This is a genomic window from Variovorax sp. Varisp85 (assembly GCF_047304045.1).
Lineage (GTDB): Bacteria > Pseudomonadota > Gammaproteobacteria > Burkholderiales > Burkholderiaceae_C > Variovorax.
Genome location: NZ_JBGLYN010000005.1, coordinates 1 through 56,183 on the forward strand (window position 1 = coordinate 1; position 56,183 = coordinate 56,183).

Annotated in this window: 50 protein-coding genes (1 of these 50 running past the window's edge); 17 read left to right on the forward strand and 33 right to left on the reverse strand. The window is 68.4% G+C overall.

The features are described from left to right. The first annotated feature begins 265 nt into the window (after positions 1-265). Together ACCC97_RS03515 and ACCC97_RS03520 are read left to right on the forward strand one after the other, a co-directional pair. Positions 266-2,164 (forward strand): ATP-binding cassette domain-containing protein, encoded by a 1,899-nt coding sequence (locus tag ACCC97_RS03515; protein WP_413331592.1) that lies wholly within the window; start codon positions 266-268, stop codon positions 2,162-2,164. Positions 2,165-2,252: 88 nt separating this feature from the next. Then, positions 2,253-4,019 carry a phospholipase D family protein gene (locus tag ACCC97_RS03520; protein ID WP_007835947.1) on the forward strand — a complete coding sequence of 589 codons (1,767 nt, stop codon included), beginning with the start codon at positions 2,253-2,255 and terminating at the stop codon, positions 4,017-4,019. A 6-nt stretch (positions 4,020-4,025) separates the two neighbouring features. On the opposite strand, the gene ACCC97_RS03525 is transcribed toward ACCC97_RS03520, so the two are convergent. The 4 genes from ACCC97_RS03525 to ACCC97_RS03540 form a co-directional block, all read right to left on the reverse strand. After that, entirely contained in the window at positions 4,026-4,937 is a 912-nt protein-coding gene (locus ACCC97_RS03525; RefSeq protein ID WP_413331593.1) for a copper chaperone PCu(A)C, read from the reverse strand. A 29-nt stretch (positions 4,938-4,966) separates the two neighbouring features. Beyond that, positions 4,967-7,252 (reverse strand): TonB-dependent receptor, encoded by a 2,286-nt coding sequence (locus ACCC97_RS03530; protein ID WP_413331594.1) that lies wholly within the window; start codon positions 7,250-7,252, stop codon positions 4,967-4,969. 117 nt (positions 7,253-7,369) lie between these two features. Further along, a complete protein-coding gene (locus tag ACCC97_RS03535) occupies positions 7,370-7,741 on the reverse strand; it encodes a DUF2946 family protein (protein ID WP_413331595.1) in 372 nt (123 codons plus the stop codon). 11 nt (positions 7,742-7,752) lie between these two features. After that, positions 7,753-8,904 (reverse strand): TraB/GumN family protein, encoded by a 1,152-nt coding sequence (locus ACCC97_RS03540; protein WP_413331596.1) that lies wholly within the window; start codon positions 8,902-8,904, stop codon positions 7,753-7,755. Positions 8,905-8,968: 64 nt separating this feature from the next. Here ACCC97_RS03540 and ACCC97_RS03545 point away from each other — a divergent pair, with 64 nt between their 5' ends. Together ACCC97_RS03545 and ACCC97_RS03550 are read left to right on the forward strand one after the other, a co-directional pair. Further along, positions 8,969-9,382 carry a VOC family protein gene (locus tag ACCC97_RS03545; protein WP_007835960.1) on the forward strand — a complete coding sequence of 138 codons (414 nt, stop codon included), beginning with the start codon at positions 8,969-8,971 and terminating at the stop codon, positions 9,380-9,382. Position 9,383: 1 nt separating this feature from the next. Next, the gene (locus tag ACCC97_RS03550; protein WP_413331597.1) at positions 9,384-10,547 is read left to right on the forward strand and encodes a toxin-antitoxin system YwqK family antitoxin; all 1,164 of its coding nucleotides are present in this window, start codon (positions 9,384-9,386) and stop codon (positions 10,545-10,547) included. An 86-nt stretch (positions 10,548-10,633) separates the two neighbouring features. On the opposite strand, the gene ACCC97_RS03555 is transcribed toward ACCC97_RS03550, so the two are convergent. The 3 genes from ACCC97_RS03555 to ACCC97_RS03565 are packed head-to-tail and all read right to left on the reverse strand — an operon-like array spanning position 10,634 to position 13,599. Continuing rightward, a complete protein-coding gene (locus ACCC97_RS03555) occupies positions 10,634-11,608 on the reverse strand; it encodes a Bug family tripartite tricarboxylate transporter substrate binding protein (RefSeq protein WP_007835962.1) in 975 nt (324 codons plus the stop codon). A gap of 3 nt (positions 11,609-11,611) precedes the next feature. Further along, positions 11,612-11,848, reverse strand: a complete 237-nt coding sequence (locus tag ACCC97_RS03560) for a hypothetical protein (protein ID WP_007835963.1) — start codon at positions 11,846-11,848, stop codon at positions 11,612-11,614. Next, positions 11,845-13,599 carry an FAD-dependent monooxygenase gene (locus tag ACCC97_RS03565; RefSeq protein WP_413331659.1) on the reverse strand — a complete coding sequence of 585 codons (1,755 nt, stop codon included), beginning with the start codon at positions 13,597-13,599 and terminating at the stop codon, positions 11,845-11,847. The genes ACCC97_RS03560 and ACCC97_RS03565 overlap by 4 nt, the downstream gene beginning before the upstream one ends. Positions 13,600-13,700: 101 nt before the next feature. On the opposite strand from ACCC97_RS03565, the gene ACCC97_RS03570 reads away from it, so the two are divergent. After that, the gene (locus tag ACCC97_RS03570; RefSeq protein ID WP_413331598.1) at positions 13,701-14,483 is read left to right on the forward strand and encodes a response regulator transcription factor; all 783 of its coding nucleotides are present in this window, start codon (positions 13,701-13,703) and stop codon (positions 14,481-14,483) included. A 9-nt stretch (positions 14,484-14,492) separates the two neighbouring features. On the opposite strand, the gene ACCC97_RS03575 is transcribed toward ACCC97_RS03570, so the two are convergent. Further along, positions 14,493-15,596, reverse strand: a complete 1,104-nt coding sequence (locus tag ACCC97_RS03575; RefSeq protein ID WP_413331599.1) for a fumarylacetoacetate hydrolase family protein — start codon at positions 15,594-15,596, stop codon at positions 14,493-14,495. Between the two features lie 140 nt (positions 15,597-15,736). On the opposite strand from ACCC97_RS03575, the gene ACCC97_RS03580 reads away from it, so the two are divergent. The 3 genes from ACCC97_RS03580 to ACCC97_RS03590 all read left to right on the forward strand — a co-directional run bounded on the left by ACCC97_RS03580 (position 15,737) and on the right by ACCC97_RS03590 (position 18,363). After that, positions 15,737-16,927 (forward strand): DUF3108 domain-containing protein, encoded by a 1,191-nt coding sequence (locus tag ACCC97_RS03580; RefSeq protein WP_413331600.1) that lies wholly within the window; start codon positions 15,737-15,739, stop codon positions 16,925-16,927. Between the two features lie 105 nt (positions 16,928-17,032). After that, positions 17,033-17,344 (forward strand): DUF3567 domain-containing protein, encoded by a 312-nt coding sequence (locus ACCC97_RS03585; RefSeq protein ID WP_007835970.1) that lies wholly within the window; start codon positions 17,033-17,035, stop codon positions 17,342-17,344. Positions 17,345-17,511: 167 nt separating this feature from the next. After that, positions 17,512-18,363 carry a ChaN family lipoprotein gene (locus ACCC97_RS03590; RefSeq protein WP_007835973.1) on the forward strand — a complete coding sequence of 284 codons (852 nt, stop codon included), beginning with the start codon at positions 17,512-17,514 and terminating at the stop codon, positions 18,361-18,363. Between the two features lie 306 nt (positions 18,364-18,669). On the opposite strand, the gene ACCC97_RS03595 is transcribed toward ACCC97_RS03590, so the two are convergent. After that, positions 18,670-20,004: an aminotransferase class III-fold pyridoxal phosphate-dependent enzyme gene (locus ACCC97_RS03595; protein WP_413331601.1), complete on the reverse strand. Its 1,335-nt coding sequence runs from the start codon at positions 20,002-20,004 to the stop codon at positions 18,670-18,672. A 70-nt stretch (positions 20,005-20,074) separates the two neighbouring features. On the opposite strand from ACCC97_RS03595, the gene purU reads away from it, so the two are divergent. Then, entirely contained in the window at positions 20,075-20,941 is an 867-nt protein-coding gene (gene purU, locus ACCC97_RS03600) for a formyltetrahydrofolate deformylase (protein ID WP_007835977.1), read from the forward strand. A 9-nt stretch (positions 20,942-20,950) separates the two neighbouring features. Here the strand turns inward: purU and ACCC97_RS03605 are convergent, their stop codons facing one another. The 4 genes from ACCC97_RS03605 to ACCC97_RS03620 all read right to left on the reverse strand — a co-directional run bounded on the left by ACCC97_RS03605 (position 20,951) and on the right by ACCC97_RS03620 (position 27,753). Then, on the reverse strand, positions 20,951-21,322 hold the full coding sequence (locus ACCC97_RS03605; RefSeq protein ID WP_007835978.1) for a YXWGXW repeat-containing protein: 372 nt from the start codon (positions 21,320-21,322) through the stop codon (positions 20,951-20,953). A 129-nt stretch (positions 21,323-21,451) separates the two neighbouring features. Then, positions 21,452-22,771: an SGNH/GDSL hydrolase family protein gene (locus ACCC97_RS03610; RefSeq protein WP_413331603.1), complete on the reverse strand. Its 1,320-nt coding sequence runs from the start codon at positions 22,769-22,771 to the stop codon at positions 21,452-21,454. Between the two features lie 64 nt (positions 22,772-22,835). Next, positions 22,836-26,129 (reverse strand): carboxyl transferase domain-containing protein, encoded by a 3,294-nt coding sequence (locus tag ACCC97_RS03615; RefSeq protein WP_413331604.1) that lies wholly within the window; start codon positions 26,127-26,129, stop codon positions 22,836-22,838. A gap of 10 nt (positions 26,130-26,139) precedes the next feature. Then, positions 26,140-27,753 (reverse strand): AMP-binding protein, encoded by a 1,614-nt coding sequence (locus tag ACCC97_RS03620; RefSeq protein WP_413331605.1) that lies wholly within the window; start codon positions 27,751-27,753, stop codon positions 26,140-26,142. An 85-nt stretch (positions 27,754-27,838) separates the two neighbouring features. On the opposite strand from ACCC97_RS03620, the gene ACCC97_RS03625 reads away from it, so the two are divergent. From ACCC97_RS03625 to ACCC97_RS03635, 3 genes are all read left to right on the forward strand, one after another. Continuing rightward, positions 27,839-28,528, forward strand: coding sequence for a TetR/AcrR family transcriptional regulator (locus tag ACCC97_RS03625; RefSeq protein WP_007835982.1), 690 nt, complete (start codon positions 27,839-27,841; stop codon positions 28,526-28,528). Positions 28,529-28,554: 26 nt separating this feature from the next. Continuing rightward, on the forward strand, positions 28,555-29,808 hold the full coding sequence (locus tag ACCC97_RS03630) for a branched-chain amino acid ABC transporter substrate-binding protein (RefSeq protein WP_413331606.1): 1,254 nt from the start codon (positions 28,555-28,557) through the stop codon (positions 29,806-29,808). Between the two features lie 154 nt (positions 29,809-29,962). Further along, complete coding sequence (locus ACCC97_RS03635) at positions 29,963-33,181, forward strand: bifunctional cytochrome P450/NADPH--P450 reductase (RefSeq protein ID WP_413331607.1); 3,219 nt, start codon at positions 29,963-29,965, stop codon at positions 33,179-33,181. A gap of 15 nt (positions 33,182-33,196) precedes the next feature. On the opposite strand, the gene ACCC97_RS03640 is transcribed toward ACCC97_RS03635, so the two are convergent. The 5 genes from ACCC97_RS03640 to ACCC97_RS03660 form a co-directional block, all read right to left on the reverse strand. After that, entirely contained in the window at positions 33,197-33,976 is a 780-nt protein-coding gene (locus tag ACCC97_RS03640) for an esterase/lipase family protein (protein WP_413331608.1), read from the reverse strand. Positions 33,977-34,065: 89 nt separating this feature from the next. Further along, positions 34,066-34,701, reverse strand: coding sequence for a TetR/AcrR family transcriptional regulator (locus tag ACCC97_RS03645; RefSeq protein ID WP_413331609.1), 636 nt, complete (start codon positions 34,699-34,701; stop codon positions 34,066-34,068). 22 nt (positions 34,702-34,723) lie between these two features. Then, positions 34,724-35,152, reverse strand: a complete 429-nt coding sequence (locus ACCC97_RS03650) for a phasin family protein (protein WP_413313231.1) — start codon at positions 35,150-35,152, stop codon at positions 34,724-34,726. A 52-nt stretch (positions 35,153-35,204) separates the two neighbouring features. Further along, positions 35,205-35,759: a hypothetical protein gene (locus tag ACCC97_RS03655; protein ID WP_007835996.1), complete on the reverse strand. Its 555-nt coding sequence runs from the start codon at positions 35,757-35,759 to the stop codon at positions 35,205-35,207. 163 nt (positions 35,760-35,922) lie between these two features. Further along, complete coding sequence (locus tag ACCC97_RS03660; protein ID WP_413331610.1) at positions 35,923-37,605, reverse strand: WS/DGAT/MGAT family O-acyltransferase; 1,683 nt, start codon at positions 37,603-37,605, stop codon at positions 35,923-35,925. Between the two features lie 379 nt (positions 37,606-37,984). On the opposite strand from ACCC97_RS03660, the gene ACCC97_RS03665 reads away from it, so the two are divergent. Then, positions 37,985-40,042: a prolyl oligopeptidase family serine peptidase gene (locus tag ACCC97_RS03665; protein ID WP_413331611.1), complete on the forward strand. Its 2,058-nt coding sequence runs from the start codon at positions 37,985-37,987 to the stop codon at positions 40,040-40,042. Position 40,043: 1 nt separating this feature from the next. Then, a complete protein-coding gene (rocF, locus tag ACCC97_RS03670; RefSeq protein ID WP_007836002.1) occupies positions 40,044-40,964 on the forward strand; it encodes an arginase in 921 nt (306 codons plus the stop codon). Here the strand turns inward: rocF and ACCC97_RS03675 are convergent. The 14 genes from ACCC97_RS03675 to ACCC97_RS03740 form a co-directional block, all read right to left on the reverse strand. Then, on the reverse strand, positions 40,961-41,503 hold the full coding sequence (locus ACCC97_RS03675) for a DUF805 domain-containing protein (protein WP_413331613.1): 543 nt from the start codon (positions 41,501-41,503) through the stop codon (positions 40,961-40,963). The genes rocF and ACCC97_RS03675 overlap by 4 nt on opposite strands. Before the next feature lie 44 nt (positions 41,504-41,547). Further along, positions 41,548-42,909, reverse strand: a complete 1,362-nt coding sequence (locus ACCC97_RS03680; RefSeq protein WP_413331614.1) for a DUF58 domain-containing protein — start codon at positions 42,907-42,909, stop codon at positions 41,548-41,550. 118 nt (positions 42,910-43,027) lie between these two features. Continuing rightward, the gene (locus tag ACCC97_RS03685; RefSeq protein ID WP_413331615.1) at positions 43,028-44,023 is read right to left on the reverse strand and encodes an AAA family ATPase; all 996 of its coding nucleotides are present in this window, start codon (positions 44,021-44,023) and stop codon (positions 43,028-43,030) included. A gap of 14 nt (positions 44,024-44,037) precedes the next feature. Continuing rightward, positions 44,038-45,273 carry a DUF4350 domain-containing protein gene (locus ACCC97_RS03690; RefSeq protein WP_413331617.1) on the reverse strand — a complete coding sequence of 412 codons (1,236 nt, stop codon included), beginning with the start codon at positions 45,271-45,273 and terminating at the stop codon, positions 44,038-44,040. Continuing rightward, positions 45,270-46,004, reverse strand: coding sequence for a DUF4129 domain-containing protein (locus ACCC97_RS03695; protein WP_413331618.1), 735 nt, complete (start codon positions 46,002-46,004; stop codon positions 45,270-45,272). Before ACCC97_RS03695 ends, ACCC97_RS03690 begins: the two co-directional genes overlap by 4 nt. Positions 46,005-46,119: 115 nt before the next feature. Beyond that, positions 46,120-46,857, reverse strand: a complete 738-nt coding sequence (locus ACCC97_RS03700) for a hypothetical protein (protein ID WP_237726093.1) — start codon at positions 46,855-46,857, stop codon at positions 46,120-46,122. Beyond that, positions 46,841-47,842, reverse strand: coding sequence for a stage II sporulation protein M (locus tag ACCC97_RS03705; RefSeq protein WP_413331619.1), 1,002 nt, complete (start codon positions 47,840-47,842; stop codon positions 46,841-46,843). Before ACCC97_RS03705 ends, ACCC97_RS03700 begins: the two co-directional genes overlap by 17 nt. Next, positions 47,839-48,570, reverse strand: a complete 732-nt coding sequence (locus tag ACCC97_RS03710) for an RDD family protein (RefSeq protein WP_007833287.1) — start codon at positions 48,568-48,570, stop codon at positions 47,839-47,841. The genes ACCC97_RS03705 and ACCC97_RS03710 overlap by 4 nt, the downstream gene beginning before the upstream one ends. A gap of 16 nt (positions 48,571-48,586) precedes the next feature. Further along, entirely contained in the window at positions 48,587-49,105 is a 519-nt protein-coding gene (locus ACCC97_RS03715) for an RDD family protein (protein WP_007833288.1), read from the reverse strand. Positions 49,106-49,177: 72 nt separating this feature from the next. Next, on the reverse strand, positions 49,178-50,179 hold the full coding sequence (locus ACCC97_RS03720) for an FUSC family protein (RefSeq protein WP_413331620.1): 1,002 nt from the start codon (positions 50,177-50,179) through the stop codon (positions 49,178-49,180). Further along, positions 50,176-50,646 (reverse strand): MarR family winged helix-turn-helix transcriptional regulator, encoded by a 471-nt coding sequence (locus ACCC97_RS03725; RefSeq protein ID WP_413331621.1) that lies wholly within the window; start codon positions 50,644-50,646, stop codon positions 50,176-50,178. The genes ACCC97_RS03720 and ACCC97_RS03725 overlap by 4 nt, the downstream gene beginning before the upstream one ends. Before the next feature lie 43 nt (positions 50,647-50,689). Continuing rightward, positions 50,690-51,388 carry a DUF2242 domain-containing protein gene (locus ACCC97_RS03730; protein WP_413331622.1) on the reverse strand — a complete coding sequence of 233 codons (699 nt, stop codon included), beginning with the start codon at positions 51,386-51,388 and terminating at the stop codon, positions 50,690-50,692. 82 nt (positions 51,389-51,470) lie between these two features. Then, positions 51,471-52,124 carry a nucleoside/nucleotide kinase family protein gene (locus ACCC97_RS03735; RefSeq protein WP_413331623.1) on the reverse strand — a complete coding sequence of 218 codons (654 nt, stop codon included), beginning with the start codon at positions 52,122-52,124 and terminating at the stop codon, positions 51,471-51,473. A 33-nt stretch (positions 52,125-52,157) separates the two neighbouring features. After that, the gene (locus ACCC97_RS03740; RefSeq protein WP_007833298.1) at positions 52,158-53,432 is read right to left on the reverse strand and encodes a Glu/Leu/Phe/Val family dehydrogenase; all 1,275 of its coding nucleotides are present in this window, start codon (positions 53,430-53,432) and stop codon (positions 52,158-52,160) included. A 244-nt stretch (positions 53,433-53,676) separates the two neighbouring features. Between ACCC97_RS03740 and ACCC97_RS03745 the strand changes: the two genes are divergently transcribed. Both ACCC97_RS03745 and ACCC97_RS03750 read left to right on the forward strand, forming a co-directional pair. Continuing rightward, positions 53,677-54,009: a DUF4148 domain-containing protein gene (locus ACCC97_RS03745; protein WP_413313256.1), complete on the forward strand. Its 333-nt coding sequence runs from the start codon at positions 53,677-53,679 to the stop codon at positions 54,007-54,009. Between the two features lie 147 nt (positions 54,010-54,156). Continuing rightward, positions 54,157-54,624, forward strand: a complete 468-nt coding sequence (locus ACCC97_RS03750) for an Lrp/AsnC ligand binding domain-containing protein (RefSeq protein ID WP_007833308.1) — start codon at positions 54,157-54,159, stop codon at positions 54,622-54,624. Positions 54,625-54,636: 12 nt separating this feature from the next. Here ACCC97_RS03750 and ACCC97_RS03755 read toward each other — a convergent pair whose 3' ends face one another. Then, complete coding sequence (locus ACCC97_RS03755) at positions 54,637-55,341, reverse strand: YggS family pyridoxal phosphate-dependent enzyme (RefSeq protein ID WP_007833309.1); 705 nt, start codon at positions 55,339-55,341, stop codon at positions 54,637-54,639. Between the two features lie 51 nt (positions 55,342-55,392). Here ACCC97_RS03755 and ACCC97_RS03760 point away from each other — a divergent pair, with 51 nt between their 5' ends. Next, positions 55,393-56,183, forward strand: the 5' portion of a protein-coding gene (locus tag ACCC97_RS03760) for a type IV pilus twitching motility protein PilT (protein WP_007833310.1). 253 nt of this gene lie beyond the right edge of the window; only the first 791 of its 1,044 coding nucleotides appear in the window; the start codon lies at positions 55,393-55,395; its stop codon lies beyond the right edge, outside the window.

The following is a 56,183-nucleotide window of genomic DNA, read 5'->3' on the forward strand; positions in this document are numbered from 1 at the left end:
CTTCGATTATGCACCGGTTTTTTAAGACCAGTCAAACTTTTTGAAGACTTTCTTTGCCGACTCGCAAGCAGAACTCCTGGGAGGACTGCTTGCCTCGAACACCTTGCGGTATTCATCAGCGAAGCCCACGAGTATATGACAGTTTTCGGACCTTGCAAGGCTGCCCGCAAGAAACTCGAAGAAGGCCCCTCAAGCCCCTCACACGGAGCGGCCTCCTCCTCCACCACCAGGCCCTGACATCGGCTCCTCCGATAATCCGCGCCACATGGCACTCATCACACTCCTCGACGCCCAGCTCGCGTTCGGTCACGTCCCGCTGCTGGATCATGCGGACTTCTCTCTTCTCGAATCGGAGCGTATCGGCCTGATCGGCCGCAACGGTGCTGGCAAGTCTTCCCTGCTCAAGATACTGGGCGGCCTGGAGAAGACCGACGACGGCACTCTCCAGTTGCAGCAGAACCTCCGTGTGGCTTATGTCGCCCAGGAACCCTTGCTGGACATGGACGCGGATGTATTCACCGCAGCCAGCCAGGGCCTGGGCCCCGTCATTGCCATTCGCGATCTCTATCTCTCCGGTGCGGACGGCCTCGATCTGGACGCGCTGCAGTCCCAGATCGAAGCCTTCGACGCCTGGAACTGGGAGCAGCGCGTGGAAGAAACGCTGCACCGCCTCCACCTGGACCGCGACGCCCGCGTCGGGTCGCTCTCCGGCGGCACCCGCAAGCGCGTCGCACTGGCCCAGGCGCTGGTGGCCGCGCCCGACGTGCTTCTATTGGACGAACCCACCAACCACCTGGACCTCGACTCCATCGAATGGCTCGAGCAGTTGCTGATCGACTTCAAGGGCAGCGTCGTCACCGTCACCCACGACCGCAGCTTCCTGAACCGCGTCGCTACCCGCATCGTCGAGCTGGACCGGGGCAAGCTGGGCTCCTACCCCGGCAACTTCGAGCAGTATCTCCTGCAGAAGGAAGAGCAGCTCGCCCAGGAAGCCGTGATCAGCGCCAAGGCCGACAAGCTCCTGGCGCAGGAAGAGATCTGGATCCGCAAGGGCGTCGAAGCACGCCGCACCCGCAGCCAGAGCCGCATCAACCGCCTGCAGGAACTGCGCGCCACGCACGCCGCCCGCCGGAACGTGCAAGGCAGCGTCAACATGGACGTGGCCTCGGGTCAGTCCAGCGGCAAGATCGTGGCCGAGCTCACCGATGCCACCAAGTCCTTCGGCGAGAAGACCGTCATCCGCAAGTTCAGCAGCACCATCTTGCGCGGCGACAAGGTCGGCCTGCTCGGGCCGAACGGCGCGGGCAAGACCACACTGCTGAAGCTGATCCTGGGCGAGCTCGAGCCCGACACCGGCAAGATCCGCCGCGGCACCAACCTGCAGGTGGCGTACTTCGACCAGATGCGCGACAAGCTCGACCTCGACGCCACGCTGGAAGACTTCATCAGCCCCGGCAGCGAGTGGATCGAGATCGGCAGCCAGAAGAAGCACGTCAAGAGTTACCTCTCGGACTTCCTCTTCTCGCCGGCACGCGCCAACTCCCCGGTCCGCTCCCTCAGCGGCGGCGAGCGCAACCGCCTGCTGCTGGCCCGCCTGTTCGCCCGCCCGGCCAACGTGCTGGTGCTGGACGAACCCACCAACGACCTCGACATCGACACCCTCGAGCTGCTCGAAACCCTGCTGCAGGATTACGACGGCACGGTGTTCCTGGTGAGCCACGACCGGACCTTCCTCGACAACGTGGTGACCAGCACCATTGCCTACGAAGGCGACGGCAGCTGGCGCGAGTACGAAGGCAGCGTGCAGGACTGGCTGATCCAGTCCAGGCGCGCCCGCGAGATCGCCGAGCAACGCCTCGCCGCAGCACCCGCTCCAGCACCTGCGCCCGCCCCGGCCGCGGAACCCGCGGCAGCGCCCCGGACAGCCGTCGCCCGCAAGAAGCTCTCTTATAAGGAGCAGCGCGAACTGGACGCCCTCCCCGCGCAGATCGAAGCCCTCGAAGCCGAGCAGAAGCGCATTACCGAGATGCTCGAACTCGACGGTGGCGCCATCTACGCCACCGATGCCTCTCGCGCCACCGAACTGGCCGAGCGCCACGCCAACATCGACGACGAACTGCTCGCCGCCCTGGAGCGCCAGGAAGAGCTGGTCGCCGGGCGCTGACGCCCATGCCGGTCGTCCGCCTGTCCGACGCGCGGCAGGCGCCGACTAGGCTATACATGCTGCTCATCTCAACACCGGGAGAAGCCGCATGCCTTCCTCCTTCCAGGCGTTCTGCCGCCGATCCGCCACGCTTCCCGCGCTCGGCGCGTTCCTGGCGCTCCTGTTCCTCTGCGGCTGCGCGCAATTGCCGCAGAACGTCGAGCGCCCCATCTCGACCGCGATCACCTCGCCAGCCAGCGGCACCGCGCTGGCCGACCTGGTGCAGCAGCGCCGGCAGGCCGACAAGGCCCGCTATGAATCCGGCTTCATGCTCATGGGAGGCCCGCAAGCGGCGTACGGCAGCCGGCTGGCACTGATCGAGGGTGCCCAGAAGACGCTGGACCTGCAGTACTACGCCATCCACGCCGATGCCAGCACCGGCCGCCTCGTGCGCGGCCTGCGGGGAGCTGCCGAGCGCGGCGTGCGGGTGCGCGTGCTGCTCGACGACTTCCACACTACCGGCCGCGACGCGGCGGTGCTGGGGCTGGCCTTCATTCCCAATATCGAGATGCGGCTGTTCAATCCGATCGCGGGCTCGCGCGATTCCCGCATCAGCCGCTTCCTCAATTCGATCGACGACGCCTCGCGCATCCAGCAGCGCATGCACAACAAGCTGTTCATTGCCGACAACGTGCTCGCCGTCACGGGCGGGCGCAATCTCGGCGATGCGTATTTCGGCAATGCGGCCAACGCCAACTTCATCGATGTCGACGTGCTGGCGGCCGGTCCCATCGTGCAGGATCTCTCGCGCAGCTTCGACAGCTACTGGAACAACGAGCGCGCCTACCCCGTGCAATCGCTGATCACGCGCGAGGAGCTGCAGGCCATGCGCGACCGCGCGCGCAAGGCCGATCAGGAACTGGCCGAGGAATCGGCCCGCGCCCAGGACGCGAACGGCAACCCGAAACCGCCGGACGGCGAGCCGCGCCCCAACGCGCCTCCCACCGCCGCCCAGCGCGCCCGCGCCTGGGACGAAAAGCCGCTGGACCTGCGCACCGCCACCTTCGTCTGGGCTCCGGCCGTGATGCTGGCCGACAAGCCCGGCAAGATCCCCGCCGACTCGGATCCCACCAATGCGAAGGCACCGGGCCTCGTGGTCAGCCGGCCCGATGACAAGGCCGGCACCTCGCGTGGTGCGGCGTCGCTGGAAGCCGCCTCCGACCGGGCGGCCAACGGCGACACGGTGGTCGAGGGCCTCCTGCAGCTGATCGGCCAGGCGCGCACCGACCTGGTCATCATCTCGCCCTACTTCGTGCCCGGCAAGGACATGCTGCGGGCTTTTTCCGAAGCCCGCGGGCGGGGCGTGCGCATCCGCGTGCTGACCAACTCGCTGGCCTCGAACGACGCCCCGGTGGCGCACGTGGGCTACGCGCGCCATCGCGAGGAACTGCTCAGGATGGGCGTCGAGCTCTACGAACTGCGCAGCGAGCAGGCGAGCCTCGGCAATGTCTTCGGCTCTTCGGTCGGCGACAGCGCTCCCGGTGAATCGCGCGCGATGCTGCACTCCAAGGTGCTGGTGATGGATGGCCGGCTGCTGGTGGTCGGCTCAATGAACCTCGATCTGCGCTCGCAGCTGCAGAACACCGAGCTCGCGCTGCTGATCCGCAGCAACGAACTCTCGCGCGCAGCGTCGGAGCAGATCGAGCGCGGCATGCGCGAGCGCTCCTGGCACGTCGATCTGGTGGACGGATCGCTGCAGTGGCACGCGCCCGAAGGCAGCGACCTGAAGGACACCCGCACCGAGCCAGACGCCAGCGCCATGCTGCGGCTGATGCTCAAGCTCTTCGGCCCGCTGGCGCCCGACCAGCTGCTTTGAAGAGGCTCAGTGCTTGTGCTGATGCGCCGGGCCGGCGGCATCGGCACCTTCGGGCGCGCCCACCGGCAGCGCTACGTCCAGCGCGGTCTTCACGCCCTTGGCGTCCTCGAACTTCAGCGTCATCGGCACGCTCGCGCCCTTGGCCAGCGGGCCCTTCAGGTCCATCATCATCACGTGATAGCCGCCGGGCTTGAGCTCGACGGTCTGGCCCGCGGGCAGGTCCAGGCCGCCGGAGAGTTCGCGCATCTTCATGGTGTCGCCCTCCATCTTCATCTCGTGCACTTCGGCGATGCCGGCTGCCGGGGTCGAGATGCCGACCAACTTGGTGCCGGTAGGTGCGGTGAGCTTCATGAAGGCGCCGGTGCCGCTCTGGCCCGGCACCGACTGGCGCACCCAGCCATCGCGTACGTCGACGGTGGCCACGCCCTGCGCCACCACTTCGAGCTTCGCGGCGGGGCTCTTCAGCCCCTTGGTCGAATTGCCCGAGGCCGGCACCTCGGCCCAATCGGCCACGCCAACGTCGCAGGTCTGCAGCACCTTGAACCACAGCGTGCCCGGTGCCGCGGGCATCTTGCCGCGCAGCACGAACTCGGCGCGCTCGCTGCCGGGCAGCGCGTTCTCGGGCTTCTCGGCGGTCCAGCGCACTTCGCCATCGCCGCCCGTTCCGCCCTTCTGCACGTCGAGCTTCCAGCCCTTGCGCGCCTGTGCGTCACTCAGCACGAAGCCCTTTGGCAGGCGCACGGCGAGGCCGGTGGTGGCCTTGGAGCCTTCGCAGGCGTGACCAACGCGGAAGGCGGCGTTGTAGTCGCTGCCCACGGTGGCGCCGCCCGGCGGCAGCGTGACATGCGCGGAGGCGGCCGCAACGCCCGTCAGCATGGCGCAGGCAGCGAGAGTCTTGAGAGTGGTCGAGGCATTCATGGCGAAAGATCCTTGAAGTGGAAAGAGGGTCAAAGGTCGAACTTGAGTTCGGCCACGTAGGTGCGCTGCGGGTATGGGTGGAAGGCCCAGTACCTGTTGTTGTTCAGGTTGTCGATGCCGAAGGACGCGCTCCACTGCCGGTCGATCCGGTAGCGTACGCGCGCGTCGACCACGAAGAACTTCGAGAAGCCCATGTACGCGGCGCCGTTGGGGTCGCTGTTGTCGAGCGTGCCGTACTGCCTGCCGCTGTAGCGCGCGCCGACGGTGTAGCTCCAGCGGGCGTCGGGGCGGTAGGTGGCGAGCAGCGTGGCGCGCACCTTGGGCACGCGCGGCTGGTCGCGGCCGACGCTGGCCGCAAAGCCGCTGTTGGCGGTGATCTTCGAGCGGGTCAGCGTGAGGCTGCCGCTCAGGTCGAGCCCCCGCAAGCCCACGTCGACCGCGTTCATCGCCACTTCGAGCCCGCGCGTGCGGATGGCATCGACGTTCTGCACCGTGCTCACGAGGTTGTTGAGTGCCTGGGTGTAGAGCGCGTCCTTGGTGTTCTCGAAGAACAGCGTGGTGCGAAGCACGCCGTCGAGCCCCCAGCCCTTCATGTCGCGCTCGGCGCTGAGCTCGGTGGTCCACGAGCGTTCAGGGCGCAGGTTCGGATTCGTGTTGACGATGCGGTTGCCGTCGATCGAGCCCTGGTAGAGCTCGCTCACCGTCGGCATGCGCACCGCACGGCCGGTCGAGGCCTTGAAGAGCCAGTCGGACGTGGCCTGCCACGCGATGGCGGCCTTGGGCGAGTCGTAGCTGTTCTTGCGCGGCGTGAAGTTCAGCAGCGTGCTTGCGTTGCCGAGCTGGCCGCCGTAGGCCTGCCAGCGCTCATGGCGCAGGCCGAGCGTGGTCTTCCAGTCCTTTGCGAAGCGCCAGGTGTCCTGCGCGTAGAGCGACTGCAGCCGGGTGTTGCCGTTGAAGGCCGAGAACGGCGTGACGGGAGAGCCGTCGATCCAGTCGAGCGTGTTGCCGACGCTGGTGCGCAGGCGCGCCGTGTCCTGCTGGAAGCCGAAGTCGACCACGTGCGCGCCCACGCCTTCGGCCGAGCCGGTTGGCCGCCAGGTGCCGGCCGCCTTGAAGGTGTTCCAGCCGGAACCGCCCATGTCGGTGGTGCGGCCCGGGCCGCCGTTGAAGGCACCGGGCAGCGGTGTGGTGGGCGTGCGCGAGGTGTCGCGCGAATAGTCGAACAGGCTCGCCGCCACCTCCCAGTCGAACACGCCGCCGGTGTGGCTCTTCACCGAGAGGCCGTGCATGTAGTGCGTGAGCGCGGTCTCGGTCGGTGCGAGCGCGGCGCTCGGCGAATCGAGGTTGTAGCTGCGCCCGCCGATGTTCACGCGCCCGCCGTACACCGGCCGCCCGAAGGCGTCGCGCAGCCAGGTGTCGACGCTGCCGTGCGTGGTGTTGTTCCATGCACCCAACGTGTAGGTGGCGCGCACCGTGGGCGAGAAGTCGTAGGCCACCTTGAGCTTGGCCTGTTCCTGCGTGGTGTCGTAGAGGGTCGAACCGCCCACCAGCCACCACGGCTGGTTCGATGGATTCAGCCCGAGTACGGCGCCGGTCACCGGCGTGCCCGCGCTGCCGACCGTGCCCGCGCTCACCAGCCGGTTGCCGAACACCAGCGCCTGCCCCTTGCTGTGGGTGCGCGACGCGCTGAGCCACCACGACCAGTCGCCGCTGCGGCTGCCCAGCGACAGGTCGAGCTGCTGGCCGGCCGGCGAGGAATGGCTGTTGTACAGGTCGAAGCTCGACGCGAAGCCGCTGAGCTTGACGTGCGCCTCCAGCTGCGTGGGCATGCGCGTCACGTAGTCGACCACCGCACCCACCGAGTTGCCCGGGTACGCGGCCGAGAACGGCCCGTACAGCACGTCGACCCGCTCGATTTCTTCCGGCGACACCGTGCCCCAGCGCGGCGCGTAGGTGGCGCCGTTGCCCAGCGGGTTCGACAGCATGATGCCGTCGGCGTACACCATCGAGCGCGCGCTGTTGCCCGTGCCCGAGGCGCGGGTGGCGAGCACGGCGTGGTTGAAATCGCCGATGTAGCGCTTGCGCACGACCAGGCTCGGCAGGTATTTGAGCGCGTCTTCGCTGTCGGTGGCGTTGACGGTTTCGACGACCTGCTCGTGCGTCACGCCTTCGATGGTGGTCGGGATCTGCGTCGGAAGCGAGGTCGGGCGGCCGCCGGTCACGGTGATGGTGCTGAGCGCACGGCCACCGGTGCCGCTTTCAGGCGTCTCGGCGGACTGCTGTGCCAGCGCAGGCGCGCCGAAGGGAAATGCCATGGCGATCGCCAAGGCGCGGGAATGCTTTTTCAAGAGGAACCTTCTCCACGAAACTTCAAGCCGGACAGGCCGCACATGCGCTTCGGTCGCGCGCATGCAGCTACGGTTTTGAGAGCGTCAGGAGAAAGCCGGGGGCCCGCGCGCCGGCAACGGCGCCGCGGTGGCCGCGGCCAGGCGCGCGGCGGGAATGGACTGGACCACGCGGCCCAGCGGCAAGGGAAGATCGAAGACGGGAGCGGCCACAGCCGGCGGCGGTGCGCCGCTCAGCACGCACAACGGGCAGTCCATGTGCGAGGCGCCCATTTCCTGCGTGCCGTCTTCGGTGTGGACCACCACCTTGATCGAGCCGGCGCTGGAACACACCAACTCCATGGCCTGCAGGTTCACCAGCGGCGATGCCACCGCCACGCCCAGCGACAGCACGAACCACAGCAGCACCCAGCGGCCGACGAGGCCGAGGAAGCGGGTGGGGTGGCGCAGCATGTGCATGGCGGTCGCGATTATCTGCGCACTTTGCCCTTGGCAGGCGCCTTGCCCCCTTTGGCGGCAGGCACAGCCTTTGCCGATCTACCGCCCTTTGCTGCGGCAGCAGGCGCACCCTTCTGACCACGCTGACCCTTGGCGGCCTTGCCGCCGCGCACGGCCTTCGGCGCTGGCGAAGGCGCCGCAAGCGCCGGCATCGGCACCGCCGTCTGCGCCTGTGCATCGGTCAGCACTGCCGTCACGGTGAAGCCGCGCGCCGCCATCAGCGCGGGCAATCCCTGCGGGCCGATCATGTGCAGCGCACCGACCGCCGCGAACACGCGCTTGCCACCGAAGTGCAGGCGCTCGATGCCGTCGGCCAGGTTCGGGTTGCGGTCGTCGAGCAGGCGCTTCATCAGCCGCTGCTCGGCGGTCGTCTTGAGGCAGTCGCACCACTCGGGGTAGCGGGCGAGCCTGGCCGCGTCGCTGCGCGTCCAGACGTCGGCCAGCTCCTTGAGCTGGCCGCGCAGCTTGCCCGATTCCAGTTCGTCCAGCGCCGCATCGACCTGCTCTGCCTCCTCGGCTTCGGATTCGCCGGTCAGCGCCTTCAGCTGCTCGGCTGCGCTTTCGAGCGCGACGACCGGCTTGTTGCCGTTGCGGGCGGAAACCGCCAGCGTCTCGTCCACGCCGAATTCCGGGTACAGCCCGTCGGCCCGTCCCGCCAGGCCGGCCAGTGCCGTGACCTGCAGGATCGGCTGCAACTTCGACAGCGTGCCAGGCGGCACGCAGGCCTCGGTGTTCTGGCGCTCGAGACGGCGGGCACGCTCGCCGCTGAGCATGCGTGCCAGCAGTGCCGGGTCGGCCGGCTGGCCCATGACCTGGGCAGTAGCCTCGTCGCGCAAGTCGAGCTCCAGCGCAAGGGTGTCGCTCTGCGCGAGCGCTTTCTGGATGGTCGGACCGGGCCGCACCCAGTCGCCGCGGCCGACGTGGATGGTGCCGTAGAGCCACGAGCTGCGCCCGTCGCGCTCGATGCGCCAGAGCACCCCGCGGTCGACGCCATTGCGCACGCCCATGCCCGGCTTTTCGAGGCTGGCGATGGCCGAGGGGGGGCAGGCGGCATGCGCAGCCGCGAAAGTGAACAGAAGAGCGATGCCGCACATCCGCGCGGCGAAGATCCGGAGTATCCGCAAGGCTTGCTCCACGATAAAAGAAAGTCCGGCATTCTCACAGCACCGCTGCCCATAATCCGAAACCATGCAGAGCATCTTCCACCTGGCCTTCAACGTCCGCGACCTCGACGTCGCCCGCCGCTTCTATGGCGGCGTGCTCGGCTGCGCCGAAGGCCGCAGCACCGGCACCTGGGTCGATTTCGACTTCTTCGGTCACCAGGTTTCGCTCCACCTCGGCGAGCCCTTCGCCACCGCCCGGACCGGCCGGGTCGGCGACGTGATGGTGCCAATGCCGCACTTCGGCCTCGCGCTGGCCCTGCCCGACTGGCAGGCGCTGGCCGCGCGGCTCGAAGCCGCCGGCACCGAGTTCGTGCTGAAGCCGCAGGTGCGCTTCGAGGGCCAGCCGGGCGAGCAGTGGACGATGTTCTTCCTCGACCCGTTCGGCAACCCGATCGAGGTCAAGGGTTTCCGCTCGCTCGACACGCTTTACGACAAGTGACATGACCCCGCGCCGGACCGCCCTCCGCGGCGCCGCCGCATTGCTCGCGTTGCTCGGCGCCGCGACGGCGCACGCGCAGCTGGACTGCGAGCTGAACGGCCGCAGCGTGAACCCGGCCGACGGCAGCAGCACCGCGGGCAAGACCGGCCTGCTGCGCTGCAAGGACCGCGCAACCGGCGAGCTGCAGCGCGAGGAACAGCTGCAGAACGGCGTGTCGATGGGTCTGGTGCGCATCTACGAGAAGGGCAAGCTCGCCAAGGAGCACACCCTCAATGCCAAGGGCAACCTGCAGGGCCGCGCCCGCGAGTTCTCGCCCACGGGCCGCGTGCTGCGCGACGCCACCTACGACGACGGCCAGGAGCGGGGGCTCGTGCGCAGCTTCTACCCCGACGGCAGGCTTCGGCGCGCCATCTTCTATCCCGACACCGGCAGCGGCAGCGAACGCGCGTCGGTCGAATTCACCGAGCACGGCCAACTCTCGGCCCTGCGCTGTGCCGACGCGCCCACGCTGGCCCCGGTGGTCGATGACGCCAGGCTCTGCGGCTTTACGGGCACCGGCCCGTCGCAGGTCGAACTGTTCGACTCGCGCGGCACCCTGCGCTCGCGGCTGTCGTACGTGTCGGGCAAGCGGGTGCGCTCGCAAAGCTTCTACGACAACGGCAAGACCGCGGCGATCGACGAAATCGTCGGCAACCAGCGCACCGAGCAGAACTATTCGTCCGAGGGCGTCAAGCGCCGCGAGGCGGTGTACCTGCTGGTCGAGCGCGCGAGCGTGCGCCTGCGCGAGCAGGCCTTCTCCGAAAAAGGCGCGCTGGTGCGCGACCAGCGCTGGAACAGCGCGGGCGAGCCGATCGTCGACGACAGCTACTACCTCAACGGCCAGCCGAGCAGCAAATCCGCCTACAGCGGCAGCGGCGACACGCGCACGGTGGAGATCACCGAGTTCTACGACAGCGGCCAGCGCGCCGCGCAGGGCCGCTACCAGGTGGTGAGCCGCGGCCGGCAAATCCCGGTCGGCACCCACCAGCGCTTCAGCGAAAAGGGAACGCTGCTGGCTGAATCCACCTTCGACGCCAAGGGCCGCGTGACGCGCGAGCGCGCCTGGGACGAGAACGGCGAGCTGCAGCGCGACGACGAGGTCTTCGAGGACGGCTCGAAAAAATAGGCTCGCCTCCTACCGGGGCAACACCAGGGGCCCGGCAACGCCGGTTCCTCGGTGTTTCACGAAGGGAGAGAGTCCCCTCTGCGGCTTCAGTCCAGCTTGATGCCGGCTTGCTTGATGATCGGGCCCCAGCGCCTGGACTCGGCGCGCGACAGCGCCGCGAACTGCGCCGGCGTGCCGGGCATCGCTTCCATTCCGAAATCATCGAAGCGCTTCTGCACGGTCGGCGTGCCGAAGGCCTTGTTGAGGTCGCCGTTGAGCTTGTTCACCACCGCCGCCGGCAGGCCCGCCGGGCCCAGGATGCCCTGGAAAGCGAACACCTCGGTGTTGGGCACGCCCACTTCGGCCAGCGTCGGCACGTTGGGCAGCAGCTTGCTGCGCGCACCCGAGCCGATGGCCAGCACGCGCACCTTGTTGCCCTGCATGATCGACAGGCCCGAAGCCAGGTCGAGGAACATGCAGGGCACCTGCCCGCCCATCACGTCGGCCATGGCCGGCGCCGCGCCACGGTACGGAATGTGGGTGATGAAAGTGCCGGTGCGCACCTTGAACATCTCCATCGCGAGGTGGTGCGGCGAGCCGTTGCCGGGCGAGGCGTAGTTGACCTTGCCGGGGTTGGCCTTCACGTAGGCCAGGAACTCCTTGAAGTTCTTCGCCGGGAAGTCCGGATGCACGACGAGTGCCAACGGGAACTTGCCGATCGCACCGATGTAGGTGAAGTCTTTCTCGGGGTTGAACGGCAGCTTGCTGAACAAGTGCTCGTTGAAGGCCAGCACGGCGTTGTCGGCCGACATGATCGTGTAGCCGTCGGGCTTGCTCTTGGCGACGATGTCGGCGCCGATGTTGGTCGAGGCACCGGGACGGTTGTCGACCACGATCTGCTGGCCCAGCGTCTGGCGCATCGATTCGGCCAGCACGCGCGCGATCACGTCGGTGCCGCCGCCCGCAGGGTACGGCACCACCCACTTGACGAGTTGCGCGGGGTACTCCTGTGCATGGGCGAAAGGCGTGGCGGCCACGGCGGCGCCGGATGCGAGCGTGGCGAGAAGGGTGCGGCGATCCATGGATCAGTCTCCAGTCGTTGTTTGTGATTCGGAAGCGGACAGCGATGGTACGGGCAGCGCGTGCAACGCGTCGGCCAGCGCGGCGCGGCAGCGCGCCTCGTCGCCGACCTGCTCGAACAGCAGCAGCGCAAGCCGCGCGAGGAACAGCGATTCGCGCTCGGCGCCCGCCTCGGTGATGGCGCGCGCGCACTCGGCGTAGAGGCGGTCGCGGGCGTCGGGGTTCAGCGGTGTCGTGCTCATGCGGGGAGCTCCTGGGCCGCGCGGGCCAGTGCGGGTTGCAGGGCGCCGGGCGGCAGGCGATGCCAGCGCGCGGCCACGTGGCCGTCGGGGCGCAGCAGGTAGACCGCGCCGTCCTGTGCGCCGAGCGCTTCGAAGACGGCAGGGGATGCATGCGCATCGGCGCCGCCGGAGCCTGGGCTCGCAATGCTGCGAACGACGAAGGGCAGCGCGCCCTGCCGTGCCTGCGCGACGTCGGCCGCGGGCGGCGCGGCCACCTCGGGCTGCAGCACCAGCAGCGTGAAGGCCGGCGCGACCCAGTCGGTGAGATGGCCTTGTTCGAGTTGCTGCTCCGGCATCACCTCGCCCGGCAGCGGGCCGGCCGGCAATGCATCTCCTTCGCCCGACGACAGCGGCGAATCGGCGTAGCGCACGGCCTGCGTCTGGCGCGGGTTGATGAGTTGCGCGATGCCGCGGTGCCTTTCCGACAGCGACAGCGCCGCCTCGCGCAGCAGGTCGAAGCCGCGCGACGGCGGCGACATGAACTCGGTGCTGCGCATCGCGTTCTCGGCGTTCACGTGGAAGGCCGCGATGCGCTCCTGCGAGTACGAGTCGAGCAGTGCCGCATCCGACAAGCCCCTGGCGACGAACGCCAGCTTCCACGCGAGGTTGTCTGCGTCGTCGAAGCCCGAGTTGAGCCCGCGCACGCCGAAGATCGGCATCGCATGCGCCGCGTTGCCCGCGAACACGACGCGGCCGTGGCGGTAGCTGTCGAGCGTCATCGCGCCGGCGCGGTAGACCGAGGTCCACACCGTCTTCCATGGCAGGTGGCCTTCGCCGATGGCGTCGAGGTGGCGCTGCACGAACTCGGCCACGGCTGGTGGCTGCAGCGCCTCCTCGGTGCTCTGGCCGGGGCGCAGCTGGTAGTCGATGCGCCAGATGTCGTCGGGCTGGCGGTGCATCAGCACGGTCGAGCCCGGGTTCCACGGCGGGTCGAACCACGCGCGGCGCTCCGTCGGGTGCCTGCTCTTGAGCTCGATGTCGATGATCACGTAGCGGCCTTCGTAGCCCGTACCTTCGAGCGCGAGCCCCATCGCCTTGCGCACGAAGCTCTGGCCGCCGTCGCAGGCTGCGAGCCACTGGCCATGCAGCCGGTATGCGCCTTCGGCGTTGCGCATGTCGAGCGTCACGCCGTCGTCGTGCTGCGCGAGGCCGGTGAGCTCGGTGCCCCAGCGGATGTCGATGAGCCCCGGCGTCGCCTCGTTGCGGCGGAAGATCTCTTCGAGCAGGTAGTGCTCGGCGTAGTACTGCTCGAGGTTGATCATCGGCGGCAGCTTCTGCTGCGCGTCGTGCGGCATCTCGAAGCGGAACACCTCGGCCGTCTTGTAGAAGCTGCGCCCGCCGGTCCACGGCAGGCCCTTGCCCATGAAGCCGCGCAGCACGCCGAGCCGCTCCATGATCTCGAGACTGCGGCGCGAGATGCAGGCCGCGCGGCTGCCCACGCACACGGTGTCGTCAGCTTCGAGGATCACGCAGCGCACACCGTGGTTCGCGAGCCCCAGCGCCAGCGCCATGCCGACAGGGCCGCCGCCGGCGATCACCACCGGGTGGCTGCCGGCTTCAACGCCGCCAGGGCCGAGCGCGGGCGTTCGGGCTCCGTAGCGCGTGTAGTGGAACGCGCCGACCGAGGGCGGCAGTCCGGCGTCGGCGCCGGACTTCGGCGGCACGGGGCCGCTGGCGGCATCGCCGAGGGTGGCAGCGGGAGAGTTCGTCATCATCCGGCGGGATTGTCCCGATGCGGGAGGAGCGTCAATGTCATAACTTCGTACGAGGTAGTTACCCGTATGCGCGCCCTTTTCTTCTTCTTTCCTCCCGCATGAGACGCTGGCGCATCCACCCCGCCGAAGACACCGCGCTGGCCGCCGCCGTGGTCGGCGACGTGCTCTCCGGCGTGGGCACGCCGCTTCTGGCGACCAGCTATCTCAAGGCCATGCAGCGCGTGATGCCGGTGACTTTCTGCACCGTGTTCGTGGTCGATGCCGCCGGGCGCATCGAGCTCGTGTCTGCCGCCAGCAGCTACGGCAGCACGGCCGAGCGCACGTCCGAACGCTACGTGGCGCAGCGCTTCGATTTGCTCGACCCGAACATGGCCTGGCTGGCGGCGCGCAAGCTGCCCAGGCGTGCGCAGCTCTGGATGGGGCACCAGCGCGCCGACGAAGTGGCCGACCCGGTGTACCGCGCCGCCTGCTACGGCGACGTGGGCATTCGCGAGCGCGCCTCGGTGCTGTTGCTGCAGCCCACGGGCCAGCGCGTGGCCGTGAGCTTCTACCGCAGCCTTGCGCAGCCGGAGTTCGGCGCGGCCGACTTCGCGCGCATCGAGGCGCACGCCACGCTCCTGGCCGACGCCACCGCCGCGCACGGCCGCAGCGCAGTGGCCGCGCGGGAACCGGTGGAGCCCGTCCTCGCCTCGCGGCTGCAGAAGCTGAGCCTGCGCGAGCGCGAGGTCATCGGCCACTTGATGGCGGGCCGTACGGCCAAGGAAGCCGCGCGCGAGATCGGCGTGGAACTGACGACGGTGCGCACCCACCAGTACCGGGCGTTCCGGCGGCTGGGGATACGGTCGCAGAAGGAGCTGCTGCGCGGCGCGGGGCCGCACTGAGCCGGCCCCTCAGTCTTCGGAAGCTTCTTGCTCCGGCTGTGGCTCGTCCGGCGCCCCGCCCTGCTGCGGCTTCACCAGCGACACCGGCGCCTCCTTCGGCCGCCCCGCCGTGGACACGATCTCCTGATCGATCGCCCCGAACAGCGAGCGCCCGTCCAACCCCTTCATCTCGATGCGGATCGTGTCGCCGAACTTCATGAACTCGGTGTAGGGCTGGCCGGTCTGGATGGTCTCGATGCAGCGCTTCTCGGCGATGCACGAATAGCCCTTGGGCCAGTCCATCTGGCCGTCCTTCTTCTCGACGCCCTTGTTGCTCACGGTGCCGCTGCCCACGATGCTGCCGGCGCGCACGTTGCGCGTCTTGGCGATGTGGGCGATGAGCTGGCCGAAATGGAAGGTCATCTCCGGGCCGGCGTCGCACAGGCCGACCTTGCGGCCGTTCCAGCTGCTTTGCAGCGCGAGGTGTACGCGGCCGTCCTGCCACGCCTCGCCGATCTCGTCGAGCGTGACGGCCACGGGGCTGAAGGCGGTGGCGGGCTTGCTCTGGAAGAAGCCGAAGCCCTTGGCCAGCTCGGCCGGAATGAGGTTGCGCAGGCTCACGTCGTTGGCCAGCATCACGAGGCGGATGCCGTCGAGCGCCTGGTCGGGCGTGGCACCCATGCGCACGTCGCCGGTGATCACCGCGATCTCGGCCTCGAAGTCGATGCCCATGGCTTCGCTGGGCACGACCACGTCGTCGGTCGGGCCCAGGAAGTCGTCGCTGCCGCCCTGGTACATCAGCGGATCGGTGTAGAAGCTCTCGGGCACCTCGGCGTTGCGCGCCTTGCGCACCAGCTCCACGTGGTTCAGGTAGGCCGAGCCGTCGGCCCACTGGTAGGCGCGCGGCAGCGGGGCCATGCACATCGACGGATCGAAGGGAAAGGAATGGCGTGCACGGCCGGTGTTGACGGCGTCGTACAGGTCCTGCAGCTGCGGGCTCATGAAGCCCCAGTCGTCCAGCACCTGCTGCAGCCGGCTCGCGATGCCGGTGGCGTAGTGGGCGAGCGTGAGGTCGCGCGATACGACAACGAGCTGGCCGTCGCGCGAGCCGTCCTTCAAGGTGGCGAGTTTCATGATGCGGTGCGTGCGTGAGAACGGGGACGGGGCGCCGGCACGGGCCGGTCGCCGCTCCCACTTAAACTGGTTGAACGGGCGGCAGTTTACCGAGGTGGTCTTTCGTGAACCTCCGGGCCGGCGCCTCACTCCACATACCGATGCCGACGCTCGTCGCCCCCTCTTCCTCGCCATCGCTGCCTCCCGGGCTGCCGGGGCGTCCGTCGTGGCGGGTTCTGATCGGGCTGACGCTGCTGGTGGGGCTGGTCCATCTGTTGCTGCTCGGGCTGGCGCCGATGGCGGTCGGGCCGGAACCCTCGCCGCTGGCTAGCAAGTTCAGCACGCGCACCATCGTGATCGCACCACCGGCGTCCGAGGCGCCCGCTCCGGCGGCCGCACCCGCCGAAGCGAAGCCGCCTCCGCCACCCAAGCCGCGGCGTCCCCGTGAAGCGTCTGTGCCCAAGCCGAAACCGGCCGTCGTCAAGCCCGAGCCCGCGCCGGAGCCGGATGCCTCCACGCCTTCAGCCCCCGAAATGCCCGACCTGACAGCCCAGGCCGCTACCAATTCAGGAGCAACACCGCCGGAAGCAGCGGCCAGCGCCCCAACCGGCGCGGTATCGCCTTCCAGCGGCACCGGAACCGGCACCACTGCGGCGGCCGGTGGCGAGGCCTCGGGCACCATCGCCGGCACCCAGGCGATGAAGATCCCCGGCTCGGTCACGCTGGACTTCGAGGCCACCGGCCAGTCCGGCGCCTCCCCGCAGCGTGGCGTGTTCGGCGAACTGGTCTGGCTGCAGGATGGCAGCCGCTACGACGGGCGGCTGACGCTCAAGGCGGTGTTCTTCACCTTGCTCAACTGGCACAGCACCGGCCGCATCGGTCCCTCGGGGCTGGAGCCCGAGCGGTACTCCGAAAGCCGCAAGTCAGAGCTGGCTTCTCATTTCGTACGCGAACAGGGGCAGATCGTGTTCAGCAACAACGCGCCACCCGTGCCCCTGCTGGCCGGCGCGCAGGACCGCATGAGCGTGATGATGCAGCTCGGCGGCCTGCTGGCGGCCAGCCCCGGGCGCTATCCGGCAGGCACCCGGATTTCGGTCCAGACCGTGGGGCCGCGCGATGCCGACGTCTGGGTCTTCGTGGTCGGTGACGAAGAAAAAGTGAGCCTTCCGGCCGGCGAATACGTCACGCGCAAGCTCACCCGCAATCCTCGGCGGGAGTTCGACCGAAAACTCGAGCTTTGGCTGGCGCCAGCGTACGGCTACCTGCCAGTGCGCATCCGGCAGACGGAACCCAACGGGGACTTCGCTGACGCCCAATTGCGCAAACCCCTACCCGCGGCCCCCCCGAACTGAGGAGAAGGTCGTTCCATCGGAGCAAAGCCAAGAAAATTAGCCCGTTGGTTTTACAAGAATGACAACCTGTCTTGAAACTGGCGCGTTGATTGCTATGTATCCCCCATGAACGCCATCGACATCCTCACAGGGCCCGCCATGAACATGCTTTATGACTCGGAGTCTTTCGTCGTCGTCCACGTGCAGCCCAATGAAGGCGACGAACCCGCGCAACCCAACGTGCCGGTTCTGGAGCGCCACGGCTTCGAGATCGTGGACAAGCGTTCGGGCAAGGAGGTCTACCTTGACGGCTCGTGGGCCGAGCTGTTCCAGCAGCAGATCGCCGCGTGGCAGCTCAACACCCCCACCCAGGAAGAAGTCGAGGACACGCTCGAAGGCTACGCCGAGCTGGCCCACACGCCGGTGCTGGTGCACTGACGCAAATTCGGCCTCCAACGACAAAGCGCCCTGTCCGGGCGCTTTTTTCATGAAGCACCGGCAACGGGTCCCGTGAACCGGGGGTCAGCGAAGAAACCGAAAGAGACGACAGGGAAAAGCGGAAATGGACGGCACGGCGGGCGTGTGCCGGGGCATAGTATGGCGTGATGTCCCCTCCAAACCGGCCCCTGCGGACTCCCTGGCGCCTGCTTCTTCCCCTGCTCGCCACCACCGCATTCGGGGGCTGCTCGGTGCTGCCTCCCGGCGCCGATGCACCCATCGCGCGCCGCATCGCAGCACTCCAGCCGGTCGACGCCCTCCTGCTCGGCGAGCAGCACGACGCCCCCGAGCACCACGCCATCGAGCGCGAAGCCGTCGAGGCGCTGGTCGCGCGCGGCCATCTCGCCGCGCTTGCGCTCGAAATGGCCGAGGAAGGCCGCAGCACCGCGCGCATCGCCCCCACCGCCACCGAAGCGCAGGTGCAGGCGGCCCTCGACTGGAGCGACAAGGCCTGGCCCTGGGCCAGCTACGGCCCCACCGTGATGGTGGCCGTGCGCGCGGGCGTGCCCGTGGTCGGCGCCAACCTGCCGCGCACGCGCATGAGGGACGCCATGGCCGACGTCTCGCTCGACGTGCAGCTCAATGGCGAGGCCTATGCCGTGCAGCAGGACGCCGTGCGGGAGGGCCACTGCAAGATGCTGCCCGAATCCCAGATCGTCCCGATGACGCGCATCCAGGTGGGCCGCGACCGTGCAATGGCGCAGGCCATCGTCAAGGCAAGGCGGCCGGGCCAGACGGTGCTGCTGATCGCCGGCGCGGGCCACGTCGTGCGTACGCTCGGCGTGCCGCAGCATCTGCCCGACGACATCAAGGTTGCCACGGTGCAAATGCGCGCCGCTGCCGCTGCGGCGGACGTGGCGGCGGGTGATTACGACAGCACATGGCAGACGCCGCCATTGCCCGAGAAAGACTATTGCGCCGAGTTCAAGCGGCTGGCCAGGCCGCAACCGAAGGCTTGAACGCGTCGACCCTATTCACCGAACCAGAACAACAACCAGGCGCCGACGGAGCCGAGTGTCACGGTGACGAGAAGAGCCTGACGACCCACGAAAAGCGGCTGATTCATCCAGCGTTCGATTTTTTCCGACATCGTCATCTCCAGCCCCGTGGTGAGGGCTGAAGAATGAAGCTCCCGCTGGCTTCTGTCAAAGCGCTAAAAATGCTTCGTCGACAGTCAGTTCAAAACGAAAGTCGCATGGTTTCCGGCGCCGCGATCCTGCGAACGGCCTTCGCGTCGCCGGCTTGCGCAAGTGCCGCCGTCCCGCTCAGGCGTGCTTTCTGATCGAATCCGCCAGCGTATTCACCAGCGTGTCGATGTGCGACTTTTCCACGATGTACGGCGGTGCGATCACCAGCACGTCGCCCGCGGGCCGTACCAGTGCACCCTTGTGGAAGCAGTCCAGGAAGATGTCGTAGGCGCGCTTGCCCGGCGTGCCCGCGATGGGCGCGAGTTCCACCGCCGCGGCGAGGCCCAGGCTGCGGATGCCGATCACGTTCGGCAGGCCCTTGAAGGCACTGTGGAAGGCATCGCCCAGCACCTTGCCCATTTCGCCGGCGCGCGCGAACAGGTTCTCCTGCTTGAAGAGATCGAGCGTGGCGATGGCCGCGGCGCAGGCCACCGGGTGGCCCGAGTAGGTGTAGCCGTGGAAGAACTCGACCACGTGCTCGGGCGCCTCGGTCTTCATCATCGCGTCGTAGAGCTTGTCGCGGCAGATCACGCCGCCGAGCGGAATGACGCCGTTGGTCACGCACTTGGCGAAGTTCAGCATGTCGGGCACCACGCCGTAATAGTCGGACGCGAAGTTGGTGCCCATGCGGCCGAAGCCGGTGATGACCTCGTCGAAGATCAGCAGGATGCCGTGCTTGTCGCAGATCTCGCGCAAGCGCTTCAGGTAGCCCTTGGGCGGCAGGTACCAGCCGGCCGATCCGGCCACCGGCTCGACGATGATCGCGGCGATGTTGCTCGCATCGTGCAGCGGCAGGATGCGCGTTTCGAGCTCGACCAGCGGGTCTTCGGCCCACACCGGCTCCTCGTTGTGGATGTAGGCGTGGTTCACCGGATCGTGGATGAAGCGCATGTGGTCCACGCGCGGCAGGAAGGCCGAGCCGAACACCTTGCGATTGCCGGGAATGCCGCCCACCGACATGCCACCGAAGCCCACGCCGTGGTAGCCCTTCTCGCGGCCGATGAACACGTTGCGGTGGCCTTCGCCGCGTGCGCGGTGATAGGCAAGCGCGACCTTCATCGAGGTGTCTGCGGCTTCCGAACCCGAGTTGCAGAACAGCACCTTGTTGAGATCGCCGGGCGCGAGCGAGGCGATCATCTCGGCCGCCTTGAAGGCGCGGTCGTTGCTGACCTGGAAGGCAGTGGCGTAGTCGAGCGTGTCGAGCTGCTTCTTGATCGCCTCGTTGATGGGCTTGCGGTTGTGGCCCGCGCCCACGCACCACAGCGAGGAGATGCCGTCGATCACCTTCTTGCCATCGTGCGTGGTGAACTCCATGCCATCGGCCGCCACGAAGACGCGCGGGTCTTTCCTGAAATGGCGGTTGGGAGTGAAGGGCAACCATTGGTTGTCCATGTTGAAGTCCTGCTGGGCCATGTCTCGCTCCTGCGGTTATGTGGTCGAGGAAAATCGCGATTCTGGCACCCCTGCGACAATCACGCCCCTGATGACGACCACTACGCCCACCTCGCCCGCCTACATCCTGAACCTCTCTTGCCCCGACCGTACGGGCATCGTGCACGCCGTGTCGGGCTTCCTGCTCGAACGGGGCGCCAACATCGAAGAGGCCGCCCAGTACAACGACCACGACACGGGCCTGTTCTTCATGCGGGTGCGCTTCGCCTGCGGCGAGCACAGCGAAGCCACGCTGCGCGAGGAATTGAAGACCTTCGCCGCCGGCTTCGGCATGGCGCTGCAGCTGCATGCCGCCGCCGAGCCCATGAAGACCGTGATCCTGGTCAGCAAGGAAGGCCACTGCCTCAACGACCTGCTGTTCCGCTGGAAGAGCGGCCTGCTGGCCATCGACGTGCGCGCCATCATCTCGAACCACCGCGACTTCTACCAGCTGGCCGCCAGCTACAACGTGCCGTTCCACCATATCCCGGTGACGGGCGCGACCAAGGCGCAGGCCGAGGCGAAGCAGCTGGAAATCATCGAGGCCGAAGGCGCCGAGCTCGTGGTGCTCGCGCGCTACATGCAGATCCTGAGCAACGACCTGTGCCGCAGCCTGGCTGGCCGCGCGATCAACATCCACCATTCGTTCCTGCCCAGCTTCAAGGGCGCCAAGCCCTATTACCAGGCCCACGACCGCGGCGTGAAGCTGATCGGCGCCACCGCCCACTACGTGACGGCCGACCTCGACGAAGGCCCGATCATCGAGCAGGACGTGGAACGCGCCGACCACACCGACACGGTCGAAGACCTCACGGCCCGCGGCCGCGACACAGAGAGCCAGGTGCTGGCGCGGGCGGTGAAGTGGCACAGCGAGCACCGCGTGCTGCTGAACGGCCACCGCACCGTCGTGTTCCGCTGAACCCTGCCGTCAGTTGCGATTCGGGTCGTCCGGCCGGCGGTCGTAGCGGTTCGGCACCCCGTCGCCATCGCGGTCCCAACCGCCCCTGTGGTATTGCCAGCGGTCGCCGTCCTGGCGCCATTCCGGCGGACGGTAGGCATAGCCCGGACGCTCGCGCACCCAGTAGCCGCGGACCCACACGTGGCGGCCACCGTGCCATTCATAGTGCCCCGGCGACCACGCATAGCCGCGGCGCGGCGGCGGCATGCGTTCGAAGCGCGGCGGGGGCGGCGCCACCTCGATGGTGACGGGCTGCGCCTGCGCGGCCGTGGGAACAGCCAACGTGCCCACCGACAGAAGCGAAGCAGCGCCGATGGAAAGAGCCAATGCGATCTTTTTCATGAAGTACCCCTCATGAGTTGTAGGAGCCTTCATGCTGCCCAGCCCATGTGAAGCGCCTGTAAGCGGTGCACGAAATCTTGTGTAGAGCTGTGACCCGCCTTTCGCTGCTCCCACAGCCCTTGCGAGCACTCACTCCTGCAATTCGTGCAGGTCGATGGTCGCGGCCATCGCGGCATGGCCGGCCTTGTTGGGGTGCAGGTGGTCGCCCGAATCGAACAGCGGGTTCAATGCCTGCGGGTCCGCGGGGTCGCGCAGCGCCGCATCGAAATCGACCACGCCATCGATGTCCTGCCGACCGCGAATCCAGCGGTTGACGGCTTCGCGCATGGCATCGTTGGCCTCGTTCCAGTAAGGCGTGTTCCTGAATGGCGGCACCGTGCCGAGCAGCACCTTCACGCCCTTGGCGCGAGCCTGCTTGACCAGCTGCTCCAGCCCATCGGTGATGCGCTCGGCGGTCGGCATGTCGCGGGGCTTGATCTCGGCGCCGGGCACGTTGGCGAACAGGGTGCGGCCGATGTCGTTGGTGCCGAGCAGGACGATCGCGTGCGTCACGCTGCTCTGCCGTAAGGCGTCGCGCTCGAAACGCGAGAGGCCGCTGGGCCCCATGCCGTCGGCCAGCAGGCGGTTGCCGCCGATGCCGGCATTGAGCACCGCTATGTCGTTTCCAGCGCCCTGCGTATCGCGCAGGCGCGTGGCCAGCATGTCGGGATAGGCCCCGAATTTGGCCTCCGCGGTGCCCGACGTGATGGAGTCGCCGAACGCCACGACGGTGCGCACGGACTTCGTGGTGAGCACGTCGAGCCCGGTCACGATCTGGTTCAGCACCAGCGGCGTGGGGCTCTTCAGCTTCGGCGCCATCACGGCATTGCCGGCAGTCACCCACGTCGTTCCCGGCTCGAGCATGGAGACCGTGGAAAACGGCGCGGCGCGATCGAAGAAGGCACTCACGACCACGGTCTGCCCCGCCTGAACCGGCAGGTCGACGCCATCGCTCCAGGCGTCCGCGCCGGGGGCGATCGTGAGGCTGGTGCGCCCACCGAACCGCAGCACGCGCAGCGTGGCCGGCGAGAACGCATCGGCGCCGGTGCCGCGTGCCGCACTCGCGGCGGCAATGCGCAGCGGCGCCTTGCCGAAGCGGTTCGAGAAGCGGATGCGGATGCGCTGGCCGTCCAGCGACAGTTCGACCTGCTGGCGCAGCGTCTGCCCGCGCAGGTCATTGCCGGCGGGCGATGAATAGCCCGCGCCGCCGGGGCTTGCGGCCAGCTCGCCGAACTCGACCGGCGCCACCGCCCAGCTCGCCACCCAGTGCGCCTCGGCGGGCTGGCGGGGATGGTTGCCGGGAGTGACGGCCTGCACACCCACGGCCAGCACTGCGAGGCAGAGGGCTGCCACCCAGTGCGCCGTGGCCACGTCGCGGAGGTGGGCTGCCCAACGAGAAACCAGTTTCATTGGCGCAAAGCGACGCAGTTTACGGAGCCATGATCTCCCGCGCGTGACGAGGTCTAAAGCCGGGTTACCAAGTGTCTACATAGGCAGCGGCCGCGCCGGGCGCCTTCGTCGCGGAGGACAGCCCACGCACCAGCCAGGTGCGTGTTTCGGCCGGATCGATCACTGCATCGATCTCCAGCGTCTGCGCCATGTGGATCGCCTCGCCGTTCGCGTACTGCTGCGCCACGAGCTTCCTGAACAGCGCATCGCGCTCGCCGCCCTCCGGGACGGCCGCCAGTTCCTTGCGAAAGCCCAGGCGCACAGCACCTTCGAGCCCCATCGCACCGAATTCGCCAGTGGGCCAGGCCACGGTGAAAACGGGTGCGTCGAAACCGCCCGCCGTCATCGCCTGCGCGCCCAAGCCATAGCCCTTGCGCAGCACCACGGCGAAGAACGGCACGCGCAGGTGCGAGGCCACCATGAACATGCGGCACACGTGGCGCACCTGCGCCTGCGCCTCGATTTCGGGCCCGACCATGAAGCCTGGCGTGTCGCACAACGAAACAATTGGAAGGCCGTGCGCATTGCACAGCTGCATGAAGCGCGCGGACTTGTCGGCCGCTTCCACGTCGATCGCGCCGCCAAGGTGGTGCGGGTTGTTGGCCATCAGGCCCACCGGCCGGCCCTCGATGCGCGCGAGCGCCGTGACGATGCCCGCGCCGAAACCCGCGCGCAGTTCGAGCAGCGAGCCGGTGTCGGCCACGCCGCGCATCGCCGCTCGCACGTCGTACACGCGCAGCCGGTTCTCGGGCACGACGTGGCGCAGCGTGCGCGGGTCTGCGCATTGCCAACCGGTGGTCGCACCCTGGAAGTAGGACAGGTACTGCTTCGCCGCGGCCACTGCGGCGGCTTCGTCTTCCACGAGGATGTCGATCACGCCATTGCGCGACTGCACGCTGCTCGGGCCGATCTGTTCGGGCGCAAAGGTCCCGAGGCCGCCGCCTTCGATCATCGCGGGGCCGCTCATGCCGATGTTGCTGCTCCTGGTGGCGATGATCACGTCGGCGCAGCCCAGCAGTGCCGCGTTGCCCGCGAAGCAGCGGCCGTGCACGATGCCGACCACGGGCACCTTGCCCGAGAGCGCCGCGAACTGGCTGAAGGTATGGTTGTTGAGCCCCGCGACGATCGGCATGTCCGTATCGCCGGGACGACCGCCGCCACCCTCGGCGAACAGCACCACCGGCAGCTTCAGCTGATGCGCGACCGCCAGCAGCCGGTCGGTCTTGTGGTGGTTGCGCATGCCCTGCGTGCCGGCCAGCACGGTGTAGTCGTAGGCCAGCACGGCGCAGCGCGACACCTCGGGGCCGAACTGCTTCGCATTGATGCTGCCCAGGCCCGTGACCATGCCGTCGGCGGGCGTGTTGGCGATCAGGTCCTCGAGCGTGCGGCGGCGCGTCTGTGCGGCGATGGCGAACGCGCCGTACTCGATGAAGTTTTGGGGGTCGGCAGCGGTGTCGCACAGGTCGGCGATGTTCTCGCGCGCGGTGCGGCCACCCTGCGCGTGGCGCTTGTCGACGGCGGCCTTGCGGTTGGCGTCGAGCGTGGGCGCGTGGCGATCGATGACCTTTTGCAGATCGGGGCGGATCGCGTCGAGGTCGTGCTCGGCACGCGCCTCGGCCTCGACGGCTTGCGCATCGACGGCCTCGAGCTGCACCAGCGACTGGCCTTCGACGAGGTAGTCCCCGGGCGCAGCCAGCAGCGCTACCACGCGGCCGGCCACGGGCGCGTGCAGCAGATGCTCCATCTTCATGGCCTCAAGCACGCCGAGTTGCGCGCCGGCGGGCAGCACGTCGCCGATGTCCACTTCGAACTGCAAAAGGCGGGCCGGCATCGGCGCCTTGACGGTCAGTTCGTCCGAGCCGTCGTCTTCGACGACGGGTTGCGCAGCCGGCGCGGCCGCCGTCTTCTTCGCATGCTTTTCAAACGAAGCCGCAGCGGCCAGCAGATCGCCCAGATGCGACTCCACGAAGCGCGTGTGCACCGCCTGCGTCGCGAACTCGGGCCGCGCTGCGATGGCGCGCAGCAGCGACAGGTTGGTGGCGATGCCGTCGATGTGGCATTCGTCCAGCGCGCGCAGCGAACGGCGCAATGCATCTGCGAAACGCGGCGACGGCGAATGCACGATGAGCTTGGCGAGCAGCGTGTCGTAGTGCGGCGAAGGCGCAAGGCCCGCGTAGCCGTGCGTGTCGATGCGCACGCCCGGCCCGGCCGGCAGGTCGAAGCGCGCGAGCGTGCCGCCCGAGGGCCGCGCGTTGCCTTGCGCATCGAGCGTCTCGGCATTGATGCGCCACTGCACCGCGAAGCCGCGCTGCGGCGCCGTGCGATCGGCGTCCACACCCAGTTCATCCAAGGGCTGGCCCGCTGCGACAGCGATCTGCAGTTGCACCAGATCGAGACCGGTCACAGCTTCCGTCACCGTGTGCTCGACCTGCAGCCGCGGGTTCGCCTCGATGAAAACGAAGGGCAGCGTCGTCGATCCGGCATCGACCAAAAATTCGAACGTGCCCAGCCCGCGATATCCCACCGCCTTCGCCATGCGCAGCGCAGCCTGCGTGACCCGCGCGCGCAGGGCCTCGGGCAGCGAGGGACTCGGTGCAATTTCCACCAGCTTCTGGAAGCGCCGCTGCAGCGTGCATTCGCGTTCGCCGAGGCTGGCCACGGCCTGCCCGTCGCCCAGCACCTGCACCTCGATGTGCCGCGCATTGCGCATCAGCCGTTCGACGTACACGCCCTCGATGCCGAAGGCCGCCCTGGCTTCGGACATGCAGCGGGCATGTGCCTCGGGCAGATCGTCTGCATTCAGCACCGCGCGCATGCCGCGCCCGCCGCCGCCGCCGATGGCCTTGACCATCACGCCCGCGCCCTGCGCGTGCTGCTCGGCGAAGAAGGCCTGCGCCTGCGCAAGCGTCACCGCGCCGGCGCTGCCGGGCATCACCGGCACATCGCATTGCGTGGCCAGGGCGCGCGCGCGTGCCTTGTCGCCGAACAGGCCCAGCTGCTCGGGCGTCGGGCCGATGAAGACGAGGCCTGCCTCGGCACAGGCCTGCGCGAAATCGGCGCGCTCGCTGAGAAAGCCGTAGCCGGGATGCACCGCATCGCATCCTTGCGCCTTTGCAACGGCAATCAGCGTGGCGACGTCGAGGTACGCGGAAGGCCCGGTCGCATCGAGTGCGACGGCCGTGTCGGCCAGCTGCGCGTGCAGCGCCGAGACGTCGTCGCGCGCATGCACCGCCACGCTGGCGATGCCCAGGTCGCGCAGGGCGCGCATCAGCCGCACGGCGATCTCGCCGCGGTTGGCAATCAGAACTTTGGAGAACAAACAGAACCTCTCAGCTTTGGTCTTTGAGCAGGCGGCGCAGCACCTTGCCCGCGCCGGTGGTCGGCAATGCATCGATGAAGCTCACGGCGCGCGGCGCCTTGTAGCTCGCCATGTTGTCTCGCGCCCAGGCAATCAGCGCATCGGCCTCGAGCGCGGCGCCGGGCTTGCGCACGATGAAGGCCTTCACGACCTCGCCCTTCTCGGCATCGGGCTGCGCGATGACGGCCGCCTGCGCGACCGCCGGGTGCTTGATGAGGATGGTCTCTACCTCTTCGGGGAACACGCTGTAGCCCGAGACCTTGATCATTTCCTTGAAGCGGCCGATGAAGGTGAGGTAGCCATCGGCGTCGAGCTTGCCCATGTCGCCCGTGTGCACCCAGCCGTTGCGCAGCGTGGCAGCGGTGGCCTCGGGCTTGTTCCAATAGCCCTTGAAGACGCCGGGGCTGGTCAGCACGATCTCGCCGACCTCGCCTGCGGGCATGTCGGCCTGCGTGTCCGCGTCGACGATGCGGATCGTCACGCCCGGCACCGGCACGCCCTGCGTGCCCCAGCGCGGCGCGTGGTGCGGCGTGTAGGTGTCGCAGGTGTGGGTCTCGCTCAGGCCGTAGGCGGCCTCGAACGAGGTGCAGTTCGGCGCATGCGAGCGCCACTGCTGCGCCAGCGGCTCGGTGAAGGCGATGCCGAAGCTGGTCACCGGGTTCATCTTCAGGCTGCCCAGGTCGAAGCTCGCGATGTCGGGCACCTGCATGCAGGCCACGTTCATCGGCGCGATGCTGTACCACCAGCTCACCTTGTACGCGGCGATGGCCTGCAGCGCGGCGCGCGGATCGAAGCGGTGCATCAGCACCGAGGCTGCGCCGCTGAGCACCGGCACGTTGACGCCCATCAGCATGCCCGCGATGTGATACAGCGGCGCGATGGACAGCAGCACGTCATCGGGCCCCACGCCATTGCAGTCGGCCGCGGCGCGCGTCTTGAAGAGCGCGTTGCCATAGCTCAGCATCGCGCCCTTCGGCAGGCCGGTGGTGCCCGAGGTGTAGGTCATGAGCGCAACGTCGTCCATGTCGATGGCGACGGCCTGCGGCTTCGCGCCAGCCTTCATCACGGCGAGGAAGTCTTCGCAGCCTTCGGGTACGGTGCGTTCGGACTTGCGCTCCGCGGCGAGTTCGAGCGGAAGGTCGAGCGCGGGATGGGCAGGCAGCAGATCGGCGTAGTGCACCACGAACACATGTTCGAGCGCGCTCTGCGGCTGCACCTTGCGCACTACCGGCAACAGCGACGCGGCCGCGACGATCACGCGCGCCTTCAGGTCGTTGACCTGGTAGGCCAGCTCGTGCTCCTTGTTGAGCGGCCCGCTCGGGCAGACGATGGCGCCGATTTTCTGGATGCCGAAGTGCGCCACAAGGTATTGCGGGCAGTTGTTGAGGAAGAGCACCACCGGCTCTCCCTTCTTCACGCCGAGCGCCTGCAGCCGCGCGGCGAAGGCGTCGCTCGCGCGATCGAGCTCGGACCAGCTCATCGCCTGGCCGTACCAGAGACAGGCAGTGCTGCCGCCGCGCTCGCGTGCGTGGGTGCGCAGGTACTCGTGCAGGGGCTGCTGCGGGCGGTCGGGCAATGTCTCCATGGCGTCACTTCCTCAGGGTTATCGATAGCCGCACGCACCGGGCTGGCGCTTGCCAATGGTGCATGGTGCACGAACAATCCTACCCATGGGTATAACTTCCGCGACACGGCACAAACCCTCTGGAAGCCAGAGCGGCACCGCTGCACAGCCGCACCTGCCGCAAGGCACGGGCCGACAGCGCGCAGCCACGCAGGGCACCGACCTGCAGCGCGAGCGCATCCTGCAGGCGGCTGCGCAGCTGTTTGCGGCGCAGGGCTATGCCAACACCACCATGGCGCAGATCGTGCGCGCGCTGGGCGTGACCAAGCCCTTCGTGTACTACTACTTCCGCGACAAGCAGGAGATTTTCGAAACACTGTCGTGGCGCCCGGCTGTCGATTGCTTCACCGCGCTCGACTTCGCAGCCACAGACCCGCGCCGCGCCAGCGAGAAAGTGATCGACGGCATCGAGCGGCTGATTCGCGCGACCATTGCGCATCACCCCGTCGCCTTCTTTCCTTATCGCGAGCCGCAGGTGTACCGGCCCGAGTACATCGCGGCGCAGAAGAAGCTCGCCCACCACTTCTACGACCTGCTGTGCCCGCTGCTCGAAGAAGCGCGGCGCGACGGCGACCTCGACTTCGCCGAGACCAAGCTCACCGCGCTCGCGGCCTGCAGCCTGCCGGGTTTTCTCTACAGCTGGTACCGCCCGAACGGGCGCCTCTCGCCCGACGAGGTGGTGGCCGAACTCACGAAGCTGGCCGGCCGCGTGATCGGGCTGCAAGCGAAGAACTGACTGACAACCATCCCCGGAGACAAACCATGAAGTTCAACCGTGCGCCATTGGCGCGGATCGCCCTTGCCTGCCTGCTGGCCACCGCCGGCGCCGCTCACGCGCAGCAGACCTACAAGGTCGCCTACATCGATCCGCTCTCGGGTCCTTTTGCCAACGTCGGCGAGCTGATGCTGATGCACACGCAGTACGCCATCGAGGACATCAACGCCAGGGGCGGCGTGCTCGGCGGCACGAAGCTGCAGCTGCTGCAGTTCGACAGCAAGCTCTCGGCGCAGGAAAGCCAGAGCGCGCTGCAGGCGGCCATCGACCAGGGCGCGAAGGCGATCGTCACGGGCGGCTCGGGCTCGTCGGTGGTCACGGCGCTGGTGCAGTCGGTGGCGCGCTGGAACCAGCGCAACCCGGGCAAGGAGCTGATCGTGCTGAACCACTCCTCCATCGACCCCGAGATGACGGGCAAGGGCTGCAGCTTCTGGCACTTCCAGACCGAGGCCAACACGGCGATGAAGATGAAGGCGCTGGCCAACTACATCAAGAAGACGCCCGACGTGAAGAAGGTCTACCTGCTCAACCAGGACTACGCGCACGGCAAGCAGTGGGCCAGCTACGGCAGGCAGCTGGTGGGCCTGGCGCGGCCCGACATCCAGTTCGTGGGCGAGGCGCTTCACCCCATCGGCCGCGTGAAGGACTTCGCGCCCTACATCGCCAACGTGAAGCAGAGCGGCGCCGACTCGGTCATCACCGGCAACTGGGGCCAGGACATGACGCTGCTGCTGAAGGCCGCGGGCGACGCGGGCTACAACCTGCGCTACTTCAACCACAGCGCAGGCTCGGTGCCGGGCACGGTGACGGCCGTGTCGCAGGCGAAGCTGGGCCAGTTGACCTGGGTGGCCGAATGGCATCCGGGCGAGCCCGACACGCCCAAGGTGGACGCGCTGGCCAAGGCCTACAAGGTCAAGACCGGCAAGGACTTCCTCGCGCCGCGCATCGACATGACGCCGCGCCTGCTGGCTGCCGCCATCGACAAGGCCGGTTCGACCGACACCGTCAAGGTGGCTCGCGCGCTCGAGGACCTGAGCTTCGACTCTGTGGTGGGCCCTGTGCGCATGCGTGCCGAAGACCACCAGTTGTTGTTGCCGCAGGTGGTCAACACCATCGTGCCGGTGGACGGCAAGACGGTGAAGACGGGCTGGGAGGGCACGAACTATGGCTTTCGCACCGACGCGGTGTATACCGGGAACGAGCTTGCGCAAGGTACGGAGTGCAAGATGGTTCGGCCATGACTTGCCTCGGGGCGCACGCGAAGGCCACCGGGTGCTCCCCTCCGCGAATGTCCTAAGGGAAACCCCGTCCTGCCCACCTCCCGTGCCGTCGGGATACTCCGGCTTCCATACCCCGGTATCCGAAGCGGGTCCACTCCAAAGGCACAACAAGACCATGGCAGGCAAAAACTCGCTCCACCCGATCCCACATCCGGCGAAGAAGCCCTTCGTCGGGAACCTGCTGTCGATCGGCTCCGACTCTCCCGTGCTCGACATGTGGAAGATCGCGCAGGACCTCGGCGGCATCTACTGGCTGGACATGCCGGGCATGCCGGTGATCGTGGTCTCGTCGCCCGAGCTGGTGGACGAACTCTGCGAGGAAGCGCGCTTCGACAAGAGCACGCGCGGCGCGCTGCGCCGGCTGCGTGCCGCCTCGCACGGACTGTTCACTTCGGACACGCACGAGGAGACCTGGTCGAAGCCGCACAACATCCTGTTGGCCAACTTCAGCCAGCGCGCGATGCAGGCCTACCACCCGATGATGCTGGACATCGCGGGGCAGCTGGTCACCAAGTGGGAGCGGCTGAACTTCGATGAAGAGGTGGACGTGGTGCGCGACATGACCGCGCTCACGCTCGACACCATCGGCCTGTGCGGCTTCGGCTATCGCTTCAACTCGTTCTACCGCGAAGGCTTCCATCCTTTCGTCGACGCGATGGTGCGCACGCTGGAGACGGTGCAGAACCGCCGCGGCCTGCCGCTGGAAGAGCTGATGCTGAAGAAGGAGCTCGCGCAACAGCGCAAGGACATCCGCTTCATGCACAAGATGGTGGAAGACATCATCGAGGAGCGGCGCGCGAGCGGGGCCGACATCGCCACCAAGCCCGACCTGCTGAGCTACATGATCGCTGGCGTGGACAAGAAGAGCGGCGAGCAGCTCACCGACAAGATGATCCGCGACGAGTGCATCGAATTCCTCATCGCGGGGCACGAGACCACCAGCGGCCTGCTCTCGTTCGCCATCTACTTCCTGCTGAACAACCCCGAGGCGATGGCCAAGGCGCAAGCCGAGGTGGACAACGTGTTCGGCCCGGACACCTCGCAGAAGCCGACCTACGCGCAGGTCAACCGGCTGCAGTACGTGATGCAGGTGCTGAAGGAATCTCTGCGCCTGTATCCGACCGCGCCCGCGATCTCGATGCGCGCCAAGGAAGACACGAAGATCGGCGGGCTGTACACGATCAAGAAGAACAACATGGTCATCATGCATGCGCTGGCGCTGCACCGTGACAAGGGCATCTGGGGCGAGGATGCCGACCAGTTCAACCCCGACCACTTCAGCCGCGAAGCCGAGCGCGAGCGGCCGGCGAACGCGTTCAAGCCCTTCGGCAACGGGCAGCGCGCCTGCATCGGGCGGCAGTTCGCGCTGCAGGAGGCGGTGCTCACGCTGGGCATGATCCTTCAGCGCTTCAACCTCGTGGACCACACGGGCTACAAGCTGAAGATCAAGGAAGCGCTGACGATCAAGCCCGAGAATTTCAGGATCAAGGCACTGCTGCGCGACCCGGCCACGCGCCCGCGCGGCAACATGAGCGACGCGGCCGCCGCGCCCGTGCAGCCCACGCAGCCAGCACAGCGCAAGCAGCAGGCGGCGCGCCACGGCACCTCGCTGCTGGTGCTGCAGGGCTCCAACCTCGGCACGGCCGAAGACCTCGCGCGGCAGCTGGCCGAGGCCGGCGAGACGCGCGGCTTCTCCACCCAGCTGGCCTCGCTCGACGACTATGCCGAGCGGCTGCCGGCCAACGGCGCGGTCGCCATCGTCTGCGCCTCGTACAACGGCGTGGCGCCCGACAACGCGGCCGAGTTCCACCGCTGGCTCGACAAGGCCGACGATTCGCTCAACGGCGTGCGCTTCAGCGTGTTCGGCTGCGGCAACACCGACTGGGCCGCCACCTACCAGGCGGTGCCGCGCCGCATCGACGAACGGCTCGAGGCGCTCGGCGCCACGCGCGTGCATCCGCGCGGCGAAGGCGATGCGCGCGAGGACATGGACGGCGCCTTCCAGGACTGGAGCGATGCGCTGTGGCCCGAGCTGGTGAAGGCCTTCGACATCAAGACCGGCGCCGACTCACCCGCGCAGAGCGAGCCGCTCTACACGCTCGAGGAGCTGCCGCCGCCGCAGAAGAACGCGATCGTCGACGCGCTGGGCGCGGTGGCGCTGCGGGTGATCGAGAACCGAGAGCTGCAGAACGGCGGCAACGGCGAAGCAGGCCGCTCCACGCGCCACGTCGAGCTGATGCTGCCCGAGGGTCTGGTCTACCGCGCCGGCGACCACCTGAGCGTGGTGCCGCGCAACAGTCCGGCCCAGGTCGAACGTGCGATGGCGCGCTTCGGCTTCGACCGCGACGCGCATGTGCGCCTGCATGCCGGCTCGGGCCGCAAGGCGGCGCTGCCGGTGGAGCAGGTGATCGCGGTCGACCGCCTGCTGGGCGACTACGTCGAGCTGCAGGACGTGGCCACGCGCAAGCAGATCGCCACGCTCGCGGCGTACACCGAGTGCCCGTTCACCAAACCCAGGCTCGCGGCGCTGTCAGGCAGCGACGAGGCTTCGCAGGCGATGTACAAGACAGAGGTGCTGCACAAGCGCAAGTCGCTGCTCGACCTGCTGGAAGAGCACCGTGCCTGCCAGGTGCCGTTCGCGGTGTTCCTCGAAATGCTGTCGCCGCTGTCGCCGCGCTACTACTCGATCTCTTCTTCCCCGACGATGACGCCGGGCAAATGCAGCGTGACGGTAGGCGTGGTGAGCGGCCCCGCCAGGTCGGGCAGCGGCACCTTCGAGGGCGTGTGCTCCAACTTCCTGGCGCGCGCCGAAGCCGGCGACACGGTGCACGGCGTGGTGCGAGAGACCACGGCCGAGGGCTTCCGGTTGCCCGACGATGCGGCCCGGCCGCTCATCATGGTCGGACCAGGCACCGGCCTCGCGCCGTTCCGCGGCTTCCTGCAGGAGCGCGCGGCGCAGATCGAAGGAGGTAACCCGCTCGGCGAGGCGCTGCTTTTCTTCGGCTGCCGCCATCCCGAGCAGGACTTCATCTATGCCGACGAACTGCAGGCCTGGGCGCACCGCGGCGTGATGAAGCTGCACACCGCGTTCTCGCGCGCGGGCGAGCGCAAGGTCTACGTGCAGGACCTGATCCGCGAGCAGGCCGCCGATGTGTGGAAGCTGCTGGAAGCGGGCGCGGTGGTTTACGTATGCGGCGACGGCTCGCGCATGGAGCCCGACGTGCGGCGCACGCTGAGCGACCTCGCGCGCGAGCACGGACACGACAGCAAGGCGTGGATGGACAAAATGATCGCCGACCAGCGCTACGTGCTGGACGTGTGGGCCGGAAGCTGAGAAGCCCGCTCGGGCTCAGATATCGCGATCGGGATCCGGATAGACCAGCGGCCCCAGCAACCCACGATTGAAGGGCTTCCACTCGCCCTCGGGCTGCGCCAGCCGGTCGGCCACCGCGTAGAGCACCGCAGGGTGCGCGCCCAGTCCCAGGTGGCTGGCGACGACTTCAATGTTCTCGGACTGCGGCCCGGTCTTCTCGATGCTGCAGCGCCAGGCAACGACACCGTCGGTGCGGCTGAAGATCGAGGTGGTCGGCACCGGCGGCGTGGGCTGCACGAACTTCATGCGGCGCGGGTCGTGCGAACTCTGGCCGCTCACGCCTTCGTACACGCGCCATGCGTTGGTGGCGCGCGGGCTGCCGGAGAAGGGGCTGCCCAACGTGATGACGTTGCGGATCATGGGCGCATAGGACGAGGCCAGTAGCCGCGCATACACGCCGCCCAGACTCCAGCCGATCACGCTGACCTTCTGGCCGCTGTTGTCGTGCAGGGTCTTCAGCAACTCGACCATGGCGTCTTCCACGCCTTCGCGTGGACCGAAGTTGCGCCCCTGGCCCCAGCCGTGCGCGTCGTAGCCGCGGCTGCACAGGTAGCGGCGCAGCAGCAGCGTGGAGCCGTCACCCGCCACCAGGCCCGGCAGTACGAGCACCGGGTGTCCATCGCCACGCGGCGCGAGCTGCAGCAGCGGCCACATGGCGATGCCTGCGCCGGTTTCCCAGAGCGCTCGGGCTTCGGCCAGCAGCAGCAGGCGCGACGGCGGCGCGACAGGTTCCTTGGCGTAGGTGGCAGTGGTCATGATGAAGGATGGCTCCTTTGTGGTTTTTATCTGCTTCAAGACGAACATGAGGCCGACGGAACCAATGCCCCGTCGGACGACAGCGACATTTAACCGAGGTATTTGCGCCTCAGGTAATCAAGGTAAGCCCTCGATTCGCTGGAAACATACGGAGAAACCAGCGTGAGCGTGTAGAAAGCCGCCAAACCGGGGTCGGCCTGCGCCAGCGCGTCGCGCCCCGGCACGAGCCGCTCGAACGACAGCCAGCAGGTGGTGGTGAAGACCATCTGCAGCGCCAGGATGCGGGCCTGCTCGGCACTGGTCTCGATCACGCCGGAGGCCACCAGGCCTTCGCACAGCGTTTGCGCAGCCAGCAGGTTCTGCGCGGTGAGGGCCTGCGCGCGCTGGCCCAGCGCCGGGTATTCGCTGGCCAGGAAGGCCATGTCGCGGTAGATGAAGCGGTATTCGTCGATGGCCTCGAAGCGCAGGTGCAGCGCAAGCCAGAGGTCGTCGATGGCTGCGATCGATGCCGACGAACCGTTCAGGGCCTCGAGCCGCTGCTCGAAGCGCCGGAACAGCCATTCGACGATCAACTGCTTGGCCTTGAAGTGGTAGTGCAGGTTGCCCGGGCTGATGCCGAGCTCGGCCGCGATCTTGTGGGTCGACACGGCCGCGAGGCCTTGCGCGTTGAACAGCGCGAGGCTGGACTGCAGGATGCGGTCGCGTGTGGTGTTGGAACTGGCCACAACCGGCTTGTCGGGTTGTCGCTCAGCGTTTGGCGCGGCCACGGGGGGCGGCGGCGCCGGTGCCTTCGAGTTGCGCCACGCGTGCGCGCAGTTGCGCGACCTCGTCGCGCAGGGCCTGCACTTCTTCTGCGCCGGGCATGCCCAGGCGCTGCATGGCGGTGGCGACGCGCTGGTCGAAAACGTCCTCGAACTTGCGGATGCCGAAGCTGTCGAGCCCGGGGACCTTGCCCTGCCCGATGCCGAGCAGGCCCTCGATCACGTTGGCCTGGCGCTTGGCGACGTCGTTGCGCACGTTGTCCAGTGCCTTCAGGCCGGCGCGCAGCAAGACTTCAGCCTTGCCGGGCTCCGCGGACTTCTTGGTTGCCGCGGTCGCCTTCCTGGCAGCCGGCATCTTCTTCGCAGGCGCCGCCCTCTTCTTCAGCTTTGCAGTTTCGTCAGGACGGGTCGCCATGCAGTGCTCCAGATGCCGGAAAAAAGAAAAGGGCGCTTCACGCGCCCCGGGGTCAGGCCGCCTTGCGGGCAGCAGCGCGGCGAACCGGCTTCTTGGCGGCGGCGGCCTTGGCCTTCACCGTGCGAACGGGCCTGGCTTCTTCGGCGCCGCTCACGCGGGCTTCGATCTGCTTCGTGCCGGCGGCGATCTTGTCGGCGATCTGCACCGAGACGGCGGCGATCGGCTGGTTCAGCGCGCCCAGGGCATTGATCACCGAGGTGGCGACCGGCGACTCGACGCGGGCCACGCGGCCAGCAACGGCTTCGATGCCGCTGGTGGTGCCGGCTGCAACGCGGTCCATCACGGACACGATGCGGCTGGTGTCGATATCCAGGCGGTTGGCCAGGAAACCATTGATCTTTTCCTGCGCGCCGATCAGGTTGGCCTTGACCTGCTCGCTCACCAGCGGAATCTGGCGGCTGCCGAGGAACTCGCTGTAGCGCGAAGCGGCACCGCCCAGGAGCCGATGCACGCCGGTGCGGTAGGCGCCGACCAGGGTCTTGCCGGCGTCGTTGTACTGGCCGACGACATGAACGGCTGCGGAAGCGATGGTGGTTTGCGTGGACATGAGAGTGATTTCCTTGAAGTTGATGGGCTCGCGAAGGAAACGGGTGTGTCTGTCGCGATGGGCCTATCTTCTTCCGCGGGGCCTAGGCCTGAAAAACTAGAACGGTCGGAAAACTAGTCCAACTGCCCCAATTTTCAGCAGGCCGCCGGGCCCCGTGCGCCGATCATGCCGCAGCGGCCCGGGGGGTGCCGGAGCGTTTGGCCGGAGCGGCCTTGCGGGCCGGTGGCTTGGGCACGACCTTGATGGGCGCCTTCTTCACGGCAGCCTTCACGGGAGCCTTCCTGGCCACGGCCTTGACCGGCGGCGCCTTCTTGCGCGCGGCAGGCTTCTTCTTCGCGGCAACGGGCGCGGGCGTGGGCGCGGCCTCGTCCGACGGGTCTTCGGCCATCTTCGCCGGCACCGGCGCGGGCGCCGCACCGGTGGCCGCCGGGTGCTTCTGCGTCAGCTCCATCAGCAGCTTGTGCTCGGCCAGCATGTAGTCGCCGATCTCGGTGATGTCGGGTACCGCGCGGCGGCAGGCGATCAGGCCGTAGTCCATGCGGCCGTTGTAGCTCTGCACCGTCACGTTGAGCGCCGTGCCGTGGCTGGCGATCGACACCGGGTAGTAGCAGGTGACGAGCGCGCCCGCGAAGTACATCGGGAACGGCGCCCCGGCCACGTTCGAGATGGCCACGTTGGCCGCCGGCGGCAGCAGGTTGACGATGCCAGAGCGCCCCACCATCGAGGCAATGCCCGACATCAGCCAGGGCGCGGCGAAGGTCGGGAAATCGTCGAGGATCACCGCCTTGAAGCGGTTCATGGTCGACTTCGACGAGGTCGACGACGCGTTGATCGCCTTCAGCCGCTGCACCGGGTCGGTGATGTCGGTGGCCAGGCTCACGAGGATCATGCTGGCCTGGTTGTTGGCCGTCTGGTCGCCGGCCTCGCGCAGGCTGACCGGCACGCCGGCCACCAGCGGCTTGGCCGGCAGTTCGTTGTTGTCGGCCAGGTAGTGGCGCAGGGCGCCGGACACGGTGGCCATGACCACGTCGTTGAGCGACACGCCGAAGTGCTTGGCGATGTACTTGGTCTCGGCCAGCGAGATGGTGCGCCCGGCGAAGGTGCGCTGGTTGGTGATCGACACGTTGAGCGAGGTGCGCGGCGCGAAGAGGTTGAACTTCTTCGGCGCGGCGGCCGTGTCCTTCTCGGCCGCCTTCTCGTCGGGCTTGGCCAGCCCGCCGATGGCACGCGCGATGGCCGGCGCCATCTTGAAGAGCTTCACGTACTGCTGCGCGGTGTTGCGCAGCGCCGCGGTCGCAAGCTCCGCCATGCCCAGCTGGTAGCCGCTGCCGCGCGGGCGCGAACGCGGCGGCTTCACCACGCGGCCGGTGGCCTCGAGGTCGAAGATGGCCTTGCCCACTTCCACGCCGGCCTGCCCGTCGATGCCCGCGTGGTGCACCTTGGTGTAGAGCGCCACCTGCCCGCTCTTGAGGCCGTCGATGATGTAGAACTCCCACATCGGCCGGCTGCGGTCGATGAGCGAGGAATGCAGCCGCGCCACGTACTGCTGCAGCTGGCGGTTGGTGCCGGGCTTGGGCAGCGTGATGTGGCGCACGTGGTAGTCGAGGTCGATGTCGTCGTCCTCGACCCACACCGGGTTGCTCATGTCGAAGGGCATCAGCGCGAGCTTGCGCGTGAACACGTCGGCCAGGTGGATGCGGCTGGCCATGAAGCTCTTGGCGTCTTCGTAGAAGTCGCCCTTGTAGCCCTTGGGCAGGTCGAGCACGTTCAGGGAGCCCACGTGCATCGGCATTTCCGGCGTTTCCATGTGCAGGAAGGTGGCATCAAGACCGCTCAGGTGTTTCATGTGTTGTCTCTCCTTGGTGGGGCATGCGCCGCTAGGGTCTGTCATCAATCAAACGCCCTCGCGCTGGCCCCGCCATGCGGTGGATGTGCGGAGGGCGGCGCGGCCCATGGTCACCCATGGGCAAGCCGGCCGACAAAGCAGACGCCGTATGGCGGGGCCAGCCCGGAGGGAACGAGGGCGTTTGATTGATGACAGACCCTAAGCAGGATAGCGCGGGCACTGCATTCGTGGGCCCCGCGTTCTTCAGTGTTTCCACCGGGGGGAAGGCACCGGCGCGACAGGGGTTTGCCCGAAGTAGCGAAAAAGTGTCGGGCGCCTGGCGGGCATGCGGCAACTGCTCACAAGGCCCTCTTTCACACGGGCTCCGTACACTGAGGCCATGACATCCAGCCTCCCCCCGCAGCATCCGCAAGACGAGCAGCTCTGGCTCGAAGATATCGACGGCGAGAAGCAGCTCGCCTGGGCCCGCGAACAGAACGCGCTCGCCGTGCAGGCCTATGCGCAGTCGCCCGCGTTCGAGGCGCTCCAGCAGGGCATCCTCGAGGTGCTCGACTCGGACGACCGCATTCCGATGGTGCGCAAGATCGGCCCCTTCTTCTACAACTTCTGGCGCGACAAGGAGCACCCCAAGGGCCTGTGGCGCCGCACCACGCTGGACGAGTACCGCAAGCCGCAGCCCGCGTGGGAGAGCGTGCTCGACCTCGACGCGCTGGCCGCGGCCGACAAGGAGAACTGGGTCTGGCACGGCGCCGACTGCCTGGAGCCCGACTACAAGCGCTGCCTGGTCTCGCTGTCGCGCGGTGGCGCCGATGCCGACGTGGTGCGCGAGTTCGACCTCGAATCGAAGCAGTTCGTCGAAGGCGGCTTCTCGCTGCCCGAGGCCAAGAACCACGTGGGATGGAAAGGCATCGACCAGCTCTACGTGGCCACCGACTTCGGCCCCGGCTCGATGACCAGCTCCAGCTATCCGCGCATCGTGAAAGAGTGGCGGCGCGGCACGCCACTCGCGAGCGCGGCCACGGTGTACGAAGGCCTGCACGAGGACATGTCCATCAGCGCCTACCGCGACAACACGCCCGGCTTCGAGCGCGACTTCGTCTCGCGCCAGATCGACTTCTACGAGAGCGAGACCTGGCTGCGCGGCGCCGACGGCACCCTCGCCAAGATCGACGTGCCCGACGACTCGCTGGCCGAGATCACGCGCGAGTGGATGCTGATCGAGCCACGCACCGACTGGACCGTGGGCGGCGCCACCTACAGGTCGGGCTCGCTGCTGGCTGCGAAGTTCGACGACTACATGGCCGGCCGGCGCGAGCTCACGGTGCTGTTCGAGCCCGACGACACCACCGCGCTCGACAGCCACTCGTGGACGCGCCATCACCTGATCGTCAACGTGATGCACGACGTGGTGAACCGCCTCGAGGTGCTCACGCCTCCCGCCGACGGAAGGGGGCCATGGAGGCGCGAGAGCCTGGGCGGCGCGCCCGAGCTCTCGACCATCGCCGCGGGCGGCATCGACGAGGACGAGAACGACGACTACTTCCTCACGGTGAGCGGTTTCCTGCAGCCGACCACGCTCTACATCGGCACCATCGGACAGGGCGAGCCCCAGGTGCTGAAGGACAGCCCCGCCTTCTTCGATGCCTCGCGCCATCGCGCGAGCCAGCATTTCGCGACATCGAAGGACGGCACGCGCGTGCCCTACTTCGAGATCGCCCCGAAGGACCTGAAGGCCGACGGCCGCAACCCCACGCTGCAGTACGCCTACGGCGGCTTCGAGATTTCATTGCAGCCGAGCTACAGCGGCAGCATCGGCCGCGCGTGGCTCGACAAGGGCGGCGTGTACGTCGTCGCCAACATCCGCGGTGGCGGCGAGTACGGCCCGCGCTGGCACCAGGCCGCGCTGCAGGAAAACCGGCTGCGCACCTGCGAAGACTTCGCGGCCGTGTCGCAAGACCTGTTCGCGCGCGGGATCACCTCGCCCTCGCACCTTGGCGCGATGGGCGGCAGCAACGGCGGCCTGCTGATGGGCAACATGCTCACGCTGTATCCACAGCTCTACGGCGCCATCGTGAGCGAGGTGGCGCTGCTCGACATGCAGCGCTACACGCACCTGTCGGCGGGCGCCTCGTGGATCGCGGAATACGGCGACCCCGACCAGCCCGAGGAATGGGAATGGATCAAGACCTTCTCGCCCTACGAGAACGCGAAGCCGGGCCAGGCCTATCCGCCCGCGCTGTTCACCACCTCCACGCGCGACGACCGCGTGGGCCCGGTGCATGCGCGCAAGATGCACGCAAAGCTGTCCGCGCTGGGGTACGCCAGCAGCTTCTACGAGAACATGGAAGGCGGCCACAGCGCGGCCGCGGACAACAAGGAGTCCGCCTTCATGGACGCGCTGGGCTATGCGTACCTGTGGCACCACCTGAGGAGTTGAAATGAGCAACGCCAACATCACCCTCGAACTGATCGGCGCGCCGACCGACGTCGGCGCCAGCGTGCGCGGTGCCGGCATGGGCCCCGACGCCCTGCGCGTGGCGGGCCTGCCGGAAGCGCTGGCGCGGCAGGGCTACGTCGTCGTCGACCGCGGCAACCTCGCGGGCCCCGCCACGCCGTGGGCGCCGCCGGCCAACGGGCTGCGCCATCTCGACGAGGTGATCGCCTGGAACCGCTCGGTGTACGCGGCCGTCGACACCGCGCTGGGCGCCAGCCATGTGCCGCTGATGATGGGCGGCGACCACTGCCTGGCCATCGGCTCCATCAGCGCGGTGGCATGGCATGCGCGCAAGCGCGGCAAGAAGCTGCGCGTGCTGTGGCTCGACGCGCACTCCGACGTCAACACCGAGACCACGAGCCCCAGCGGCAACCTGCACGGCATGCCGGTGTCGTGCCTGCTGGGCCACGGGCCCGCGGTGCTCACGGGCTGGAGCGGCGAGCGCGCGGCGCTGCACCACGACGCCATCCGCTTCATCGGCATCCGCAGCGTCGACAGCGACGAGAAGGAGGCCATCCGCACGCTGGGCCTGAGCGTGTTCGACATGCGCCACATCGACGAGCACGGCATGCGCACGACCATGACCGAGGCGCTGCAGGACGTGGACGACGACACGCATCTGCACGTGAGCTTCGACCTCGACTGCCTCGACCCGGCCGACGCGCCCGGCGTGGGCACCGGCGTGCGAGGCGGGCCGACCTACCGCGAGATGCAGTTGTGCATGGAAATGATCGCCGACACCGGACGGCTGGGCTCGCTCGACGTGGTGGAGCTGAACCCCGCGCTCGACGTGCGCAACCAGACGGCCGAGGTGGCAGTCGAACTCATCGAGAGCCTGTTCGGCAAGTCGACGCTGGTGCGTTAGGGCTTGGTGGCCTGCGCGGCCTTGGCCTTGACCGTGTACTGCTGGTAGGCCGGCAGCGCGATGGCCGCGAGGATGCCGATCGCCGCGATGACGGGAAGAAGCAAGGCGCCGATGATGACGCCGACGCCGTTCGGCGGTGGCGGCGCGCCGAAGCGATTGACGCCCTTCGTACCGGGGTTGAACACCCAGACCAGGCTCACGAGCGGAATGAGGCACAGCAGCACGGTCCAACCGGTCCATCCCATGTCGTGGCTGCGCTGGATCGAAAGCAGCGTGAAGAACACGAAATAGGGAATGACGATCAGCAGCGGCAACAGCGACGCGAGGGTCGAACTCAATGAGCTCGCGAAGATCGCAACGATCACGCCGACCACGATCGCGAACAGCAAGTAGCCCACGAGGCTGTAAGACAGATAGCGCAGCCGCCCGATCCGCCCCTTGGAGGACAACAGCTTCACGGGCTGCACTCGGGCTTCGCCGCCATACACATCGGCCACTTCCGCCCTCGGCGCGGCATAGGGATTCACCATCTCTGTCATGCGCTTCTCCTCTGTTGTTGAACGAACATTGTGAACAAGGGTGCCTACAAAAGGCCAGCCCTTTTGACTGCGTGATAGCGATTCACCAACGCCACCGCAAGGTCGGCCGGCTCCACGTCGACCGACAGCGGATCGTTGCCGACCACGCGCGCAAAGGCGTCGCGGCGCGACTGCTCGAACAGGTGCGCCGCGGCCACGTCGACCGCGTCGCGCGCATGCACCAGCGGCTGATTGGCGATGCGCCCGAGCACCCGCTCGCGCAGGCTCGCGACCAGCACGAGGTGCTTGCGGCGCAGCAGCTTGATGGCGGGGCGCAGTTCGGCGGAATCTTCGTCGCGAAAATTGGTCAGCACGATGACCAGCGCGCGCCTTCTCTGCACGCGCAGCAGTTCCTGCGCGGCCAGCAGGTAGTCCGAATGGGTGGCGCCGGGCTGGATGTCGTGCAGCCGGTTCATCAGCGCGTTGAGGGTGGCGGTGCCCTTGCGCGGGGCGAAGTCGCGCCGCTCCTCGGCAAGGCAGCCGAAGGTCATGGCGCCGACCTCGTCGCCCTCCTTCAGCGCCACGTAGCTCAGCAGCATCAGCGCATTGAGCGCCTCGTCGAAATGGCTGCCGGCCTGCTGCGCCAGCGCGCCTTCGTCGGCACGCATGCGGCGGCCGCAGTCGAGCAGGAACAGCACGCACTGGTCGCGATCGTCCTGGAACTCGCGCACGATCGGGCGGCGCTGGCGCTGCGTGGCCTTCCAGTCGATGTGGCGCAGCGAATCGCCGGTCTTGTAGTCGGCGAGCTGGCGGAAGTCGGTGCCGAGCCCGCGCTGCGCGTAGGTCTTGATGCCGATCTGCGCCAGCCGCCGGTCGCCCGACAGCCAGGCGTAGCGCGCCAGTGCGGCGAAGTTGGGGTACACGCGCAGCCGGCGCGGCTCGCCCAGGGTCTGGCGCATGTCGAAGCAGCCGAAGCGCGTGCGCCAGCGCAGCTGGGTGGCGCCGAACTGCGCAACGCCGCGCTGCGTCGCGGTGGCGGTGTAGCGCAGCGCGATGTGCGAGAGCGCCGGCACGATGACCGTCTGGGGCAGGCCCTCGAAGGCGAAGTGCGTGTCGAGCTCGTCGAACACCGACACCTGCCAGGCCCGTGCGCCTTCGTTCACCAGCGTGAGCGTGAGCACCGTGGGCACGCCGAGCGAGAACGCACCGGGCAGCTTGCGCTCGATGCGCAGCGGCGCGGCGCGCCAAAGGCGCAGGCTGTGCCAGAGGTCGACGCCCGCAAGCACGAGCCCCGCCGCCAGCAGCGCGCCCGCCACGGCGGCGACGTATCCCACCGGCGCGCCCAGCAGCAGCGCCGCGGAGGCGACCGCTGCCAGGCCGGCCAGCGCCAGCACGGCCGCGCGCGCGGGGATTGGCAGCAGGCGCATCAACGGAGCACCGCCCCTTCGGGAAACACCGCGGAACCGGCTTCGCCGGGCCGCAGGTGTTGCCCCCGGCAGGGGGTTGGCGAAGCGACACGAAGTGCGCGAAGCCTGGGGGGGAGTGTCATAACCTCGGGGCTTCCACGCTGTCGCGCGCGGCGCGCAGCAGGGTGTCGACGCCCAGGCCTTCGAGCTGCGCGTCGGGCGAGATCATCACGCGGTGCCGCAGCGCCGGCAGCGCCTGGCGCGCCACGTCATCGGGGGTGATGAAGTCGCGCCCGGCCATCAGCGCGGCGGCGCGGGCGGCGCGCACCAGGGCCATGGCGCCGCGCGGCCCGGCGCCGGAGGAAAGGCCCGGCCAGTCGCGCGTGGCACGTGCGATGCGCACCGCGTAGTCGATCACGCGCTCGTCGGCCTGCACCAGGCAGGCCAGCCGCTGCAGTTCGAGCACCTGCGCCTCGTCGAGGCAGGGGCGCACGGCCTCGAGCGGAAACTGGTTGCCGGCGCGGTGCCGCGTGGTCAGCTGCACGATGGCGTTCTCTTCGCCGTGGCTCGGAAATCCGATGTCGATCTTCAGCAGGAAACGGTCGAGCTGCGCCTCGGGCAGCGGGTAGGTGCCCTCGGTGTCGATCGGGTTCTGCGTGGCCATCACCATGAAGGGCTTCGGCAGCGGCATGGCCGTGCCTTCGAGCGTGACCTGGTACTCCTGCATGACTTCGAGCAGCGCGCTCTGCGTCTTGGCGGGCGCGCGGTTGATTTCGTCGGCCAGCAGGAGGTTGGTGAACACCGGCCCCTGGTGCACGCGCAGCGTGCCGAGGCTGCTTTCGCCGCGCGTGGCGAGGTCGAGCACCGCGTGGCCCGTGATGTCCGAGGGCATCAGGTCGGGGGTGAACTGCACCCGCGCATAGCGCAGCGTCATCGCCTGCGCGAGGGCCCGCGCGAGCAGGGTCTTGCCGAGCCCCGGCACACCTTCGATCAGCACGTGGCCCGAGGCGACCAGCGCCACCAGCGTCTGGTCGACCGCCTCGATCTGGCCGACCACGGCCTGGCCGACCTCGGCGCGCAGCGTCTGCAGCCACCGGGCCGCGCGCGTGAGTTCTTCGGGTTGGATGGCTTGCATGGACGTCTCTCGGTTCAGGATGTGGAGGAAGAATCGGATGAAGGCATGAACGGCCCGTGGGCATCGAGCCGGCGGCGCGCGGTTTCCAGCACCTCCAGGTCGACCGACATGGCGCCGGCATGGCGCGCTCGCGCGGCCATCGCCCGCACGAGCATCGCGGGCTCCAGGCCGGTGGCCTGGGCGATGGCCGCGGCGCGTGCCGACGCATCGCGGCGCGCGTAGCCGCGCAGCTGGCGGCCGGCGGACTCGTGCAGCGCGCGCAGTTGCGCCGCATGCAGCGCGTCGGCGCCATGCATGTGCAGGAAGCCGGCGGTGCCGCGCACCTGTTCGGCCATGGAGCGCCGGTGCGTGCCGGCCGAGGGCATCAGCGGCCCGAAGCGCACGGCCGCGCGCCAGAGTGCGGCGGCCAGCGCGAGCAGGCCCACGATAAGTGCCGCCCAGCCCTTGTGCCAGAGCCAGCGCAGGAAGGGTTCGCGCGTTTCCTCGGCGACGAACCAGACTTCGGCGCCGCTGCGCGCCTGCACCGCGGCGGCGGTGAGCAGCGCGTTGTCGGCGCGTGTCAGGCCCTCGTTGTGCCACAGGCCCAGGGGCATCACGGTGACGGTCCCGCGTCCGGCCTGAACGCGGATCGCCTCGGTGCCGCGCTTGCCCGCCACCGCCCACAGCGGCTGCTGCTTGTCGGCGGGCCGGTAGCGCGCCGCGGACGCCCAGGTGCAGATCCGGAAGCCGCGGCCGCCGGCGAAGCTCGCGGGCACGGTCTCGGGTTCGGTCACCGCACGGCAATCCGCGTCCCTGGCGGGTTCGGCGAATGGCGACCTGGGCAGTCTCGTCCTCGGTACGGGTGGCTCTTTCTCTTTCTTCTCGTCCGCCGCTGCCGGCTTTTCCTTGACCAGCGGAATCCAGCTTTCCAGCAGGTCGCCGTCGACGAGATGGCTGGGCATCACGAGGTGCCCGCCCTGCTCCACCCACTCGCGCAGGCGCCGCTCGCGCTCGGGGAACATGTCCCAGTGGCCGGAGGCGAGCACCAGCCGTGCCCGTGCGGGGGGCATGGCGTCCAGGTCGTCGCGCTTGACCACCTGCATGCCGAGTTCGCGCAGCATCGCCTGCGCCGCATAGAAGGAATTCGTCCTGGCCTCGCCGCTCGCGGGTGTCGGCACCTCGGTGTCGGCCCATTCGGTGGCCCAGACCAGCCAGAAGCCGATCAGTGCCAGCACGAGCACCGAGCCGATGCGGACCAGCCAGGCGCTCATGCGGCCACGCCTTTCGGACTGCCGGCCGGCGCGGTCGCGGGCAAGCGCAGGTCGAACTCGCTGCAGACCGCCAGCACCTGTGCGGTGGAAGGCAGCCGCCCGCCGTACGCCCCCAGTTGCCAGGCCCCGACCAGCCGCACGAAGAAAGCCTGCGAGTCCGGCACCAGCCGGGTCGCGGAGAGCTGCATGCATTCGCCCTCGGTGCTCGCGGCCCGCACCGGCACTTCGTGCGCATGCACGAGGCGCGACAGCGCACCGCGGTACAGCAGCGACAGCGCGGGCCTGTGCTGGCCGCGCTGCCATAGCGCGGCGGCGGCATTGCCGATGTCGTCGGGCAGGCTTTCGGGCCGGATGTCGAGGCTGCCGACATGGCTGGGCAGCGGCGCCTTGCCGGGCCGCGCGCCGCCGGCACGCACCTGCATCCATCGGTGAAGGCGAATCGCCAGCCAGGCCAGCGCCAGCGCGCCCAGCCCCCACACGAGCCAGCGCGCCCCTTCGGCCACCGCCTTCACGAAATCGCGCAGCCAGTCGAGGCTATCGGACTTCTTCTCGGCTTCGTCTTCCTCATCGTCCCGTTCCTTGAAGCGGAGCTTCTTCTCGGTTTTGGTGCCGGGCATGTTCGGATCGGCGCGCACCTTGTCGACCGCAGCCTTCACCTGCTCGCGCGTCGGCGATGCCTCAGTTGCGGCCACGGCTGCCGGCAGCGCCCCTGCGCCCCACAACACGAGCATTGCGACGATCAACCCTCTTCCAGGGCTACCGCGGAACCGGCTTTGCCGGGCCGCTGGCATCGCCCCCTGAAAGGGGGAAGGCGCAGCGACACGAAGTGCGCGAAGCCTGGGGGTGTCACAGGAACCCACGGCGGAACTCCTGTTCGATGTCCCAGGCCTCGAGCTCCACCCGGCGGTTGAGGTACATCGCGAAACCCGCCGCCACGTAGAACGGCTCCAGCACGCCGACGACCAGCGCATAGGCCCCCGCGGTCAGCAGGCTCTGCAGCGAGCTGTCCGATTGCGTGAGCCAGCCGAACAGGTCCCTCACGCTGCCTTCCGGCGCAAACCAGAACAGCAGCGACAGCAGGCAGATGTCGAGCGACATTTCCACGTTCGCGAACACCAGCTGCATTCCCGTGGCCGCGCCGCGCCGTCCGTGCAGCAGCTGCGTGCGCCGCTTGCGCCGGGCGCTGCCGCGCTGGCCTTCGAGCTGCTCGATCGCCTGGGTGAACGAGCGCCAGGGCGAGAAGCGCCGCCACACCAGCGTGCGCAGCAGCTGCCCGCCCCACACGGCGCGGCGGTTGTGCCACAGGTCGGCCCAGCGCGTCTCCTGCCCGAACACCGCGCGCGAATGAACGAACAGCAGGCTGCGGTCGAACCAGGGCTTGAGCCAGAAGATCAGCAGGCTGGGCAGCCAGCCGGCGATCTCGAACGTGCACAAGGCCAGCAGCACAGTCACCACATACACCGGCAGGAAGGTGCGCCACACCGAGCGCGCATGGTTGCGCACCAGCTGGACGCCCAGGTCGGCGGCCTCGGCCATGGGGCGCGGCCGCAGCGCAATGGCGAGACCGTCAACCTGCATGTTCATCGGCCTTTGCGACAGCAGCAGCAGCAGCAGCGCGCGGCCGGCCCTGCCAGCCCAGGTATGCCAGCACCAGCGCCCAACAGGCGCCGCCCACGCCGTACTTCACGGCCGGCGCGATCCAGCGCGCCGACGACCAGAAAGCCTCGACCGCGGCAGCGATCAGCAGCAGCCCGATGACGCCGTAGACGATCACCACGGCATGGCGCGCGGCCAGCCGCAGGGCCTCGAGCCGCGTGTGTCTTCCGGGCGCGACCCACGAATAGCCGAGCCGCAGGCCGGCCGCGCCGGCCAGCACGATCGCCGTGAGCTCGAAGGCCGAGTGCGTGACCACGAAGGAGCAGAAGTTCCCGGCATGCCCCGAGGCGATCAGGTAGCCGCCGACCGCTCCGATCTGGACGCCGTTGAACACCACCACCGCGGCACTGCCCACGCCGGCGAAGATGCCGGCCGCGAAGCAGCGAAAGCCGATGCCGATGTTGTGCATCACGTAGAAGCCGAACATCTGCCAGTCGTCGCTTGCATTGCGCGCGCGGCCCAGCGACTCGGCGCCATCGCCGTACATGGAATCGAACTGCCGAACGGCGCTGGCGTCGAGCAGGTGCAGGATGAAGCCGGGGTCGCGATAGGCCGCCCAGCCGGCGGCCAACAGGGGCAGCACGAACATCAGCGCCGACACCAGCAGGTAGCCGCGGTGCGCCCGCACCGCCTCGGGAAAGTCGACCAGCGCCAGCCGGGCGAAGCGTGCCAGGCCGTAGTCGTGCTGCCGGTAGATCAACCGGTGCGCGCTCTGCGTCAAGCCCTCGAGCCGCTGCGTGAGGTGGATCGGGTAGGCGCGCGCCTGCGCCAGCGCCAGGTGCTCGCACACGCGGCGGTACAGCGTGGCGAGCCGCGCGCCGTCGAATTTGCGTCGAGTCTCCGCGACGCGGACGACGGCTTCGAGTTCGGCCCACAGCGGCGCATAGGCGGCTTCGAAATCGATCGGCGTCATGGCCCTCTTCCTTCTGCTGCTCCTCGCGCATCGGCGCCGGCGCGGCGGCCCAGCACCCACTGCGCCACGCCGAGCAGGCGCTGCGACGCGGAAGCGCCGGAAGTGTCGGGGCCCAGCACCGGTTCGGCGACGCGTGCGAGTTCGTCGAAGCGCTCCGGGGTCAGGCGCGTCGCGCGCCCGGCCCACGACACGATGGCCACCTGCTCGCGCGCCGTCAACGGCCGCGCGGGCGCCTGCGGTTCGGCTGCGGGCACGCTGCCATGCAGGCTCACCTGGTCGCTGAACACCACCAGCGTGCCGGCGGCGAGATCGCCCAGCCGCTTGCTGTCGCCCCGCCACAGCATCGACACGATGCCCGCGCCATAGAAGGACGGCACGAAGTCGGCCGCGCGCAGCAGGTTGCGGGTCAGCGCGGCGGCGGGCGTCACCGGCAGGCCCGAGTCCATCACCACGCGCAGCCCCATCGCGCGCTTGCCGGGCGTGGCCGCGGCGCGCGTGAGCTCGAAGACCACCGGGTAGAGCCACTCGAGGCAGAAGTAGCTGATCAGCAGGATGCCGACACCCATTTTGCCCAGCATGCCGGCGGTGATCGAGATCGCGACGAAGATGCCGAGCCGGATCGCGAAGTCGATGAGGTACGCCAGCCCGCGCGCGACCAGGCCGGCCGGGCGCAGCGAGAGTGCGATGCCTTCCGGGGTCTCGGCGGTGTAGAGCGTGTCGAGGCGCACTGGCGTGGCGCTCAGCTCAGGCCTGCAGCACGACGGTGTCGGCGATCTGGTCGTGCAGGCAGCGGCGCGATGCACGGAAGATGAAGAGGCAGTCGACGAGCATGTAGATCGGCCCGAGCAGCGGCCAGATGCTCATCACGAACATCGGGCTGTCGCGCAGGCCGAGGATGCGGCCGATCGGCGCCTGCGTTCCGTCGGGCCGGGCAATGCGGATCCTGAACAGCGCCTTGCCGATGGTCTGGCCGCGTGTGACCAGCAGGTAGCCGTGCAGCACGAGGTAGAGAACGATGCCGGCGGCCGCGTCGGCGGGCCGGGGCACCCAGAGGCCGAGGCCGTCGTCTTCCCAGAGATTGATCGGCGTGAACTTCGCGAGGAGCCATATCGCGGCGATGGAGATGCCGCCATCGAGCATCGCGGCCAGGAAGCGCCTGCCGCGCGATGCAAGTTCTCCGGGCTGCGCCCGGCCCGGTTGCAGCACGTCCTCCACATGGGATTGCGGCGGTGCGTAGCGCGCATCCTGCGACTGGTCTTCCATGCCCGTCCCTCTCCGAAACGATTGATTTTCGGAAGATTCTAGGGCTTGGGTCCGTCAGGCGGATGACGGCGATCAGGCACCGAGCACGTGCTGCAGGCGGCGCAAGTCGTCGAAGAGCAGGCTCAGCGGCGCGGCCAGGAGCGCATTCGACGGCACGCTGCGCGACGCCTGCGCACAGCGGCCGAGCCCGTCGAGGTCGGGCGGAGTGCTCCTTCCCGCGAGCGCATCGGCCATGCCGGCGATGGCGGTGCCGGCAGCCTGTGCGGCTTCTCGCCACGTGGCGTCGGCCGCCGTGTCCCGCGCTTGCCGGAACACGCGATCGAGCACCACGGCGTCCTGGAAGATGCGCGCCGCCAGCCGGGCCTTGTCGCGGTAGGGGCCGCGCGCCGTGGCATCACCGCGGCGCCACCACCGCGCCTCCAGGTCCGCGCCGTCGGCCAGCACGGCCAGCCGGCCCAGCGCGACGCGCGTGCCTGAGTGGATGCGCTCCGCCTCGGCATCGGCAGGCTGCCGCGCGGCCACCATGCGCTTCGCGATGCCGTGCAGCAGCGCGGCGCAGCTCTCGTCGAAACGCGCACCCGCGTGGTATTCGGACACGACCGTGGAGACCGCCAACGCCACCCCCACCCCGATGCCGATCTGCGCCATGCGCAGCAGCGCCACCTGCAACGCCGATTGGCCGGGGATGCCGCCGGCCGACAGGATGATCAACGCAGCCACCGGCGCGCTGCGCAGGCCCGGCGCGGCCGCGCTGGCAAAGGACAGCAGCATGACGACGGCCAGCGTGCTCGCGAGCGCCGGTGTGCCGTGGTGCTGCATCCAGACGCCGGCCAGGCCGCACAGCGCGCCGGCGGCCGTGCCGCGCACCCGGTTCCATCCGGCGTCGAGCGTCGAACCGGCGCTCGGGCGCATGACGATCAGCACGCTCATCACCGCCCAGAAACTTTCGGGCAGATGCAGGACGACCGCCACGCCCCAGGCGATGGCCACTGCCGCCGCCAGCTGTACGCCCGGACGCCAGCGGCCGTGGCGCCAGGGGTCCGTCAGGCGTTGGAGAGCCGGGGCGCCGATCATGACTCTGCTGCCGCTGAACCGCTGTCCAGCGCGGCTGCGATGCCATCGATGAGCCCGCAAGCCTGCAGCAGCAAGGCACGCTGGCCGACATCCAGCGTGGCGCCGATCGCCTCGGCCAGCGCCGCCTCGCGCCTGCGCATGAGCGCCTTGAGACGGCGCACGCCCTCGGCCGTGAGCGACAGCAGCCATTGGCGCCCGTCGCTCGGGTGGGGTGCGCGGCCGATCCAGCCTTCGGCCTCCAGTTCGGCCAGCAGCCGGGTCAGCGATTGGAGCTTGACGCGTTCGAGCCCCGCCAACGCGGTGGGTGTGCACGGCCCGTGCCGATGCAGCTGGCCGAGCACGCTGAGCTTGGCCACGCTCGGGCCATCGGGCCCGGCGCTGCCGCTGCGCAGCTGGCGCGACAGCTGCGACACCGAGGCGCGCAGGCGCGAGGCGCATTGCGCCGGATCCGGGATGGGGGAAGCCATGCCCGGATTGTAAGACGCATCTTGGTACTTTGGCGTCCGGGCGTCAGCCCCGGTTGGGTGACGAGTTCACGGGATACGTGACGGCGGGCGCCGCGGCGGGCGTGACGGCGGGCGCCGCGGCAGGCGGTGAAGCGACCGGCGTTTCCGCGGGTGCCGCGGCTTCGCCCTCTCCTTCCGGGCCGTCGAGGAAACGGTCGAGCAGCGCGAAGAAGCGGTCGTAGAAGCGCTCGTCGGTCAGCGTCTCGCTCGCGACCTTCACCATCGCGTCGTCGCTGCTCGAGAACGGCAGCGAGAGCGAGCCGATCGCGCCCACGCCGAGGCTGGCGGAGTTGTTCACCTTCTTGATGCCGTAGCGGTCCTGCAGCGCGGTCGCGAAGGCCACGGTGCTCTTGCTGGCCTTGCCGCCCCTCGTGTTCTCGCGCGCGCAGACCACACGGAACTCGACCTCCACGTGCACCTCGGCCGCAGGCTGGAAGCTCTTGCGCCCGGTGACGAGGTCGGTGTTGGCGGCCGTGATCATGTAGCCCTGGCTCAGCAGCGCGCGGCGCGCGGCCTCGCAGGTCTGGGCCTCGGTGGCCTCGTAGTCGCGGGTGTGGGTGGTGGTCGAGCCGAAGGCCTCGGGCTCGTATGACACGCGGTGCGAAGCGCTGCCGCAGCCGGCGAGCACGAAGGCGGACAGCAGGCCCAGCACGAGGACCGGGGCGCGGGCAAGAGAGAAGCAGGTGGGGTGCGTGGACGGCATGGAGCGGCGAATGCTAACCGGCGGCTCGCCGGCATGGCTTCGAGCGCGCCGCCGCGCTTGCGTTCCCTGTCGCGCGGGATTTTCAGGACCAGGGCAGCACGTGGTGCGCGCGCATCCGCGTCGCCGCGATCAGGCGCGCGTTGGGTGCGTCGGTGCTCGCCACCCAGGCGCGCGCTTCCTCGGCGCTGCGGCCGAACTGCTGGTGGCGCCGCACCAGGCGCTCTTCGCGCACCGCGTCGTCGATGTCCACGTACCAGACCTCGTCGAGCATCGCCGCCGCGCCGGCCCAGGGGCCGTCGGCGTGCAGCAGGTAGTTGCCTTCGGTGATGACCAGCTGCGTCGACGGCAGCACGGCAATGGCGCCGGCGATCGGCTCCTCGATCTCGCGGCGGAACTCGGGCGCGTAGACGATGCCGCCGTCGGGCCGCTGCTCGCGCAGGCGCTGCAGCAGCGCAACATAACCGGCGCTGTCGAAGGTGTCGGGGGCGCCCTTGCGGGCAGTGCGGCCGAGCCGCTGCAGCTCGACGTTGGCCAGGTGGAAGCCGTCCATGGGAACGACCTGGGCGCGGTCGGCGCCCACCGAGCGGAGCAGCGCTGCAGCTAGCGTGGACTTGCCTGCGCCCGGCGCGCCGACGAGGCCCAACAGCTTGCGCCGCCCGCTGGCCATGAGAGCCTGCAGACGGGCCAGGCCATCCGCGGGAATGGAAGGGAGGTTCTGCGCGGGCATGGTGGTCATGCCCCGAGCGTACTGCCTCTTCCTGTCAAAAAATCATGGGTACAGACCGCGTTCCTGGCGTGCCATGAGGATTCGTTCGCAGGCCACCGCATAGGTGGCCGTGCGCAGCGTGATCTTGTGCTTGTCCGCCGTGTCCCAGATGTGGTTGAGCGCGTTCATCATGATTCGGTCGAGGCGCACGTTGATCTCGTCCTCGTCCCAGAAGAAGGACGAGAAGTCCTGCACCCATTCGAAGTAGCTCACCGTCACGCCGCCGGCGTTGCAGATCACGTCGGGCACCACCAGCACGCCGCGCTCGGCGAGGATGTCGTCGGCGATCGGCACCGTGGGGCCGTTGGCGCCTTCGAGCACCAGCTTGGCAGTGGTCTTCTGTGCGCGTTCGGCCGTGAGCTGGCCTTCGAGCGCGGCCGGGATCAGGATGTCGCAGGGCGTTTCCCAGAAGTCCTCGTTCGGCACGATGTCGCCGCCGGCCTTGAAGCCGACCACGCCGTCGGTGCGCGAGATGGGCACCAGCTTGGCCAGGTCGAGGCCGTTGCTGTTGACGATGGTGCCGGTGTGGTCCTGCACCGCGACGATCTTGGCGCCGGCTTCGGCGAAGAGTTCCGCCGCGACCGAGCCCACGTTGCCGAAGCCCTGCACCGCGATGCGCGCGCCGCGCAGGTCCATGCCCAGTCGGCGAGCGGCTTCACGGCCGGTGACGAACACGCCGCGGCCGGTGGCCTTCACGCGGCCCAGCGAACCGCCCAGGTGCAGCGGCTTGCCGGTGACGACGCCGGTGGCGGTGCCGCCGACGTTCATCGAGTAGGTGTCCATCATCCACGCCATGATCTGCGCGTTGGTGTTCACGTCGGGCGCGGGGATGTCGGTGTGCGGGCCGATGATGATGCCGATCTCGCTGGTGTAGCGGCGCGTGACCTTCTCCAGCTCCTGCAGCGAGAGCTTCTTCGGGTCGACGCGGATGCCGCCCTTGGCGCCGCCGTACGGCAGGTTGACGGCCGCGGTCTTGATGGTCATCCAGGCCGACAGCGCCATCACCTCTTCCAGCGTGACGTCGGGATGGAAGCGCACGCCGCCCTTGCCCGGGCCGCGGCTCATGTTGTGCTGAACGCGGTAGCCCTCGAAGTGGGCGATGGTGCCGTCGTCCATCTCGATCGGCACGTCGACGATCAGCGCGCGCTTGGGGCGCTTGAGTGTCTCGACCCAGCGGGCCAGCGGGCCGAGGTACGGCACGACGCGGTCGACCTGCGAAAGATACGTGCCCCACGGGCTGTTGGCGGTCGGGCTGACGAAGGAGAGTTTTTCGCTCATGGGATATCCCTTGGTTTGTTCGGGTGGGCGCAACGATAGACCTCTACCGCGCGTCGCGCCATGGCTTATGCGCGCCGCGCTGACGGTTATGCAAGAGACGTTGGGACCACGCATTGCGCCGATGTAATCGCGGCGTGCGGCACCTGACGGCCTGCCTCCCTAGATTCGACCGGCATGCCGGCCCAGGCCTGGCATGGCTGGCGCCATGTCGGCGACGGCGAACAACCAAGGGACATCCATCACCATGCTGCACCGCACACTTCTCTTTCCCCTTCTCGCCGTGGCCGTTTCGGCCGCCGCGCTGGCGCCCCTGGCCGCTTCGGCCGCGAGCGAATACCACTTCGCGCCGACCGAGGCCGGCGTGACGCGCCACCCCGACCATGCCAGGCTGGATCCGTCGCGCGATCGCGTCGTCGCCGAACTGGAGACGGCGCGCAACCAGCCCGCATGGAGCGCCGTGAGCCAGGGCGCACCCTGGCCCGTGGCGCGCACCGGCCAGCCCGCCACGCGCGAAGCCGTGGAGGCCGAGGCCATCAAGGCCATGCGGGAGGGAACGATTCCGTCCGGCGAGCGATAGGCACCGCGGCTCATCGACCCCGCAGATGCGGCGCGTTGGGTAGGCAAGGGTAGGCCGCCGGCAACTCCCTGGTTCTATTTCCTATGGCCAGCGCCCATAGGCCGCATCTTCTGCAAGAAATTGACATTCGAGCCGGATAATCCTCCGATGCTCGACCTGGACCGCATCGATCTCCGGCTGCTGAAGATCCTTCAGGAGGATGGCCGCATCACCAACCTCAAGTTGGCCGAGGCGGTGGCGCTCTCGCCCACCGCGGTGCTGGCGCGGGTGCAGCGGCTCACGCGCGACGGCTTCATCCTGGGCTACGAGGCGCGGCTCGATCCGCACAAGCTGGGCCGCGGCTTCACCGTCTTCGTCGAGGTGCTGCTCGACCGCACCACCCCCAACGTGTTCGACCAGTTCAAGGCGGCCGTGCAGGTGCGCGACGAGATCATGGAATGCCACATGGTCGCGGGCGGCTTCGACTACCTGCTCAAGACCCGCATGGCCGATATGGCCGCCTACCGCGAGTTCGCCGGCACCGTGCTGTGGCAGTTGCCGGGCGTGCGCGAGACGCGGACCTATGCGGTGATGGAAGAAGTGAAAAGCAGCGCGCGCCTGCCGCTGGGGATCTGAAACACGGGCCGGTCAGGCCGGCTTGCCGTACGAGCGGCCGCCGAAAATGGCCGTGCCGACGCGCACCATCGTGCTGCCGGCGCTGATCGCTGCTTCAAGATCGGCGCTCATGCCGAGCGACAGCGTGTCTAGCGCGATGCCCGCGTCGCGGATCGACTGGTACACCGCATGCGCGCGCAGGCACAACGCGCGCTGCGCTTCGAAATCGGCCGCCGGCTCGGGGATCGCCATGAGCCCGCGCAGCCGCAGATGTGGCAAGACCGCCACAGCGCGCGCCAGCGCGAGCGCCTCTTCGGGCGGCACGCCGGATTTGTTCGCGCCGCCGTCCACATTAACCTGAAGGCATACATCGAGCGGCGGCAAGTGCGCCGGCCGCTGGGCAGAAAGTCGCTCGGCGATCTTCAGCCGGTCGATGCTGTGGACCCAGTCGAAGTGCTCGGCCACGGGCCGCGTCTTGTTGCTTTGCAGGGGGCCGATGCAGTGCCACTCGAGGGAAGCGCGCAGGTCGGCGAGGGCTTCGATCTTGTCCAGGCCTTCCTGCACGTAGTTCTCGCCGAAGGCCGACTGGCCCGCCGCATGCGCCTCGCGCACGGCCTGCGGCCCGAAGGTCTTGGACACCGCCAGCAGCCTCACCTCGGCGGGCGCGCGGCCGGCCGTTACACATGCCTTTGCGATCCGGTTGTTTACTTGCTGGAGGTCGTCGCCAATCATCGTCATAATCGTCCAAAATCGTATCAAAACGTCACCAGAACCGAGCCGAGGAGCCCCGTGGACATCACCCAATTGCTGGCGTTCAGCGTCAAGAACAAAGCCTCCGACCTGCACCTTTCCGCAGGGCTGCCGCCCATGATCCGCGTCAACGGGGACGTGCGCCGCATCAACGTCGATGCGCTCGATCACAAGGGCGTTCACGCCATGGTGTACGACATCATGAGCGACACGCACCGCAAGCACTACGAAGAGTTCCTGGAGGTCGACTTCTCCTTCGAGATCGACGGCCTCGCGCGCTTCCGCGTGAATGCCTTCAACCAGGCGCGCGGCGCGGCCGCGGTGTTCCGGACCATTCCCTCGAAGATCCTGACGCTGGAGCAGCTCAATGCGCCGAAGATTTTCGGTGAACTCGCCCTCAAGCCGCGCGGACTGGTGCTGGTGACGGGCCCCACGGGCTCGGGCAAGTCGACCACGCTGGCGGCCATGGTCAACTACCTCAACGAAAACGAGTACGGCCACATCCTCACGGTGGAAGACCCGATCGAGTTCGTGCACGAATCGAAGAAGTGCCTGATCAACCAGCGCGAAGTGGGGCCGATGACGCTGTCGTTCTCGAACGCGCTGCGCTCCGCACTGCGCGAAGACCCCGACGCCATCCTGGTGGGCGAGCTGCGCGACCTGGAGACCATCCGCCTCGCCATGACGGCGGCCGAGACGGGCCACCTGGTGTTCGGCACGCTGCACACCTCGTCGGCGGCCAAGACCATCGACCGGATCATCGACGTGTTCCCCGGCGAGGAAAAGGAAATGATCCGCGCCATGCTGTCGGAGTCGCTGCAGGCCGTGAT

Bases quoted from the DNA above. Each gene is read 5' to 3' on its own strand.
- ACCC97_RS03620 (WP_413331605.1), bottom strand. From the start codon at position 27,753: ATGGAGACATTGCCCGACCGCCCGCAGCAGCCCCTGCACGAGTACCTG.
- ACCC97_RS03595 (WP_413331601.1), bottom strand. From the start codon at position 20,004: ATGGCCCAGCAGGACTTCAACATGGACAACCAATGGTTGCCCTTCACT.
- ACCC97_RS03640 (WP_413331608.1), bottom strand. From the start codon at position 33,976: ATGACCACTGCCACCTACGCCAAGGAACCTGTCGCGCCGCCGTCGCGC.
- ACCC97_RS03725 (WP_413331621.1), bottom strand. From the start codon at position 50,646: ATGGCTTCCCCCATCCCGGATCCGGCGCAATGCGCCTCGCGCCTGCGC.
- ACCC97_RS03580 (WP_413331600.1), top strand. From the start codon at position 15,737: ATGCCGACGCTCGTCGCCCCCTCTTCCTCGCCATCGCTGCCTCCCGGG.
- ACCC97_RS03590 (WP_007835973.1), top strand. From the start codon at position 17,512: ATGTCCCCTCCAAACCGGCCCCTGCGGACTCCCTGGCGCCTGCTTCTT.
- ACCC97_RS03680 (WP_413331614.1), bottom strand. From the start codon at position 42,909: ATGCGCCTGCTGCCAATCCCCGCGCGCGCGGCCGTGCTGGCGCTGGCC.
- ACCC97_RS03565 (WP_413331659.1), bottom strand. From the start codon at position 13,599: ATGACGAACTCTCCCGCTGCCACCCTCGGCGATGCCGCCAGCGGCCCC.
- ACCC97_RS03610 (WP_413331603.1), bottom strand. From the start codon at position 22,771: ATGAAACTGGTTTCTCGTTGGGCAGCCCACCTCCGCGACGTGGCCACG.
- ACCC97_RS03575 (WP_413331599.1), bottom strand. From the start codon at position 15,596: ATGAAACTCGCCACCTTGAAGGACGGCTCGCGCGACGGCCAGCTCGTT.
- ACCC97_RS03660 (WP_413331610.1), bottom strand. From the start codon at position 37,605: ATGAAACACCTGAGCGGTCTTGATGCCACCTTCCTGCACATGGAAACG.
- ACCC97_RS03735 (WP_413331623.1), bottom strand. From the start codon at position 52,124: ATGACCACCATGCCCGCGCAGAACCTCCCTTCCATTCCCGCGGATGGC.
- ACCC97_RS03535 (WP_413331595.1), bottom strand. From the start codon at position 7,741: ATGCACATGCTGCGCCACCCCACCCGCTTCCTCGGCCTCGTCGGCCGC.
- ACCC97_RS03605 (WP_007835978.1), bottom strand. From the start codon at position 21,322: ATGAAAAAGATCGCATTGGCTCTTTCCATCGGCGCTGCTTCGCTTCTG.
- ACCC97_RS03685 (WP_413331615.1), bottom strand. From the start codon at position 44,023: ATGCAAGCCATCCAACCCGAAGAACTCACGCGCGCGGCCCGGTGGCTG.
- rocF (WP_007836002.1), top strand. From the start codon at position 40,044: ATGAGCAACGCCAACATCACCCTCGAACTGATCGGCGCGCCGACCGAC.
- ACCC97_RS03740 (WP_007833298.1), bottom strand. From the start codon at position 53,432: ATGAGCGAAAAACTCTCCTTCGTCAGCCCGACCGCCAACAGCCCGTGG.
- purU (WP_007835977.1), top strand. From the start codon at position 20,075: ATGACGACCACTACGCCCACCTCGCCCGCCTACATCCTGAACCTCTCT.
- ACCC97_RS03665 (WP_413331611.1), top strand. From the start codon at position 37,985: ATGACATCCAGCCTCCCCCCGCAGCATCCGCAAGACGAGCAGCTCTGG.
- ACCC97_RS03690 (WP_413331617.1), bottom strand. From the start codon at position 45,273: ATGAGCGCCTGGCTGGTCCGCATCGGCTCGGTGCTCGTGCTGGCACTG.
- ACCC97_RS03525 (WP_413331593.1), bottom strand. From the start codon at position 4,937: ATGAATGCCTCGACCACTCTCAAGACTCTCGCTGCCTGCGCCATGCTG.
- ACCC97_RS03715 (WP_007833288.1), bottom strand. From the start codon at position 49,105: ATGGAAGACCAGTCGCAGGATGCGCGCTACGCACCGCCGCAATCCCAT.
- ACCC97_RS03750 (WP_007833308.1), top strand. From the start codon at position 54,157: ATGCTCGACCTGGACCGCATCGATCTCCGGCTGCTGAAGATCCTTCAG.
- ACCC97_RS03655 (WP_007835996.1), bottom strand. From the start codon at position 35,759: ATGTCCACGCAAACCACCATCGCTTCCGCAGCCGTTCATGTCGTCGGC.
- ACCC97_RS03555 (WP_007835962.1), bottom strand. From the start codon at position 11,608: ATGGATCGCCGCACCCTTCTCGCCACGCTCGCATCCGGCGCCGCCGTG.
- ACCC97_RS03625 (WP_007835982.1), top strand. From the start codon at position 27,839: ATGGGTATAACTTCCGCGACACGGCACAAACCCTCTGGAAGCCAGAGC.
- ACCC97_RS03650 (WP_413313231.1), bottom strand. From the start codon at position 35,152: ATGGCGACCCGTCCTGACGAAACTGCAAAGCTGAAGAAGAGGGCGGCG.
- ACCC97_RS03530 (WP_413331594.1), bottom strand. From the start codon at position 7,252: ATGGCATTTCCCTTCGGCGCGCCTGCGCTGGCACAGCAGTCCGCCGAG.
- ACCC97_RS03570 (WP_413331598.1), top strand. From the start codon at position 13,701: ATGAGACGCTGGCGCATCCACCCCGCCGAAGACACCGCGCTGGCCGCC.
- ACCC97_RS03520 (WP_007835947.1), top strand. From the start codon at position 2,253: ATGCCTTCCTCCTTCCAGGCGTTCTGCCGCCGATCCGCCACGCTTCCC.
- ACCC97_RS03705 (WP_413331619.1), bottom strand. From the start codon at position 47,842: ATGACGCCGATCGATTTCGAAGCCGCCTATGCGCCGCTGTGGGCCGAA.
- ACCC97_RS03630 (WP_413331606.1), top strand. From the start codon at position 28,555: ATGAAGTTCAACCGTGCGCCATTGGCGCGGATCGCCCTTGCCTGCCTG.
- ACCC97_RS03560 (WP_007835963.1), bottom strand. From the start codon at position 11,848: ATGAGCACGACACCGCTGAACCCCGACGCCCGCGACCGCCTCTACGCC.
- ACCC97_RS03545 (WP_007835960.1), top strand. From the start codon at position 8,969: ATGCAGAGCATCTTCCACCTGGCCTTCAACGTCCGCGACCTCGACGTC.
- ACCC97_RS03720 (WP_413331620.1), bottom strand. From the start codon at position 50,179: ATGATCGGCGCCCCGGCTCTCCAACGCCTGACGGACCCCTGGCGCCAC.
- ACCC97_RS03700 (WP_237726093.1), bottom strand. From the start codon at position 46,857: ATGAACATGCAGGTTGACGGTCTCGCCATTGCGCTGCGGCCGCGCCCC.
- ACCC97_RS03515 (WP_413331592.1), top strand. From the start codon at position 266: ATGGCACTCATCACACTCCTCGACGCCCAGCTCGCGTTCGGTCACGTC.
- ACCC97_RS03695 (WP_413331618.1), bottom strand. From the start codon at position 46,004: ATGCTCGTGTTGTGGGGCGCAGGGGCGCTGCCGGCAGCCGTGGCCGCA.
- ACCC97_RS03730 (WP_413331622.1), bottom strand. From the start codon at position 51,388: ATGCCGTCCACGCACCCCACCTGCTTCTCTCTTGCCCGCGCCCCGGTC.
- ACCC97_RS03755 (WP_007833309.1), bottom strand. From the start codon at position 55,341: ATGACGATGATTGGCGACGACCTCCAGCAAGTAAACAACCGGATCGCA.
- ACCC97_RS03550 (WP_413331597.1), top strand. From the start codon at position 9,384: ATGACCCCGCGCCGGACCGCCCTCCGCGGCGCCGCCGCATTGCTCGCG.
- ACCC97_RS03635 (WP_413331607.1), top strand. From the start codon at position 29,963: ATGGCAGGCAAAAACTCGCTCCACCCGATCCCACATCCGGCGAAGAAG.
- ACCC97_RS03675 (WP_413331613.1), bottom strand. From the start codon at position 41,503: ATGACAGAGATGGTGAATCCCTATGCCGCGCCGAGGGCGGAAGTGGCC.
- ACCC97_RS03745 (WP_413313256.1), top strand. From the start codon at position 53,677: ATGCTGCACCGCACACTTCTCTTTCCCCTTCTCGCCGTGGCCGTTTCG.
- ACCC97_RS03585 (WP_007835970.1), top strand. From the start codon at position 17,033: ATGAACGCCATCGACATCCTCACAGGGCCCGCCATGAACATGCTTTAT.